Source organism: Streptomyces sp. NPDC103540 (assembly GCF_055584445.1).
Map to the genome: position 1 here is coordinate 1 of NZ_JBVJMA010000022.1, position 55,106 is coordinate 55,106.

Annotated in this window: 53 protein-coding genes, 5 pseudogenes and 3 CRISPR repeat arrays (1 of these 61 running past the window's edge); of the genes and pseudogenes, 24 read left to right on the forward strand and 34 right to left on the reverse strand. The window is 70.1% G+C overall.

Going from position 1 to position 55,106, the window contains the following annotated elements; translation table 11 throughout:
- Positions 1 to 422: 422 nt before the first annotated feature.
- Positions 423 to 1,730 (forward strand): AlbA family DNA-binding domain-containing protein, encoded by a 1,308-nt coding sequence (locus ACZ6ZI_RS36025; RefSeq protein WP_469528358.1) that lies wholly within the window; start codon positions 423 to 425, stop codon positions 1,728 to 1,730.
- Between the two features lie 373 nt (positions 1,731 to 2,103).
- Here ACZ6ZI_RS36025 and ACZ6ZI_RS36030 read toward each other — a convergent pair whose 3' ends face one another.
- The gene (locus ACZ6ZI_RS36030) at positions 2,104 to 4,683 is read right to left on the reverse strand and encodes a DEAD/DEAH box helicase (protein ID WP_469528361.1); all 2,580 of its coding nucleotides are present in this window, start codon (positions 4,681 to 4,683) and stop codon (positions 2,104 to 2,106) included.
- Positions 4,684 to 4,861: 178 nt separating this feature from the next.
- The gene (locus tag ACZ6ZI_RS36035; protein ID WP_469528362.1) at positions 4,862 to 5,227 is read right to left on the reverse strand and encodes a DUF6233 domain-containing protein; all 366 of its coding nucleotides are present in this window, start codon (positions 5,225 to 5,227) and stop codon (positions 4,862 to 4,864) included.
- A gap of 504 nt (positions 5,228 to 5,731) precedes the next feature.
- On the opposite strand from ACZ6ZI_RS36035, the pseudogene ACZ6ZI_RS36040 reads away from it, so the two are divergent.
- Positions 5,732 to 6,229 (forward strand): annotated as a pseudogene (locus ACZ6ZI_RS36040) (DinB/UmuC family translesion DNA polymerase); the annotation flags it as partial.
- Between the two features lie 24 nt (positions 6,230 to 6,253).
- Here ACZ6ZI_RS36040 and ACZ6ZI_RS36045 read toward each other — a convergent pair.
- Positions 6,254 to 6,456: pseudogene (locus ACZ6ZI_RS36045) on the reverse strand (relaxase domain-containing protein); the annotation flags it as partial.
- Between the two features lie 219 nt (positions 6,457 to 6,675).
- Here ACZ6ZI_RS36045 and ACZ6ZI_RS36050 point away from each other — a divergent pair.
- The 3 genes from ACZ6ZI_RS36050 (at position 6,676) to ACZ6ZI_RS36060 (ending at position 7,703) form a co-directional block, all read left to right on the forward strand.
- Positions 6,676 to 6,876, forward strand: a complete 201-nt coding sequence (locus ACZ6ZI_RS36050) for a hypothetical protein (RefSeq protein WP_469528365.1) — start codon at positions 6,676 to 6,678, stop codon at positions 6,874 to 6,876.
- A gap of 214 nt (positions 6,877 to 7,090) precedes the next feature.
- On the forward strand, positions 7,091 to 7,264 hold the full coding sequence (locus ACZ6ZI_RS36055) for a hypothetical protein (protein ID WP_469528368.1): 174 nt from the start codon (positions 7,091 to 7,093) through the stop codon (positions 7,262 to 7,264).
- A gap of 124 nt (positions 7,265 to 7,388) precedes the next feature.
- A complete protein-coding gene (locus tag ACZ6ZI_RS36060; RefSeq protein WP_469528371.1) occupies positions 7,389 to 7,703 on the forward strand; it encodes a trypco2 family protein in 315 nt (104 codons plus the stop codon).
- Positions 7,704 to 7,757: 54 nt separating this feature from the next.
- On the opposite strand, the gene ACZ6ZI_RS36065 is transcribed toward ACZ6ZI_RS36060, so the two are convergent.
- Entirely contained in the window at positions 7,758 to 8,339 is a 582-nt protein-coding gene (locus ACZ6ZI_RS36065) for a restriction endonuclease (RefSeq protein WP_469528372.1), read from the reverse strand.
- A 328-nt stretch (positions 8,340 to 8,667) separates the two neighbouring features.
- Between ACZ6ZI_RS36065 and ACZ6ZI_RS36070 the strand changes: the two genes are divergently transcribed.
- Together ACZ6ZI_RS36070 and ACZ6ZI_RS36075 are read left to right on the forward strand one after the other, a co-directional pair.
- Positions 8,668 to 9,717, forward strand: coding sequence for a ParA family protein (locus ACZ6ZI_RS36070; protein ID WP_469528375.1), 1,050 nt, complete (start codon positions 8,668 to 8,670; stop codon positions 9,715 to 9,717).
- A complete protein-coding gene (locus ACZ6ZI_RS36075) occupies positions 9,714 to 10,715 on the forward strand; it encodes a ParB/RepB/Spo0J family partition protein (RefSeq protein ID WP_469528376.1) in 1,002 nt (333 codons plus the stop codon). The genes ACZ6ZI_RS36070 and ACZ6ZI_RS36075 overlap by 4 nt, the downstream gene beginning before the upstream one ends.
- A 391-nt stretch (positions 10,716 to 11,106) precedes the next feature.
- Here ACZ6ZI_RS36075 and ACZ6ZI_RS36080 read toward each other — a convergent pair whose 3' ends face one another.
- From ACZ6ZI_RS36080 to ACZ6ZI_RS36150, 15 genes and pseudogenes are all read right to left on the reverse strand, one after another.
- The gene (locus ACZ6ZI_RS36080) at positions 11,107 to 11,613 is read right to left on the reverse strand and encodes a nucleoside 2-deoxyribosyltransferase domain-containing protein (protein ID WP_469528378.1); all 507 of its coding nucleotides are present in this window, start codon (positions 11,611 to 11,613) and stop codon (positions 11,107 to 11,109) included.
- A complete protein-coding gene (locus ACZ6ZI_RS36085; protein ID WP_469528381.1) occupies positions 11,610 to 11,990 on the reverse strand; it encodes an HIT family protein in 381 nt (126 codons plus the stop codon). Before ACZ6ZI_RS36085 ends, ACZ6ZI_RS36080 begins: the two co-directional genes overlap by 4 nt.
- A 108-nt stretch (positions 11,991 to 12,098) precedes the next feature.
- Positions 12,099 to 12,518: an NUDIX domain-containing protein gene (locus ACZ6ZI_RS36090; RefSeq protein ID WP_469528382.1), complete on the reverse strand. Its 420-nt coding sequence runs from the start codon at positions 12,516 to 12,518 to the stop codon at positions 12,099 to 12,101.
- A 13-nt stretch (positions 12,519 to 12,531) separates the two neighbouring features.
- Positions 12,532 to 12,711 carry a hypothetical protein gene (locus tag ACZ6ZI_RS36095; protein ID WP_469528384.1) on the reverse strand — a complete coding sequence of 60 codons (180 nt, stop codon included), beginning with the start codon at positions 12,709 to 12,711 and terminating at the stop codon, positions 12,532 to 12,534.
- A complete protein-coding gene (locus ACZ6ZI_RS36100; RefSeq protein WP_469528386.1) occupies positions 12,708 to 13,196 on the reverse strand; it encodes a hypothetical protein in 489 nt (162 codons plus the stop codon). Before ACZ6ZI_RS36100 ends, ACZ6ZI_RS36095 begins: the two co-directional genes overlap by 4 nt.
- On the reverse strand, positions 13,193 to 13,393 hold the full coding sequence (locus tag ACZ6ZI_RS36105) for a hypothetical protein (RefSeq protein ID WP_469528388.1): 201 nt from the start codon (positions 13,391 to 13,393) through the stop codon (positions 13,193 to 13,195). The genes ACZ6ZI_RS36100 and ACZ6ZI_RS36105 overlap by 4 nt, the downstream gene beginning before the upstream one ends.
- Positions 13,394 to 13,484: 91 nt before the next feature.
- Positions 13,485 to 13,787, reverse strand: coding sequence for a hypothetical protein (locus ACZ6ZI_RS36110; RefSeq protein WP_469528391.1), 303 nt, complete (start codon positions 13,785 to 13,787; stop codon positions 13,485 to 13,487).
- A 98-nt stretch (positions 13,788 to 13,885) separates the two neighbouring features.
- Positions 13,886 to 14,224: a hypothetical protein gene (locus tag ACZ6ZI_RS36115; protein WP_469528393.1), complete on the reverse strand. Its 339-nt coding sequence runs from the start codon at positions 14,222 to 14,224 to the stop codon at positions 13,886 to 13,888.
- A gap of 236 nt (positions 14,225 to 14,460) precedes the next feature.
- Positions 14,461 to 15,108 carry a hypothetical protein gene (locus tag ACZ6ZI_RS36120; protein ID WP_469528395.1) on the reverse strand — a complete coding sequence of 216 codons (648 nt, stop codon included), beginning with the start codon at positions 15,106 to 15,108 and terminating at the stop codon, positions 14,461 to 14,463.
- A 175-nt stretch (positions 15,109 to 15,283) separates the two neighbouring features.
- Positions 15,284 to 16,003 (reverse strand): hypothetical protein, encoded by a 720-nt coding sequence (locus ACZ6ZI_RS36125; protein ID WP_469528398.1) that lies wholly within the window; start codon positions 16,001 to 16,003, stop codon positions 15,284 to 15,286.
- Positions 16,004 to 16,087: 84 nt separating this feature from the next.
- A pseudogene (locus ACZ6ZI_RS36130) lies at positions 16,088 to 16,237 on the reverse strand (AAA family ATPase); the annotation flags it as partial.
- 83 nt (positions 16,238 to 16,320) lie between these two features.
- A complete protein-coding gene (locus ACZ6ZI_RS36135) occupies positions 16,321 to 16,488 on the reverse strand; it encodes a pRL2-8 (protein ID WP_376022158.1) in 168 nt (55 codons plus the stop codon).
- 50 nt (positions 16,489 to 16,538) lie between these two features.
- Positions 16,539 to 16,859: pseudogene (locus tag ACZ6ZI_RS36140) on the reverse strand (RRQRL motif-containing zinc-binding protein); the annotation flags it as partial.
- Between the two features lie 261 nt (positions 16,860 to 17,120).
- Positions 17,121 to 17,915 carry a hypothetical protein gene (locus ACZ6ZI_RS36145; RefSeq protein WP_469528402.1) on the reverse strand — a complete coding sequence of 265 codons (795 nt, stop codon included), beginning with the start codon at positions 17,913 to 17,915 and terminating at the stop codon, positions 17,121 to 17,123.
- Positions 17,916 to 17,954: 39 nt separating this feature from the next.
- A complete protein-coding gene (locus ACZ6ZI_RS36150; protein WP_469528616.1) occupies positions 17,955 to 18,446 on the reverse strand; it encodes a hypothetical protein in 492 nt (163 codons plus the stop codon).
- Positions 18,447 to 18,676: 230 nt separating this feature from the next.
- On the opposite strand from ACZ6ZI_RS36150, the gene ACZ6ZI_RS36155 reads away from it, so the two are divergent.
- A complete protein-coding gene (locus ACZ6ZI_RS36155; RefSeq protein ID WP_164496596.1) occupies positions 18,677 to 18,838 on the forward strand; it encodes a hypothetical protein in 162 nt (53 codons plus the stop codon).
- On the opposite strand, the gene ACZ6ZI_RS36160 is transcribed toward ACZ6ZI_RS36155, so the two are convergent.
- The 11 genes from ACZ6ZI_RS36160 to ACZ6ZI_RS36210 form a co-directional block, all read right to left on the reverse strand.
- Entirely contained in the window at positions 18,839 to 19,027 is a 189-nt protein-coding gene (locus ACZ6ZI_RS36160; RefSeq protein WP_469528405.1) for a hypothetical protein, read from the reverse strand.
- A gap of 83 nt (positions 19,028 to 19,110) precedes the next feature.
- Positions 19,111 to 21,252, reverse strand: coding sequence for a chromosome segregation protein ParM (locus tag ACZ6ZI_RS36165; protein ID WP_469528407.1), 2,142 nt, complete (start codon positions 21,250 to 21,252; stop codon positions 19,111 to 19,113).
- Between the two features lie 83 nt (positions 21,253 to 21,335).
- On the reverse strand, positions 21,336 to 21,755 hold the full coding sequence (locus ACZ6ZI_RS36170; protein WP_469528409.1) for a conjugal transfer protein TraB: 420 nt from the start codon (positions 21,753 to 21,755) through the stop codon (positions 21,336 to 21,338).
- 22 nt (positions 21,756 to 21,777) lie between these two features.
- Positions 21,778 to 23,991 (reverse strand): ATP/GTP-binding protein, encoded by a 2,214-nt coding sequence (locus ACZ6ZI_RS36175; protein WP_469528411.1) that lies wholly within the window; start codon positions 23,989 to 23,991, stop codon positions 21,778 to 21,780.
- 129 nt (positions 23,992 to 24,120) lie between these two features.
- Positions 24,121 to 24,429, reverse strand: coding sequence for a hypothetical protein (locus ACZ6ZI_RS36180; protein WP_469528413.1), 309 nt, complete (start codon positions 24,427 to 24,429; stop codon positions 24,121 to 24,123).
- The gene (locus ACZ6ZI_RS36185; RefSeq protein ID WP_469528416.1) at positions 24,426 to 24,905 is read right to left on the reverse strand and encodes a hypothetical protein; all 480 of its coding nucleotides are present in this window, start codon (positions 24,903 to 24,905) and stop codon (positions 24,426 to 24,428) included. Before ACZ6ZI_RS36185 ends, ACZ6ZI_RS36180 begins: the two co-directional genes overlap by 4 nt.
- A gap of 113 nt (positions 24,906 to 25,018) precedes the next feature.
- Positions 25,019 to 26,836 carry a DUF2637 domain-containing protein gene (locus ACZ6ZI_RS36190; protein ID WP_469528419.1) on the reverse strand — a complete coding sequence of 606 codons (1,818 nt, stop codon included), beginning with the start codon at positions 26,834 to 26,836 and terminating at the stop codon, positions 25,019 to 25,021.
- 249 nt (positions 26,837 to 27,085) lie between these two features.
- On the reverse strand, positions 27,086 to 27,370 hold the full coding sequence (locus ACZ6ZI_RS36195; RefSeq protein ID WP_469528421.1) for a WhiB family transcriptional regulator: 285 nt from the start codon (positions 27,368 to 27,370) through the stop codon (positions 27,086 to 27,088).
- Between the two features lie 169 nt (positions 27,371 to 27,539).
- Entirely contained in the window at positions 27,540 to 27,731 is a 192-nt protein-coding gene (locus ACZ6ZI_RS36200) for a hypothetical protein (RefSeq protein ID WP_469528423.1), read from the reverse strand.
- Positions 27,728 to 27,940 carry a hypothetical protein gene (locus ACZ6ZI_RS36205; protein WP_469528425.1) on the reverse strand — a complete coding sequence of 71 codons (213 nt, stop codon included), beginning with the start codon at positions 27,938 to 27,940 and terminating at the stop codon, positions 27,728 to 27,730. The genes ACZ6ZI_RS36200 and ACZ6ZI_RS36205 overlap by 4 nt, the downstream gene beginning before the upstream one ends.
- A gap of 166 nt (positions 27,941 to 28,106) precedes the next feature.
- A complete protein-coding gene (locus ACZ6ZI_RS36210; RefSeq protein WP_469528427.1) occupies positions 28,107 to 28,871 on the reverse strand; it encodes a hypothetical protein in 765 nt (254 codons plus the stop codon).
- Positions 28,872 to 29,187: 316 nt separating this feature from the next.
- Here ACZ6ZI_RS36210 and ACZ6ZI_RS36215 point away from each other — a divergent pair, with 316 nt between their 5' ends.
- The 15 genes and pseudogenes from ACZ6ZI_RS36215 (at position 29,188) to ACZ6ZI_RS36285 (ending at position 48,088) form a co-directional block, all read left to right on the forward strand.
- On the forward strand, positions 29,188 to 29,946 hold the full coding sequence (locus ACZ6ZI_RS36215) for a GntR family transcriptional regulator (protein ID WP_469528429.1): 759 nt from the start codon (positions 29,188 to 29,190) through the stop codon (positions 29,944 to 29,946).
- On the forward strand, positions 29,943 to 30,527 hold the full coding sequence (locus ACZ6ZI_RS36220; protein ID WP_469528431.1) for a P-loop nucleotide/nucleoside kinase family protein: 585 nt from the start codon (positions 29,943 to 29,945) through the stop codon (positions 30,525 to 30,527). The genes ACZ6ZI_RS36215 and ACZ6ZI_RS36220 overlap by 4 nt, the downstream gene beginning before the upstream one ends.
- Positions 30,528 to 30,782: 255 nt before the next feature.
- Positions 30,783 to 32,063 carry a hypothetical protein gene (locus tag ACZ6ZI_RS36225; protein WP_469528434.1) on the forward strand — a complete coding sequence of 427 codons (1,281 nt, stop codon included), beginning with the start codon at positions 30,783 to 30,785 and terminating at the stop codon, positions 32,061 to 32,063.
- A gap of 11 nt (positions 32,064 to 32,074) precedes the next feature.
- Positions 32,075 to 32,617 (forward strand): GNAT family N-acetyltransferase, encoded by a 543-nt coding sequence (locus ACZ6ZI_RS36230; protein ID WP_469528436.1) that lies wholly within the window; start codon positions 32,075 to 32,077, stop codon positions 32,615 to 32,617.
- A 241-nt stretch (positions 32,618 to 32,858) separates the two neighbouring features.
- Positions 32,859 to 33,245, forward strand: a complete 387-nt coding sequence (locus tag ACZ6ZI_RS36235) for a helix-turn-helix domain-containing protein (RefSeq protein WP_469528439.1) — start codon at positions 32,859 to 32,861, stop codon at positions 33,243 to 33,245.
- Positions 33,246 to 33,741: 496 nt separating this feature from the next.
- Positions 33,742 to 34,179, forward strand: coding sequence for a hypothetical protein (locus tag ACZ6ZI_RS36240; protein WP_469528441.1), 438 nt, complete (start codon positions 33,742 to 33,744; stop codon positions 34,177 to 34,179).
- A complete protein-coding gene (locus ACZ6ZI_RS36245; RefSeq protein WP_469528443.1) occupies positions 34,176 to 36,806 on the forward strand; it encodes a hypothetical protein in 2,631 nt (876 codons plus the stop codon). The genes ACZ6ZI_RS36240 and ACZ6ZI_RS36245 overlap by 4 nt, the downstream gene beginning before the upstream one ends.
- On the forward strand, positions 36,803 to 37,168 hold the full coding sequence (locus ACZ6ZI_RS36250; protein ID WP_469528446.1) for a DciA family protein: 366 nt from the start codon (positions 36,803 to 36,805) through the stop codon (positions 37,166 to 37,168). The genes ACZ6ZI_RS36245 and ACZ6ZI_RS36250 overlap by 4 nt, the downstream gene beginning before the upstream one ends.
- Positions 37,169 to 37,913: 745 nt before the next feature.
- Positions 37,914 to 39,521: direct repeats of the CRISPR family, unit length 30 nt; unit sequence GTTGCGACCCCTCGTAGGGGCGATGAGGAC.
- 762 nt (positions 39,522 to 40,283) lie between these two features.
- Positions 40,284 to 40,842: direct repeats of the CRISPR family, unit length 30 nt; unit sequence GTTGCGACCCCTCGTAGGGGCGATGAGGAC.
- Positions 40,843 to 41,436: 594 nt separating this feature from the next.
- Positions 41,437 to 42,012, forward strand: coding sequence for a CRISPR-associated endoribonuclease Cas6 (locus ACZ6ZI_RS36255; protein ID WP_469528617.1), 576 nt, complete (start codon positions 41,437 to 41,439; stop codon positions 42,010 to 42,012).
- Positions 42,009 to 43,457, forward strand: coding sequence for a hypothetical protein (locus ACZ6ZI_RS36260; RefSeq protein WP_469528448.1), 1,449 nt, complete (start codon positions 42,009 to 42,011; stop codon positions 43,455 to 43,457). Before ACZ6ZI_RS36255 ends, ACZ6ZI_RS36260 begins: the two co-directional genes overlap by 4 nt.
- Positions 43,454 to 44,479 (forward strand): type I-B CRISPR-associated protein Cas7/Cst2/DevR, encoded by a 1,026-nt coding sequence (gene cas7i / locus ACZ6ZI_RS36265; protein ID WP_469528450.1) that lies wholly within the window; start codon positions 43,454 to 43,456, stop codon positions 44,477 to 44,479. The genes ACZ6ZI_RS36260 and cas7i overlap by 4 nt, the downstream gene beginning before the upstream one ends.
- Positions 44,476 to 45,138 (forward strand): CRISPR-associated protein Cas5, encoded by a 663-nt coding sequence (cas5, locus tag ACZ6ZI_RS36270; protein WP_469528454.1) that lies wholly within the window; start codon positions 44,476 to 44,478, stop codon positions 45,136 to 45,138. Before cas7i ends, cas5 begins: the two co-directional genes overlap by 4 nt.
- 46 nt (positions 45,139 to 45,184) lie before the next feature.
- Positions 45,185 to 47,617, forward strand: a complete 2,433-nt coding sequence (gene cas3, locus ACZ6ZI_RS36275; protein WP_469528456.1) for a CRISPR-associated helicase Cas3' — start codon at positions 45,185 to 45,187, stop codon at positions 47,615 to 47,617.
- A pseudogene (locus ACZ6ZI_RS36280) lies at positions 47,614 to 47,856 on the forward strand (Dna2/Cas4 domain-containing protein); the annotation flags it as partial. The gene cas3 and the pseudogene ACZ6ZI_RS36280, both read left to right, overlap by 4 nt.
- A 46-nt stretch (positions 47,857 to 47,902) precedes the next feature.
- Positions 47,903 to 48,088, forward strand: coding sequence for a CRISPR-associated endonuclease Cas2 (locus tag ACZ6ZI_RS36285; RefSeq protein WP_469528458.1), 186 nt, complete (start codon positions 47,903 to 47,905; stop codon positions 48,086 to 48,088).
- 140 nt (positions 48,089 to 48,228) lie between these two features.
- Positions 48,229 to 49,058: a CRISPR direct-repeat array (repeat unit 30 nt; unit sequence GTCCTCATTGCCCCTGGGAGGGGTCGCAAC).
- An 846-nt stretch (positions 49,059 to 49,904) separates the two neighbouring features.
- Here the strand turns inward: ACZ6ZI_RS36285 and ACZ6ZI_RS36290 are convergent.
- The 4 genes from ACZ6ZI_RS36290 to ACZ6ZI_RS36305 all read right to left on the reverse strand — a co-directional run bounded on the left by ACZ6ZI_RS36290 (position 49,905) and on the right by ACZ6ZI_RS36305 (position 54,378).
- A complete protein-coding gene (locus tag ACZ6ZI_RS36290; RefSeq protein WP_469528462.1) occupies positions 49,905 to 50,450 on the reverse strand; it encodes an NUDIX domain-containing protein in 546 nt (181 codons plus the stop codon).
- Between the two features lie 78 nt (positions 50,451 to 50,528).
- On the reverse strand, positions 50,529 to 52,223 hold the full coding sequence (locus ACZ6ZI_RS36295; protein WP_469528464.1) for a hypothetical protein: 1,695 nt from the start codon (positions 52,221 to 52,223) through the stop codon (positions 50,529 to 50,531).
- Positions 52,220 to 53,716 (reverse strand): ATP-grasp domain-containing protein, encoded by a 1,497-nt coding sequence (locus ACZ6ZI_RS36300; RefSeq protein WP_469528466.1) that lies wholly within the window; start codon positions 53,714 to 53,716, stop codon positions 52,220 to 52,222. The genes ACZ6ZI_RS36295 and ACZ6ZI_RS36300 overlap by 4 nt, the downstream gene beginning before the upstream one ends.
- Positions 53,713 to 54,378: a hypothetical protein gene (locus ACZ6ZI_RS36305; RefSeq protein ID WP_469528469.1), complete on the reverse strand. Its 666-nt coding sequence runs from the start codon at positions 54,376 to 54,378 to the stop codon at positions 53,713 to 53,715. Before ACZ6ZI_RS36305 ends, ACZ6ZI_RS36300 begins: the two co-directional genes overlap by 4 nt.
- A 210-nt stretch (positions 54,379 to 54,588) precedes the next feature.
- On the opposite strand from ACZ6ZI_RS36305, the gene ACZ6ZI_RS36310 reads away from it, so the two are divergent.
- On the forward strand, positions 54,589 to 55,106 hold the 5' end (the start) of the coding sequence (locus ACZ6ZI_RS36310; RefSeq protein ID WP_469528470.1) for a transcriptional regulator. The gene runs 844 nt beyond the window's last position; only the first 518 of its 1,362 coding nucleotides appear in the window; the start codon lies at positions 54,589 to 54,591; its stop codon lies off the right edge, out of view.

The window sequence follows — 55,106 nt, forward strand, 5'->3', positions numbered from 1 at the left end:
TACCACGCGCATCCAGTGACAGAAAGCGCTGCGATCCCGCGAGAGCGTCTCTGGTCGGAGGGCATCACCGGTGACAACTATCGCTGCACGTCACACCACCCTCCGCAGAGCGCCGGACACGCCGGCTCCTGCCTACCGCTGACGGTGGTACCGAAAGTCGTGACGGCATGGCTCGCCGGACATCACGTCGTCGCAGGCCGGGCAGGAGAGGCCGAGCGAGGCGATCATCCAGCCCCCGATCGCGACGGTCGTCCCGCAGTTCCCGCGGTGGTCGCCGTCGGGCATGGGACAGGTTGCCGGGAGCGGCGCGGAGAATGTGGAACCGGCCGGGGCGTCCTCGAATTCTTCGGCCGCCGGGCAGTTCGCACGGCCGGATGGGAAAGCACCCGCCAACGGAGCTTTTCGCCGAATAGGGTGCCGGGATGACACGCTCCTGGACTCGACTGCACGAGTACCTCGGTCACCCGCCGGGGCCGCTGACGTACGACATGGTCGCTGAGGCCGTACAGCGCAAGCTCGCCGAGAGCGACGACCTGGACTGGAAAGAGATGGTCCCAGAAGAGGCCAAAGTCAAGGGCGAGTGGAACGAGTTCGCCAAGGATGTCGCCGCCATGGCCAACACCCGAGGCGGTCTTCTCGTCTACGGCGTGAGCGACGCCGTAGAGCTGGTCGGCGTCGACCTGGACCAGATCGACGACAAGAAGCTGGGCCAGTGGCTCCGCGTCCACCTGCAGCCCGTCGTGACAGGGGTGAGCTACCTGAAACTGCCAGCTAACGACGGAAGCGGCAGGGACGTCTTCGTTGTCGACGTGCCCGCTAGTGACACAGCGCCGCATTTCCTGTATGGGTGGCAGCAGAAAGACAAGGACAAGACCACATTCAACGCACCCTTCCGGCACCGCGACGACACCGCGTATATGCCTGAGCACCAGGTTGCTGCGGCCTACCGGGCTCGCTTCGCCCGCCAGCACGCTGCCGAGGCCGCTTTGGACGAACACGTCCAGCACACCACTGACCTTGTCTCGGGAGAGAGCGACAACCCGGCGGCATGGCTAGTCCTTGTCGCACGTCCCACCCGCCCGCTGCCCCGTAGCATCCCTGCCCCGACGAGGGAAGAAGCCAAATACGTCATAGCCCAAAGCGTGAAGCGCGCAGAAGGGGCGCTCGGCCGTGCGGTCCCTCTGCGTCGGCTTCTGGGCCCCCAGCTTTTCCCCCACCTCCTCGACAACAATCCCGGCCGCGGCCTGCGCCGCTGGGTGGAAACCAACATGCTCGTTCCAGGACGCGCCACGGGCCGCAGAGGAATACTCGTCGAACTGCACCATGACGGCAGCGTCGTCACCGCGGTGGACCTCTCCCACAAAGCCCCCAGCGACGGCATGCCGGGGTCGATCGTCCTACCCGTCTCCTGCCCGGCGCTCATCAACACGGTTTTCGAGAGCGTGGCACTGGCTCACGAACATCGCCAGGCCTTGCGCGTAGACAGCCCCATCGACCTCCGCGCAGTCCTCACGATCCTCCCGGAGGCCCATAAGACTGTCCGGCTAGCTCCGGTGGTGGTCGAGCTCGGCCGCCTGGCGATCGCTGAGTGGGGACGCCAGCCGAAGAAAGTTCAACCGGCCGACGGAGAGCTGGCACCCTTCATCGACGATGAAGCGCTCGCCGCGGCGGCAACTGAACTTGCTGAGGGGCTGCTGCACCAGTTCGGCATGAACATTCTTGGGGACTAAGGTTCCTCGGCAACGTGGACATGGGATTCGGCGTACCGCAGGACGTGGCCGCCTGGGCAACGATGCTGCACGACCCGCAGGTTGCCTGACCCTCCTGCCGCCCTGACCTACCGCGCCCCCAAGTGCTGTGGGCAAGCCTCCTGAACTGGTGTTTTGCACCCTGGGCAAGCCTCGCCTCCTGTTGGGCAAGCCCTGGGCGCACCGTCCTGGGCAAGCCTGTGGGTGCGGTGGGCAAGCCGGCTTCGGCGGACTGGGCAAGCCGTGGTAGTGCTGCGCGGCAGGCTTTCTCCGGAGGGAACGCGAACGCCCGACCCTCAGAGGGCCGGGCGTTCGTCTTGACGCAGCGCGCCTCGGAGCGAGTGTGTCCGGGGCGCTAGGAGCGGACGGGGTCGGCGGTCATCGTCTCCTTCACGTAGGAGGGCAGCACCCGGCTGGTGCGCAGGGCCTGCGCGACCACGGCGAGGAGGTCGTCCCCTTCGACACCAGCCGGTGCGGCGCCGCGGATCCGCGTCCAAGCTTGTGTGGCCCGCACGGCAAGAGCGAGGATCGTCTCCGGAGAGACGAGATAGAGGTGCGGCACGGCGCCGGCTACCCCATCGTCGGAGACGATCCCCTTGGGGGAGGCGATGACGCTGATGCTGCCAGCCGGCGGTTCGTCGACCTGCTGATCCGCAGCGAGCTGCTGCAGGTGCGTGTTGGTCTGTCGGATGTCGTTCAGGCTGATCCCGCCATCAGACTTCTGCTCGCTCTTGGCCTCGACGGTCAGCCACCAGGAGGGCCACAGCCAGGCAGCGTCCTCGCGGCCCTGGTCCGACGACTTGAACGAGCGGGCTCCCAGGAGTTCACCGAGGGAGACGAGGCCCTGCTCGTACCTGGTGGCGTTCCGGTTTCCGAGGTTGGCCAGCATCTCGGTGGCGAAGGCCTCGTACTTGGCCGCCGTCTTGAGCTTCGTGGACGATCGGTAGGCCTCGGCGACGGCGGCCACGGCCTCGCCGTCCACGGCGCCGAGCTCGGGCTCGACGTCCGCCTGGCCCTCGATCTCTCGCAGCCACGTGGTGCCGATGGCTGCCTTGCGGGCTCGTTGCAGCAGTTGCTCGGCGCGCGCCGGAGCCGCTGGCGCTCCGGTGGCCAGCCGGGCCCACGCGGAGCCGAGGTAGGCCCACATCGCTTGGTACGGGCGCAGTTCTTCGCCGGTGAGGAGGTTGAGCGCCTGTACCGCGCGCTGGGAAGCGGCATCCCAGTCCTCCAGCCAGGCGGCTTGCCAGGCCAGGACCTCGTGCTCGGCGCTGCCGGACAGCTTGGTCACGTAGGCGGGCTCCTGCTTGGTGCACTCGGAGCGGCGCTCGACGATGTCGGGCTCGGCGTCCTCCTGCCAGATCTCGTCGCGGTTCAGGGCGCTTCGTGCCAGGGCGACGAGGTCCGACGGCGGGACTTGGCTGTTGTCGCGGCCGAAGGCGATTTCGGCCTGAAGTTCGGGCGGCAGGCCTTCCCGGACGTCGAGACGAGAGAGGAAGCGCTGCAGTTCGCGCCCGGTCACGATGACCAGCGCGAAGTCACGCGGTCCGCGGGTGCAGCGGCCGGCACCCTGGATGACGCGGGTGCGGACCCGCTCCTGTGCGACGCGGCCGGCGCGCAGCCGGGTTTGGAGGAACTGGTCCTGGAGGTGGAGGGAGTCGGGTAGGTCGTGCATGAGGATGACGCTGCACGACTCGTCGGGCAGGTCCATGCCGTCGAATCGGCTCGGGGCAAGCAGCATGCCCTGTTCGGCGTCCTTGAACGGTTGGAGTCCGTCCACGGTGTCGCCGGGCTGGAATCGCTCAGTGTGAGGCACGCCCAGGGTGTCGGCGATCATGGTGGCCGACTTCCCGTCGGGAGTCAGCACGACGCTCTTCCCGCGCAGGGCGATCAGTCGGCCCACCAGGCCGCCCTTGGTCTCACCGGGAGTGGGGGGCTCGGCCGTGTCGGGTGGGACCAGCTCATTGGGTTCTGCGGTGTGCAGGCCGGCGAGGCCGTACGGGTCCTCGTTCGACTCAGCCAGGTCGGGGAAGACGAAGAAGCGGCGGCCACTGCCGATGTTCTCCCACTCTGGTGGCGCCGGGATCCGGCTGATCTTCAGTCGGCCGAAGGCGCGCTCCAGTTCGCCCCCTTCACCGAGCGTTGCGGACAGGTAGATCCGCTGCTGGGGGCTGGTGAATGGGTCGTGGGTGAACGTCGGGGAGATCATCGGCCGGATGTACCAGCGCTGTGGGCTGACGTAGAAGAGGCAGGCGCGCAGGTGCGGGCGGATCATCTTGAACCGGTACGAAGCATTGCCGGAAAGGGTCGACAGGACCTTGTCCAGGTCGGGGGCATGCTTGGCCACCATGGTCGCCGGTACAAGCCGCACTTCCGTACCGCTGTAGGGGTCGGCCAGGCGGGCCAGCAGGTGGGGGTCGAGGTCGTCACCGAAGACGTCCAACAGCGAGGTGAACTGGCTGTCCGAGGCGGGGATGTCCACCGCCCAAGCTTCTGCGACGTAGTTCTCTGCGGCGTGCGCGTCGTCGAACAGTAGGCTCTGCGCGTCCGGGAAGGCCGAGTTGGTGTTGAACACGTGGCTGTAGACCGTGATCGCCACGGCATCGGCGCCTTCGTAGCGGGCGAGGTCCTGGTCGGAGAAGTCGCGGCGCTTGCCGACGAACAGGGCGGCGGGTACTCCCTGGGCCCGGGCGGCTACCCAGACCTGGTGGGCGAGCTGCTTGGTCGGGCAGGCGTACACCGAACGGTGCTTGAAGCGGCGCCGCCTCCAGTCCGCGAGGAGCAGTCCGACCAACGTCTTGCCCGAGCCGGTCGGAAGCTCCAGGGCGACGTCCGGCTTGTCCACGAGTTCGGGCGCGACGTAGGCGCGCAGCATGTCGGCCTGATGGGACCACAGCGCGCCGTGGCCGTTGGTCGTGCGTGGGAGGACCCCGAACAATGCCTCCGGTGTCGGCGGCGCTGTCACTTGCTTCGTACGCTGCCGGAAACGGACTGGCTGCTTGTTGTCGTCCACGCTGACCCTCTCGGCGTCGGATGCCGACGCGTACATTCCGCTCTTCGACGCAGTGATCGTAGTCGCGCCTCACTCGGCCGTCGGCGGAACAGGAGATTCGGGCTCAGGGCTCGGTGATGCCGAGTTCTTGGGCGGCGGGGCAGATCGAGCAGGTTTCGACCTGGGGCTGGCGGAGGGCGTCGAGTGCCTGCTCGCGGGTGGTGGGCCGTGTCCGGCCGGAGGCGAGGCGGCAGTCTGCGGTGTGGATGAGCATGCGCCCTCCCCTGCCGATGGGGTGCTCCAGCTTCCATTCGTTGAGCGGGGTGACGGCCGGCCCGTTGCGGGCGGCTTCGGTGACGCGGTCCCGGCGTTCGATCTCGGCGATGCGGCCGCGGATCAGCTCCAGCAGCATCAGGCACCAGCGCTCCAGCGTCCGCAGTCGCTCGACGTCGGGCGGCAGGAGCCAGTCCAGGTCGCGTCCGGCGGGCATCGCTACGCCTCTCCGTGGGGCCGGAGGCCTTCCGCGGGGATGCCGGTCCCCGCGGCCGCCGGCTCTGTGCGGCCCTGGGTGCGTCCGGGGCACAGGCAGGGCAGGGTTCTGTAGACCACCTCAGCATCGTATCCCTGTTCGAATCTCTCGCTCCGCTTTCCGACGTGCCTGTTCGAATAAGTTTTCGATACGGTGGCTGTGGGAGGTGTCGCCGTGGACGACGAGCAGAGGGAACCGGCAGGCGCCGGCTCCTCCATCCTGCATCTGCGCTGCCCCGTGGACGTGGACCCGGTGATCTACCGGCTGCTCCTCGGCCTGGTGGCCGACGTGACCCCCGTGGTCCAGGCGGTCCCGCCATCGGTGCTCGTGGCCGACGTGTCGGGGAGCATCCGCTTCTTCGACCGGGACCCGGCCGAGCTCGGGCTGATGATCAGGACCCGGGCCATGGCGCTGTACGGGCTGCCGGTGGTGATCGGCATCGGCCCCACCTGGTCGGTGGCCGCGATGGCCTCCCGGGACGCCCTGCGCACCGGGTTGGTCGCCGTCGGGGCCGCGCCGGAGCAGGTGGCCGCGTTCCTGAACCACCGGCCGGTCGGGGATCTCTACGGCATCGGGCGCACCCAGGAGCAGCGCCTGGTCCAGTTCGGAGTGCACACGATCGGTCTGCTGGCGCAGCTGCCGGAAGCGACCGTGCAGCGGGTCCTCGGCGGGCGGGCGGGGCGGCAGCTGCGCGAAGTGGCCCGCGGCATCGACCGCCGGGTGGTGGTGCCGACCGAGCTCCCGCACAGCACGGCCGCGCAGCGCCGGTTCGCCCTCGACACCCTCTCCCCCGAGGCGGTCCATGCCGCGCTGCTGTCGCTGGCTGTCGAGCTCGGCGACCGACTGCGGACCCGGCGCCAGGCGGCGAGGACGGTCACGATGACCGTCACCCTGGCCGACCGGTCCCAGGTCCACCGAAGCCGTCAGCTGCCCGGCGGCCCGAGCGGGCACACCGAGGACCTCCGCGACACCGCGTACGACCTCTGCCAGGAGGGCCCGTTCGAGCCGGTCGGCGTCGGGGTGCCGGCCCTCGCCGAGGAGGAGTTCGGCCTGCCGCTCGGTCACCACGTCCCCGGCCGCCAGGCCGACCGCGGCCAGGCCCCGTCCCTTCCACACACCGGGCGGGACACCGGCATCCTCCTGCGCGGCCGCAGCGAGCTGCCCGCAGGACGCCGGCCGTCACCGACCATCACGCCGCGGAGCAGGTACCGCACGCCGTCTCCCGGACGGACCTCCGATTTGCTGATCACCGGGTCATGGAAACCCGCCCCTGACCTACGCGAAAGCGCGAACCGGGGTCCTTCCCACCGGGCGGGAGGCCATCAGCAAGTCTTTGCCGAACCGCCCGCCAGGCGGGCCGCCCCGGCACCCCGAGACGGTAAACCACGCGTGTGTGCACAGTCCGCCGTATGAATCACGAACTGCTCCACGGAGACCTCTGCCCGCTGTGCCGCCGCCCCCTCACGCTGCGCACCACCGCCGTCGTCCGCTCGTCGAACACGGCGTACCCCACCCGAATCGACACGGTGCCCCACTGCACCAGCTGCGCCAGCGACATGACTCGCGCACAGCAGTGGTCCGACAAGATGCGCGACCGCTACGAGAGCTGACACCGGCCGTGCGATTACTGCGCCACGGCCAACGCCGCACCCACGAAGACCCGCTCCAGCCCAATCGAGCCTCATCGAGCACACCCCAGCGCACGACAGCCCGAACCAACCGACACCGCTGAGCAGAAGACGTCACCGACGCCCTTCAACACGAACAGCCACCCTCGCCCCCGGCCACCGGCCGGGGGCTTCGTGCTTCCTGGAGGAGTTCACCGTGCCCACGTACGAGGCCCTGCCCCGCTTCGCCGCCGACCTGGAACGCCTCACCCCCGAGCAGCGCCCCCGCTTCCGCCAGACCGTGGCCGCCTTCGTCGAGGACCTGCGCACCGGCCGCTTCCGCGCCGGCCTCCGCGAAACGCGCGGGTTCGCGAAATCCTGGACGTGGTAGGACCCGAACCTGCGCGAGAAGCACCAACTTGCGGGGAGGTCCCACGTGGGTTCGTGCGCTCGCAGGCCACTCATATGGCTTACGAGCTCACGCCAGGAACGCCAGCGGCTCCTACTGTGGCCACATGGATTCGGAACCAGGGCTGGGGCTCGATGACGTGATCGAGGCTGTGGGTCGGGACCTCCTCAGAGCACAGGAGAAGGCTCTGGCAGACCCTGACGGAGCATTTGGCCTCTACGTTGGCACGGTTGAGATCGAGCTGACGCTCGCAGTGTCACGCGAAGCCTCTGCCAGCGGCGGAGCGAAGGCAAAGGTCTGGGTGCTGCCCTGGTTCAGCGCGGAAGCGTCCGCCGAGGGGAAGAGAAGCCAAGCTCACGAGACCACGCATCGGATCAAGGTCTCCATGAACTCTCACAACCTCGATCCGACGGGGGCCTGACACGTAGCAAAGGGCGTGCACGTAGATCCCGCCGAGGGTCAAGCGCGTCAGAACTCAGTTGTCCGGGGCCAGTTTCCGGTTGGTGCCGGACCGGCCGATGTCCAGGTCCAGGAGCGCGGACAAGGCTGTTCCGCTGTTCCAGAAACCAAGCAGGTCAACGTCCACGAGGACCAGACCGTGGCGGGCTGCGAAGGCTCGCGCCTGCTTGGTGAACTTGCACGAGGCGACGAAGAGCGGGACGTCCGCTCCGTGTTCGCTGCGGGCGGTGCCGTTGAACTTCTGGAGATCCGGGCTACCGACTGTGCGGTGTTTCGCGTAGCGCTTGCACTGCACCACGAGCTTCCGGCCGTCCGGCAGCCAGGCGATCACGTCGGCGCCCAGGTCGTTCGCCGCACCCACACGCCGCACCTCGCTGCATCCGTCCCGGCGGCACAGTTCCGCGACGTATTCCTCGAACTGCAGCGGGTCCATCGCCCAGACCGCCTCCATCGACCGCACGGCCTGAATCCTCGCCTGCTCTGCGAGCCGTGCCTTCTCCGCTTCGGCTTCGCGGCGCCCAGACCGAACCAGGACCCCCACCAAGCCCCCCACAGCCAGGACGGCTAACAACAACAGCACCACCGCGCCTGTCCCCATGCTCTCCCCTCCCGTAGTCAGCTGTCCGCCAGCGGTACAGCTCCCCAGCCGAGGCGCCCTCTATCCCGGGTGCGGACAACGCCTGGACTGTCGACTGTCGATGCAGGCGGGGGCCGTGGCCCCTTAACCGGGTTAAGGGGCCACGATGCGCCGCGCGTTGCCTTCAACTTCGTCGAGAACCGGAGTGCATCCATCCCTATCGACCTCGGACCTAGTAATGTTCGGCCACATGAGCATCCCTAGTCCCCGAGGGGAGCGAGAGAAGCTAATTACTGCTCTCACACCCCAGTTGCGCAGACACCTCAAAATCCGTGCCTTTGAGCATGGAATGGACATCCAGGACGCGGCCGAGCACGCGATCAACGCCTGGTACTCGGCCGAGGTCCTCGCCGAGGTCAAGACCGATGGTGCGAAGACGTGGGGCACCTTCCTGCCCGTCGGCGAGCCGGACAGGTTCAAGTCGGCTTGCAGCGAGCGCGGTGTGACCTACGTTCAGGGCCTTGCCCAGGCTCTGACGCTCTGGCTCGACAACCACCCCTCCCCCACAGCGCCTTTGGTCGCTCAGCCCGTCACGCGGGTCATAGTGGCCAACCAGAAGGGCGGCGTCGGAAAGACGTTCATCTCCTCAGGGATCGCCCAGGCCCTGGCCGAAGCCGGCCACCGGGTCCTGATCGTCGACTACGACCCTCAGGGGCACCTGACGGCCGAGCTGGGCTTCGAAGACCTCATGTACGAGGACGGCGTCGAAACCCTGATGATGCACATGGACGGCACCGCCCGCGGCGACATCCGCGACCTGCTGGTCGCCCTGGACGGCGAACGGTTCGGCGAACGACTCCACCTGCTCCCCGCCTCCGACGACGCGTTCCTGCGCGACGTCGCCCTCTCCAAGGTCAGCTTCTCCGAAGCAGCGCTGGAGCGGGCCCTTGAACCGCTGGAGGCGGACTACGACGTCATCATCATCGACGGCCCTCCCAGCCTGGGTCTCAACATGGACACCGCGCTGTACTACGTACGCCGGCGCGAAGGTGAACTGGCCGACCGGTCCGGCGTCATCACGCCCGTCTGGGCCAACCGGGCCTCGCACAGGGCGTTCCGACTGTTGAAGGCACAGTTGGAAGACCTCTGTCGAAAGGGCCGCATCCAGGTCGACTACCTGGGCCTGATCGTCAACGCGTACGACAGCCGACGCGGAAAGCTCGTCAAGGAGAACAAGGAGCAGTGGGAGCAGAGCAGCTCTCCGGGTGTCCTGGCCGTGATCGGTGATTTGAAGGAGGGTCGCGAAGCCGCGGATGGTGAGATTCCCCTGCTGGAGTACGCACCCGACAGCGAACACGCCCAGGTGATGCGCGATCTGGCAAAGGAGCTGGCCGTATGACTCCCCCTACGCAGCGAGTGACGCGTGGCTTCAGCGTCAACGACGAGGAGACGGCCGACGCAGCCCCCCGTCGGGTCCGCACACGCCAGCAGATCATCTCCGGTGAAGGCAAGCGCCCCCCGGCCGCCGTGCCCCTGTCGGACCTCGCGCACAATCCCTTCAACCCGCGCGAGGAACTCACCGACCTCGAGGAAACAGCGGAGTCGCTGCGCGAGCGTGGACAACTGCAGCCCATCGCGGTGGTGCGCACGGCCGCCTTCCTGACCGTGCATACGGATCAGGCGGAGGTCATCGGTGACGCCTCGTACGTCGTCGTCGACGGAAACCGCCGCCTGGCCGCGGCCCGTATCGCCGGCTTGGCCGAGCTCCGCATCGACGTGAATGACGCCTTGGCGTCCTCGGCGGTGGACATCCTCGAGTCGGCGCTCATCGCGAACGTGCACCGTGTCGATGTCGCCCCCCTGGATCAGGCTCGCACCATCCAGGAACTGCTTGCCAAGCACGGCTCGCAGGAGAAGGTGGCAAAGCGGCTCGGCAAGTCCGGGGCATGGGTCTCGCAGCGCCTTGCCCTCTTGGGGCTGACCGAGGACCTGCAGGACAAGGTCGAGTCGGGGGAACTGACCGTGAAGGTCGCCCGCCGAATCGGACGCATGTCGCCGGACGAGCAGCAGGCTGAGGCAGCCATTGCCCTTAACCGGGTTAAGACGCCTCGTGCCAAGCCTGGCACCGCCTCGGCCGAGGCTGCGGCCGCCAAGGTCCCGGCCCAGACATCGGCTCAACCCCTTAACCCGGTTAAGGCCGCCGACACTGCTGCCGGACGAGCCGAGGACCGCGAGCAGACGGGGGATGCGCCTGTGGCGCCGGCTCCGGAGATGCTGACCGTCGAATCGGTCCCCTGGGACGACCCGGATCAGCTCTTCTCTCTGATCATGACGCGGATGACACCCCCGAAGCGGGTGAAGCTGATCATGCAGCTGATCGACCGCGGAGAAGGGTAGTACCGATCAGGGCTGCAGCCCTGGCTCCCGAACCAGTACAAGAGCACCTCGGTGGCCCTTAACCGGGTTAAGGGCCACGGTCCCGCAACCACATGAGGCCTGTCCACCGTGCCAGGCTGAGGGTGCACAGACAGGTACCACCCTTAACCCGGTTAAGGGTGGCGCCGGCCCTGAAACGCAAGAAGGCCCGGCTCCCCCGCAGATGATTGCGGGGGAGCCGGGCCTTCGGCTGTCAGTACGCCCAGGTCTTGGGAACGCCTGTCACATCCTGACCGCTGCCGGGCGTCCACGGCTCCGAGGAGCGTACGGCGGCGAGCATCGTGCGGAACCGGGCAACGACGACCTGGTCCTCAGGGTCAGGGTGTGGCGCAGCGCCGGAACAGGCGGCGGCTCATCGGATCTGCTCGGGGTGGGCGGTGGAGACGAGGGTGAGGGCGGCGGTGACGGTGTCGGTGAGGGTGGTGCGGACCGGTACGCCGTGGCGGCGGGCGACGTAGATGAGGTACCGGTTGCGTTCGGGGTTGGGGCAGTCGGGCGGGCAGCCCAGCACCGCTCGGCCGGTGCCGACGTCGAGGCCGAACTCGACGTTGGTGGTCATGGCCGGGAGCGTCTTCAGGTCGCGGGGGATCCAGAAGAGGATCGCCGTGGCCTGGGCGCGGGCGTCGGTCTCCCAGTCGACCTGGGTTTCGTAGCGGTCGGCGCGGTCGCTGTTGCGGGATTCGGGGCTCAGGACGGTCAGCGTCTGGCGGCTGGTCCACTGCTCGGCGAGCGCCCGCAGGGCGTCGGGCCTCCAGGACGGGACGGGGTTGCTCTTGTCGGGGGTGGGGCCGGCGAGGAAGACGGACGGCCCGGACGGGATGGGCTCGCGGGCCATGACCAGGTTGGTGGGGCCGTTCACGAGGCGGCTCCGTTCTGCGCGGCGGCGGCGCGGGCGGCGTGCTGCGGGGTCCAGGGCAGGGGCAGGCCGTCGCCGGCCTCACGGGGCACCACGTGGACGTGGAGGTGGAAGACCGACTGAGTCGCCGCTTCTCCCTTCGACGTGATCAGGTTCGCGGCGGGGAGCTCGGCCATCAGCTCGGCGGCCCGGCGCATCACGGCGACGGTCACCTCCAAGTCGGTACCGACGTCCTGGACGTGAACCCGGGGCAGTACGAAGACGTGCCCCTCGTTCACGCCGCTGCTGCGGGGGCGGATCGCGAGGGCGTCGGGCCACTCTCGGACGATTTCAGCCGGGGCTTCCCCAGCGGCGATGGCGCAGAAGGCGCAGGTTTCCATGGCGGACTCCTTGGTCCGGTCGACGGTCGCGGGTGAGGAAGGGCGGGAATGGCGAAGCGCCGCGCGCGGCCGGGGAAGGTCGTGCGCGGCGCTTCGGGTGGTGCCGTGTCAGGAGGTGGGGGTGACGGCCGCGTTGATGATGTCGGCGTGGTCGAACGCCAGCTCCGGCAGGTCGTTCAGCGGCCACCAGCGGGCATCTCGGGCGTCATCCCCGGCGGTGACCGTTGTGCCCGCGGGGACGATGGCCATATAAGCGAAGGTGACGAAGGCGCCGCGCGGGTCCCGGTCGGGCTGGTCCCACACGCCGATCTGGTGCAGGGTGCCGACCGGCACGTCGAGGCCGGTCTCCTCGGCGAGCTCGCGGGCCGCAGCCACGAACGGCGCCTCCCCGGGCTCGACATAGCCGCCGGGCAGCGCCCAGGCGCCTTCGTGGGGCGGCCAGCCCCGTTCGATCAGCAGGACGTGGCCGCTGCGGGTCAGGGCGACCACGTCGGCGGTGTATTGGACGGTCTCGTTGGTCTTGGGCATGTTCGCCTCTCGGCTAGTGGGTGGGGTCGGTGATGACGAGGAACTGGTCGCTGGTGAGGTCCATGACGACGCGGGCGTCGGTGCCCTGGGCGCGCTGGGCGGCGGCGTATTCGTCGGCGGGCCAGGAGCCGCGGGGGTGGCCGGCGGGGAACCGCTCCAGGACGGTGCGCTGCGCGGGCAGCGTGGTCGTCATCGCGCGGTGCCGTTCTCGAAGGCGTCGATCAGGTCGAGGATGGCGTCGGGGGTGGGGGCCTCGCCGATCCACTTCCCGTCCACGGTGAACACCGGGACGCTGTCGCGGTCGGCGTTGAAGACGGTCGCGTAGTTGCCCCAGCGCTCGAGGACGAGGTCGTGCAGCACGGGGGCCGGCGCGGCGTTCAGCACCTCCAGGGCGTCGACGGTGAGCCGGGCCGGGGTGCCCTCGGTGGTGGGCTGGATGAGGGTGCCGGTGACGCGGAGGAAGTCGCCGGGCTGGATCTCGCGCAGCAGCACGTCGGTGATGCGCGGGTCGGCGGTGGTGCAGGCGTACACGGTGTCCGGGGTGTCGGGGTCGAGCTGGTCCGCGTTGGTGGGGGAGTGGATGAGGTCGAAGACGGCGGTGCCCCAGTTGGTGCCCGGCGCCGGGATGGCGTCGACGTAGCCGTCTATGGCGAGGTGGGGCTGGGGACCGGCCATCATCGGGCCTCCGTCCGGGCCTTGGTGGTGCGCGGGGTACGGGATCGGGGGGTGTACTGCGCGCGGAGCAGCAGCTCGCAGTTGCGCTGCTGCTGGCTGGTGGTGATCGGCCGGGCCTTGGGGCCGTGGCGGTGCCAGAGCGGCGAGGCCGGCGGTTCGGGGTAGGCGAGTGCGTGGTCGACGTCGCGGTGGGACGACATACTGGGGTCTCCGTCTCGTCTCGTACGGGAGGGAAGGCCCGGGGCAGGCGCGTTGGTTTGGACGCCGATGTGCGTCTGTCCCGGGGCAGAGCTACAGCTCGAAGGGCCGGCGGGTGAGCCAGCTGTACGGGCTCTTCCAGAGGCCGGCCTTCGCGGCGGGCCAGTCGAGCTCCCAGCCGGGCCGGTATCCGCAGGCGCCCCAGCCGTCCGGGCGCCCGTGGGGGATCTCTCGACCGGCCGCCGCCGCGGCGCGGGCCGCGTCGTAGACCTCGTGGGCGGCCTTGATGGCGGCGGTGCCGCTGTCGGCCTGGCCGGTGAAGACGTGCACGCCGCGCAGGCCCGGCGATTCGGTGTTCCGTATGGGGACGTCCACCTCGAAGTAGTCCTTGGCCATGACGTCCAGCTCCTCTCGTGCTCGCAGTGGTGAGGGACCACCGCGACCGCCCCGGCCCCGGCCGGTGTCGGCTGGGGGCGGGGCGGCACGGAGGACCATCACTCAACCGCGGCCGGGACCTCGTAGACGTCGATGACGTCCTCGCCGCCGGACCAGGTGCCGAGGGCGTGGCGGATGTAGACGATGTACAGCGGGGAGCCGTCGCGGGCGGCGATGTCGTACTCGTGCACCAGGTGCTTCTTCAGCGCGGAGCGGACGGCCGGGGCCACGGACCGGGCGGGTAGTCGGGACGGGAACGGCAGGAACCTGGCGCCGTTGACGGTGGTGTACTGCAGCGCCTGGCGCGGCCACAGGCAGGCGGCGTTCATCGCGCCGTGCTCGCGCAGGGCCTGGGTGTGGGCGTCGTAGTACGCGCGGGCGGTTTCGGTCATGGTCATGGACGGATCTCCTTCGGGTCAGAAGCCGAGGTCGAGGCGGACCGTGATGGGGATGCGGCGGTCGCCGTGGTCGCGGCGGGGGTCGTGCATCGTGCGGCGGTGCGCGGCGAGGCCCGCGGCGCCGCCCTGGATCGGGAGGTGGCACTCCCCTCAGCCCGACAGCCACTCGTCCCCGGCCGGGAGGTCGGCCGGGGTGAGCGGGTGCGGGTGCGGGTGCGGGCCGTCGGCGGCCCGGCTCACGCGCGAACCGCCTCGGCGTACGGCTGCTCCTGGCCGTCGTGCTCGTCGTCCTGGTCGTGGCCGGTGTTGAGGCCGTGGACGGCGCAGACGATGTCCTCGCTGTCATCCAGCTCGCCCGCCAAGGCGCGGGCGAGGCAGGTGACGCTGAACGCGGGCGCCCAGGCCCAGCCGGTGCATTCGTCGTCGTGGGGGCAGGGCAGCGCGACGTCGAAGCCGTAGTCCCCCTGCCCGTCGACGTTCGGCCGGAACGCGAGGGTGAGGTACTGCTGGCCGAGGCGGAACTCCGCAACGCGGTCTCCACCGGCGGCCTTCGAGCCGGGCTTCCAACGCCACAGCGGGAGAACCTCGGCGCCGAACACCCGGCGGACGAGCACCATCTCGCCCAGGCCATCGCCGCCGTCCAGCCCGAGGTCGGCCTCCCGGGCATCGCCCAGCCGCTGAAGGTAGGGCTGCAGCTGGCACAGGCTGTCGGAGAAGAAGACCTCGTTGAAGCCCTCGGCCAACAGCTTCGGGTGGGAGCGGACCATCGCCGTGTGCTGCGCGCGGACGGTGTCGTCGGGCACGGTCCGGTTGGCGGGCCGCGGGCCCTGGCGCTCCACGCACACCGAGGCCGGGGTGGAGACCATGACCGCGACGGCGGGCATACTGTGCCGCTCTGCCGCAGGCGCACCCGGCGGCCGTCTTCGCCTCGGCCGGGGTCTGCGAGGAGTCGATGGCCTGCTCCTCGGGAGCAGCAGGCGGGGGTGCCGCAGCAGGCGTCCGGGGCGGTGCCGGTCATGAGTCGACGGCTGACGCGACGCCCGGCCAAGGACTGAGTTGTCACGATGGCTGGCCAATCCAGTCACCGGGGAGAGAACCGCGTAGTAGATCCAGCGCGGGAGCAGTACGGGCCAGGGCCCAAAGCCACTCGTTGCCGTCCTCCCGCAGCAGCCCTTCAGGCGAGGCGAACCATCGGATCACGCATCCCTCGACAGCCCACATCGGGTAGTCGGGCAAGCCTAGACGCTGGAATCCGGGCGGCGCCTCGATGCTCTCTGACTCTTCGAGGGGCCGGTTGTCCGCGCGCGTCTCATCGTGAGCGAAGAGGGACTCGGAGAGCACCATCTCGATGCAGGCGGTGGAAAACCGGTCGAGGAAAGGCATCCAGGGATCCGAATCGCTGTCCCTGCGCCGGAAGACCACGGGCGGGTCGTCGTCTTCCAGGTGCTCCTGCCTGATGGCCCACTCGGCGACCGCTTGGTTCTCCAGCCGGAACACCAGAGCGCCATCGTCAACATAAAGGTGATCCAAGGAAAGCAGAGAGTCCTGAACACTGGTCAGGTCCGCACGCCGTCCGAACAGCCCATACGCCTCCCACAAGGCCGTCGGCAGCGGCGATCCCAGTCGCCACTCCGCCTCGGTGAGCTCCTCGAACTCGCAGCCGTCGCCAGCCCGGACCGGCTTGCGCCAGTGCGCAACGAATCCCTTGATGAATCTCCAGGCATCCGCCCGATCCGGAACAGCCGCCAGCTCGGCAGCAACGTTGAACCCCTCCGTCATACGCCGGAGAGTAGTCCCCCGCCGAAGCGTCGAGCCGCCCGTCCATCAAAGGCAGGCTCTCAACACGCTGAACTTGACAGAGAAGTCGTCGCTGACCGTCTCGCGCAGCGCATCAAGGGAGAGGACCTGGGAGGCGGGCCAGGTGGCCGCCAGCGTCGACTTACCTGCGCCGCTGGCCCCAATCAGGACCACCAGGCAGCTCTCCGGCAGGTCCGGGAAGGTCGATGACGTCATGCGAACTCCTTGCGGGTGAGTGGTGCGGGCGGCCCCGGTCAGGCGCTGGACCGCGTGGTCGGTGAGCAGGGCGGCGGCGGCCATCAGCGGACGATCATGTGGGCAGGGTGGCCGTTCTTCATGTGGTCCACGCACTGCGGGCAGTCCTCACGCGGGCCAAGTCCGGCGTGCGCTTCGCGGCTGGCGTAGGCGTGGAACCAGCACTGCGTGCACTCGTTCCGGGGCGGGTTCGTGGCCTTCGGGCTCGCCATCTCAGCTGTCCTTTCGGAAACGAAGGGTGCCGGTCACCGGCGGGCCCGGGGCAGGTCTGCCGGGCGGCCATCGCGCGGTCCAGCGCCCACTCCTGGGCGAGCGTGGGGACCCGCTTGGGCCGGGCGAGGCTCGTGTCGTAGAGCCAGCCCCGGGTGGGGTGGTTGCAGGACTGGTCGGGCCGGTAGGCGCAGTACTTGCAGCGCAGGACCGCGACCGGGTCGTGCCTGCCGGGGCTGAGTCCCTGGTCCCGTAACTGGCGCCGGGTGAGAAGGCCCTCGGGGATGGCTCTGCGGTCATGCTCCGGCAGCGTCGACTCGGACCGGGGCACGCGCTTGAGCTCGCGACGCCGCTTGCGGCGCGTGCGGGGCATTACCGGCTCCAGGCGCCGGGAAGCCGGGCGGGGCGGTGCGGGTAGCGGGGGCCGGAGCGCTGGGGGCGGGGCCGGCCGATCCGGCGGCGTGGGCGGGGAATGAGCACGAGCGGCTCCTCCAGGTGTCGGTGGACATCAAGCACCGCGCCCCGCCGACGTCGTGCTGGTGTCGGCGGGGCGCGGTGCGAGGTGGCCGGCCGGCCTGCCCAGCCCTCGCCCACCCAAGAGCGGGTGGGCGAGGACCAGGCGGAGCGACCGGGGTCAGCGCTTGAGTGGGTGGACGTTGTCGGGGCCGAGGTCGTCGCCGGCCGGGGTGGGGGCGGGCAGTGTGGCGTGGAGGTGGAGCGCGGGGGTGAACTGGGGCTGGAACTGGGGCGGGTGGTTGTGGACGATGGGCCGCAGGGTCAGGCCGCGCAGGGCGAAGATGCTGGCGAGCGCCCACATGAGGGCGGCCAGGCCGGTGGCGGCGGCGCGGCCTCCGGTCGGGGCGGCGGACCAGATCATGGCGAGGCTGCCAATCCCGAAGAGCAGCCAGGCGATGCGGGCTCCGGCGTTGCCGAAGAACCCGCCGACCAGGCCGAGCAGGCCGGTCAGCTGCCAGAAGCCGTACAGAGCGGCCGGGGCGAGGGCCAGGTGCGCGGCCTGGTCGGCGAGGAAGACGCGGACGGGGTGGGCGACCGTGTCCCACAGGCCGCTGCCGTCGCCGCCGTGGGTGGCGGGCAGGTCGGACAGGCCCTTGAGCACGCCGGAGACGACGTCTGCGGCGGCGTCCAGCATCAGCACGATGAGGCTGAGCCCGCCGAGCAGGAGGCTCATCTTGATCCAGGTCGCGGCCTCGTGCCAGCTGCCGCGCCGGGCCTGGAGGACCTCCTCCCAGCGCTGGTAGAGGAAGCCGCCCTCCTCCCACGACTCCTTCCACGCGGCGCGCAGCCTGGCCCGCAGGCTGGTGCCGTGCTGACCGTGCAGTTCGGGGGCCGGCTGCTGTGGCAGCTGGTTGAGCAGGTCGAGGAAGGACGGGTTGTCGGGGCCGTTGACCGGCTTGTCGTTGTTGGGCATGGCGTGGCTGCTCCTTGTGCAGAAGGGCTGGTGGGTGGGTCAGTGGATCTCGTTGCGGGTGCGGGCGAAGAAGGCGCCGCGGGTGGTGCTGTTGTTGTGAATCTCGGTGTGGTGGGTGACCGGGCCCTGAAAGACGTTCTTGGTGACGGCCGCGCGGGCCTTGCTGATCGCGCCGCCGATGGCGGTGGCGACCGTCGCGATGGCCGCGAAGGGCAGGGTCGCCATCAGGACGCCGGTGAGGGTGACGGAGGACAGGCCCTGGAGCACAAGCCAAGCCCCGCAGCCGATGCCGGTGACCCCGGCGCCGACGCCGATGCTCGCGACCGCGATCCCGGCCGCCCAGGCCGGGACGATCCGGTGGTCGGGCTGCTTCACCGGCGGGGCGGTGCCGAAGGCCGGCGGCTCGGTGTAGTCGCGGAACGAGGTGGGGTGGTGGGGTACGGGCCGGGCCGCCCAGTCGTCGATCAGGCGGCGGGCTTCGGCCGCGGCCTCGGACTCGGGCATGCCGGACTGGGTGTGCAGGGGGTCCATCAGGGGTTCTCCGATCACGCGGTAAGGGGGAGCGCCCTCCTGGCCGTGGCGGGCTGGGAGGGCGCGGTGGGGGAGCGGGTGCGCGACGTCGGAGGGCGCCGCCGGGGGTGCGTGTCCGGCGACGCCATTCGGCGTTGCGTAGCAGGAGAGTTGTGGCTGGCGGGTGGGTAGTGACCGCACACGCGCCCCGGGCATCCTCGGACCAGCAGGCGCGAGGGGAGGGGTGTGAGGTGGAGTTCGTCTTCGACTGCGGGTGGTGCGGGGGTGACAACTACTTCGTCGGGCGACAGGTCGGCTGGTGGGTCGACAAGTGGGAGATCCCATCGGAGTGGGACTGCCGCTTCTGCGACGGCCTCAACTACACGCCCGACCCGCCGTGGACCGAGGCGTAGTCAGAAGCTGGAGACCAGTCCGGCGAGCGCGGCGAGGCCGCTGTTGATGGCCGGGGCCAGGCCGGTCGCGGCGAGGGTGAAGCCGAACAGCATGCAGACCAGCGCGGAGCCGACGCGGACGTAGCCGCCCTTGACCAGGACGACGACGATGATGGCCAGCAGCACGGTGGCCGAGATGGAGAGAGCCACGGCGGGTGGTCCTCCTTCACGAAGGGTCGGGTGGAGCCGGCCGCGCTCGGGCGCGGGCCGGCCCCGGGGATGGGCGGGGTGGGTCAGGCGTCAGTGAGGCTCTTGATGGCCTCCAGCGCCTGGCGGGGCGAGGCGACCTTCTCGGAACGGCTACTGCCGCCCTTGGAGCCGCGGCCGCCGCCCTTGCCGCCTCCGCCGCCGCGCCGACGGGGCTTGCCGTCGCCGTCGTCGTCCTCGTCGGGCTCGGGCCAGAACTCGCCGGGGCGTACGGGCTCGTTCCAGTCGAACCACAGGCCGCGCTTCTCCAGCTCGCCGATCTCGTGGTCGGTGAGCCGGTTAACCTCGTCGGGGAACAGCTCGGACAGGTCGGTGTCGAAGTCCGCGTACAGCGACCGCATCAGGACGGCGCGGCCGTTGTCGAGGACGATGACCGCGACGCCGCCGGTGGAGACGCCGTTCTCCGGGTCGGCCTCGCCGCGCATGGCCCGCTCGATCGCGGAGCCCTCGGTGCGGGAGTAGCGGGCGGGGATGGTCGGGACGTCGTACGGGTTCTCCATCGTGCCTTCGGCGGCCTTGCGGGTGGCGCCGGGCGAGCCCATGTTGAAGATCGTGGGCCGGGAGTTCTGCCGCAGGTTGTCCTTCATCTCGGTGGAGAACCCGTTGTGCGCGAACGGGCTCTGGCCGGCCGGGTTGAGGCCGATGCCGTACTTCAGCCCGGTGACGGTGAGGTCGTCGCCGTCGGTCTGGATGAACTCGCCGAACTCCGCGTCCTGCGCCGCGGTCATGAATTCGTCCGCGAAGACGTTCAGCTGCCGGTAGGGGCAGCGCGGGTCGCCCGGCTTGTAGTCGTGGGGCTGCCCGTCGTGCGGCCAGGGCATGTCCGCCCTGATCTCGCACAGCGCCTTCGCCGCCCGCAGGGAGCGGGCCATCCACAGGGCGTTGGAGCCCTGCCGGTCGATGTAGCGGCCCAGGACGGTGGTCTTCTCGTCCTTGCGGACGGTGGACAGCCACACCACCTGACCGGCCAGCGACATGGCGGCCATGTCGATGGCGAAGAACTGCGTCTTCCCGGACCGGGACACGCCCAGGATCAGCCCGTGCCGCGCGGCGTTCTTGTCGTGCTGGAAGACCATGTTCTTCACCGGCTGCCCGGTGATGGTGTACCCACACACGTACATGCCCTTGGCGTCCGGGGTGAGGAGCTCGCGGGTGGCGGGGAAGATCTGCGACAGCGGCGGGGTGTCGAACGCGCTGATCAGGAACTCGTTGCCGTCGATGAGGACGAACACGCAGGAGTCGTCCTCGGGCAGGCCCAGGCCGCGGCAGACCTTGGCCAGGTCGATGCGCGGCGTCTCGGTGGAGTCGGCCATCTTCGCCCGGTAGAAGGTGACGCCGCGTTCGTCGTCGCTGGTCTTGTGGACCAGCTCGGAGCCGGGGGCACCGCCCTTGGGCCCGGCGACCCGGTCCGTCCAGCGCTCGGCGTCGGTCGGCTTGGTGCGGCGGCGTTGGTTGGCGTCGGGGGTGATGCGGGCCTCCAGCCAACCGGGACCGCCTTGGCGGCCGGGCTGGATGGCAACCTCCGACAGGACGACGTCGCTGGACGGGACTCCGAACGGGGCGGCGACCGCGTCCTCGGACAGGCCGGTGATCGGCCGTCCGGTCTCCGAGGCGCGCAGCAGGATCGTCATGTCGTGCCGCTGCCCGAGGTGCCTTGTGGCCTTGACGACGTTGGTGCGGCCGGGCATCCCGGCGTTCTCCCACATCATCCGCACCTCGCGGGTGAGCAGGTCCGCGCCGTCGTCCACCACCGCCGGGGCTGCCGGCGCGGGGACTTGGGCGGGGGCCGGCTGCGGGGCGGGGGCGGCGAGGGCGGGGCGGTGGCGTCGGCGGGCGTGCCGGGAGAACGGCATCACCAGGTATCCGGCCGCCGCCCATCCGGCAGCAAGCAGCGCGTCCAGCCCGTACGGGCCCCAGCCGGTGGTGTTCTTGGCCGCGATGTCGATGGCGGCGGCCAGCACGAGGGGGGACCAGCGCAGGATCTTGCGTCCGGCGCCGGGCTCGTCGCTCTTGGCGGCGAGGATCCAGCCGCCGATCCCGGCGGCGCCGGCGAGCTGCACGACTTGGTGGACGGGGCTGTCGGCGTAGAGGTTCGGGGCCACGGCCAGCACGGGCGCGGCGAGGGTGTAGGCGAGGCGTTCAAGGGCGACGCTGCGCGGCGCGGTCACCAGCTTCTCCTTCGGGAAACGGGACGGGCGGCCCCGCTGGTGTGCGGGGCCGCCCGTGGCGGGGGTGGGTGGGGGAGCAGGGGTCAGCGGTTGAAGAACCCGGGCCTGGGCGTCTTCTCGGGACGGTTGGAGCGGATGTCGTCCAGCGCGCCGTAGAGCTTGGAGTGGGTCCGCCGGGTCTCGTGGGTGAGGTCGGCGGTCTCCTGGGCGGTGTCGGACAGCTTGCGGACCTCCCGGGCCGCGCCGACCAGGGCGGTGGCCACGTTCGCGGTGAGGGCGACGAACCTCGGGTCCAGGCCGGCGTTCTCGATGTCGGTGGCGACGTCGTCGGTGTGGGCGGCGTTGGCCCGCATGCTGCGCTGCAGCCCCTCCAGCTCGAGGGTGGCGTCGTCCATGGCCTTGCCGAGCTTGTCCAGCTTGGCCTGCACGGCCTTGTACCGGTTGTCGCCATCGGCCACGGCGGGCGCCGTACCACCGGGGCGGGGCGCGAGGTCGCTGCTCATCGGCGGATCTCCTCCAGGGTCTCTAGTTGTGGTGGACAGCGGCCGAGGCGTGCTTGAGGCCGGCGTCTTCCTTGGCGGCCATGTCCTCGCCGTAGACGCGGGCGACCATCGTGGCCGCGAGCTTGGCGGCCTCCTTGGCGATGCCGCACTGCTCGGCGCAGCGTTCGGCCTGCGACTTCATGCGGGCCGCGGAGTCGGCCAAATCCGCGATCAGGTCGGTCACGGCCGTGTCGATGTTGTGGTCGCCGACCAGGTCGGCGGCCATCTCCCGCAGGACTTCGGCGACCTTGCCGAGGGCCTCCATCAGGGCCTCGGCGCGCTCCTGGTCGAAGGCTCCCTTGATGGCGATGTTCGCCATCTCCACCAGGTACTCGTCGAACGTGATGTCCGTGCGGTGCTCTGCGGCGAGGCCGCCCCCACCGAACGGCCCGCGTACCTCCGAGCTGCCCATGCTGCTCCCTTCCGTGCCGGTCGGCCTGGTGGTTCCGGGCCGGGCGGTGTGCTTGTCCGGCCCGGGCGGCAGACCCCGCACGCCGGTTGTGACGGCCGCAGGGGTGTCGGGGACGATGTCCGCGTCGACGATGTCGTCCTCACCGCTCGTGCCGTCGGTGCGAGGCGGGCGGCTGGGGTGGTCGGGCCACTCCACCGTCGGGGTGGAGTCCTCCGCGCCGAACGGACTGTCCGCCCGGCGGCCGCGCCGACCGGCGCGACCCGTACGACCGCGCCCCGTCCGGCCGGTGCGACCGGTCCTGCGGGTGCGTCCGCGCCGCCCGGCCCCGCCCGTACCGGCGGAGCGCCGACGCCGGAACCACCGTCGCTTCCCACCGCCAGACGCCCCGTCACCGGCCGTTGAGCTGGCGCCCGGCGCATCACCCGCCGTGCCGTCCTTCGCGCCGCCGGATGCCCCGCCGGGGGCCTCCTTGCCGGTCTCGGAGTCCTTGCCGTCGGCACCCTTGGTCTTGTCTTTGTCCTTGTCCTTGGTCGGGTCACCCTTCTCGGTGCCGGCCGCCTTTGCGCCCTTGGCGTCCTTCGCGTCGGCGGCGGCCTTCCCGTCGGCGCGGCGCTTGTCCCAGCGGCGTTGGGCTTCCTCGCCGAGGGCCTGGCCCAGCGTGGTGCGGCCGGGGTCGGCCGACGCCGCGGCTTCCCGCTTCGCCTTCCGTGCCTCAGCCCGCTGCGCCTTCCTGTCCCGGCGGTCCTCCCACGCCTGCTGTTTCTGGGCGCGGGCCTGGTCACGGTCCTTGGACCGGTCGGCGACACCGGCGGCGTGCCCGACGGTGCGCCGTTCCTGCCGCCCGGCCTGCCGGGTACCGGCGCGGTCCTGGCGGCCGCGGGCCCGCTCGGCGCGGGCACTGGACGCCGGACCGCGCTCGCCCTTCGAGTCGCCGCCCCTACCCAAGCTGCCAGAGCCCGCCTGAGAGCCTTTCGGCCCCCTGGACGACCCGTTGCGCCCGGACACGGCTGCGCGGCCGCCAGGGCCCCGTTCGGAGCCCTTCGCGCCGCCCTTGCCGCTTCCGCCACCCCCGGTCGCTCCCGAGCCCGAACGCCCTCCGGTGCCAGAGGAGTTGGAGCCGCGCGAGGACCCGGACCGGTTCGGCCCGCCACCGGAGTTGGTGCGGGACGCACCCGTGCCGCCTCCGCCGCGCGAGGACCCGCCCCCGCCGCCAGCCTTCGAGCGGCCCTTGTCCGCCCCCAGGCCGGAGCCGGACGACTTCGCGCGGTCGGCGTCGGCCTTTCCACGCGCCGCCGCCTTGTCTCCCTTGGCTTTCATCATCGCGGCGTGGAGTTTTCCGTTCTGCTCCATCATCGCGACTTCCTGCGCGGTGCGACCCTCAAGCAGGGCCGCCTTCCGTGCTATCTCAGCCTCACGAAAAGGCATTTCGCCTTCATGGTCGGACCGCGCCTTTTCAAGCCGGAATTCCAACCAGTCACCGAGACGATCGGCTAGAGACCGCGACTGGACATAATCGCCCGCCTCGCGATTTCCGCCGCCTTCCACGGGTTTCGGTGCGGCAGTTCCTTCGGAACGCAATGCCGATGCCGGGTCCGGAGCGGCCGGGATCGCCGGTAGCTGCATGGTCGTTTCCGCCGGGGCCTCCGGGGGAGCCTCCGGGACTTCTTCCGGTGGCGGAATGGTGTCGATGAAATCCGGGATCGGCGGCAGCGTGTAGGTGGAATCGCCGCTCCACGGGCCGTGGACCAGCGTCCCGCCGGCGGGGTCGTCGGACTCGTCGGACACGGGGCACCTCCCTTCCTGGGGACTTGACAGACAGTGGGGTCTCGTGTGCACGCGCGTGCACGTGCACGTGTGCACGCTTCACGCGCGCGAGGCCCCGCCGGAGCCCGGCGGGGCCTTCGTGGGCGACGCTCAGTTACGCGAGCCGTGCTGCTTCAGGACGGTGTCCGCGTACTGCATGAGGTGGTCGAACAGCCGCGGGTCGCCCGCCTGCCGCTTCTCCAGCACCAGCTTGAAGAGGCGGCAGACCAGCGTGAAAGCGGTGAGGACATCGCCGCGACCGGCTTTGACTTCCCTGAAGATTTCAGTCCGGGTGACTCGGAGCCAGAATTCCATCCGGCCGGTCTCTCCGCGACTTTCGATCGCCTTGCGCTCTTCTTCCTGCAGCCAGCCGTTCCGCCCTTGAATGGAGCGTTCGATGCTGCTGAGGGGGCGCGTCACGCCGACTCCCTCTTACCGAGGTCGTAAATCGACGTGGGGACACCATAGCCGGAATTCTCGCTCTGCGCACCCTGTTGCGGCGAGTTCGGGGCGGCCTGAAGGGCCGGCGGGTTCTTCTTTCGCTGTTTTTCCAGCTCCTTTTCCTTCCTGTCCTTGGCCGTATTCACCACGGCCTCGTCGTGGGCGCGGCGCTTGTAGGCGCTCTTTTCCAGGCCCTCGGCCAGGTTGTTCAGGTTCCTGAGAACCTGCCCGAGGGCCTTCTCCACCGGCATCGCGCGCAGCCTGGCGTGGTACCAGCGGTCGCCCTCCACGTTCGTGCCGCGCAGGTGCACTCGGGTCTCGAGCGCGAGGGTCTCCAGGTTCTTGCCGATGTCCAGCAGGACCCGCTGAACGTCGGCCAGGTACCGGGCGGTTGCCTCCGGGCTCTGCGCGACGTCGCGCAGAGGGGAGTGGTTCGGGGCGTTGTTGCTGTTCACGGCGGGGTTCCCTCCTGGTGTACTGATGGGGTTGTGACTGCTTCCGGCAGTCGCAGCGAGGGCCAGCCCGAATCCCGCGGGCTGGCCCTCACTGGTGTGTGCCGGACGGTGGATCAGGGGCGGTAGCCGCCGGCGAGCAGCTCGGCCGCCTCCTGGCGGTACTCCGAGGCCGTGCCGGTCGACACTTCGAGCGCGCCCTGGATGTCGGAGAGCGGCAGGTTGCCCGCGACGCTGGCCGCCTTCCCGAGGATCAGCCGGGCGACCTTGCGGACCGCCCGCTCGCGCGGGGAGAGCTTCGCGATGTCCTCGGCTTCGACCGCGCGCCGCTCGATTTCGGCGGCGGCCCGCCGCGTTTCGGCAGCACGCCGGTCCGCTTCGGCAGCAACCTCACGCAAGCGCGCGGCGTCAGCGAGAGCGGCCTCCCGGCGGCCGTCCTCCTCCGCCTTCTTACGGTCGACTTCGGCGGCGGCGCGCCGCGTTTCGGCAACGGCCTTCTCCGTTTCGGCAGCACGCCGGTCCGCTTCGGCAGCGGCCTCGCGGGCCTCGGCGATGGTCTGGGTCTCGATGGCCTGCGCCTCCGCCGCGGCGACCCGGTCGGCCTCCGCCGCTTCCTTCCGCTTCTGCGCCGCCTGACGCTCCAGCTCGGCCGCCTCCAGGTCGGCGGCAGCCGCCGCCTTGCGCGCCTGGGCGATCCGCTCGGTCTCGATCGCGCCGGCCTCCGCCGCCGCGACCTTGTCCGCCTCCGCCGCCACCCTGCGCTGCTCGGCCGCCTTCCGCTCGAGCTCCGCCTTCGCCAGGTCCGCCTCGGCCGCCGCCTTGCGCTCCTCGGCCTCCAGGCGCTCCGCCTCGGCCTCGCGGGCGCGGGCCTCAGCGACCACGGCCTTGTCCAGGGCCTCCAGCTCCAGCTCGGCAGCCCGTTCTGCGGCGCTGACCTGGGCTCGGGCGTGGGCTCGGGCCTGCCCGGTCTGGCCCTCGACCTCCGCCTGGACCAGGTCCACCTCGCCCTTGGCCCGCAGCCGCTCTGCCTCCGCCTTGGCCTTGGCGACCTCGCTGCGGGTCTCCGCCTCCAGGCGCCGCCGCTCGGCCTCCGCCGTGCGCTCTTGGGCCGCCCGCTCCTGGTCGTCGGGCATGGCCAAGGCCTGGGCGACGGTGTAGCCGTAAGGGGCCATCTTCATCGGCAGGAGCTCGTCCTCGGTGGCCTTGGAGATGTCGCCCTTGTACTTGCGCTTGAGCCACTGCTCGTAGGCGATGAGCTCCTGCTGGCGCCGGATCATCTCCGGGTAGCAGGTGACGTTGTGCAGCCGCATTCGTCGGTAGAACCGCGGGGTGGCGACCGGAGAGAGGAGCCAGCGGTGCAGCGGGATCCGGTCGGCGACCGTACCGGCCTCGAGCCGGGCCTTCTGGATGATCAGGCGGCGGGCGGCCTCCACGCCGATCACGAACAGCACCGGCATGACGCCATGGCTGGCAGCCTGCACCGGGTCGGAGGCGATCTGGCCCTGTGAGCTGGCGTTGAACCAGATCGTCGCGCCGGTCATCGCGTGCGCGGCCATCCGCAGGAGCGGCCACGCGGTGTTCTTGCGGATCAGGTACAGGTCGAGCGCGAGGAACGCGATGATGCTGGCGTCGACGCCGACCGGGAACCACGGGGCCAGTTCCGGGCTGAATCCCCAGCTCAGAGCGACCTTGGCCAGGGTGCTGTAGGACATCGCGAAGCCGATGACGCCGACCAGCGTTCCGCCGACCGCAGCGACGAGCGACAGCGCGGTCATCAGCCGGTCGCGGGTGGGCTTGATCGTCTTCCGCTTGTACGGCCCCGAAACGCCCCGGGCCGTACCCGAAACCTTCTCGGGCGCGTCCGAAGCGCGACCCGGCGGGCGCGAAACGGGGGTGTCGGGAGCCGCGGTCTGCGGCATGTCGGTGAGCGTCATGGGGGCCTCCGAGAGGGGTCGTTCAGGGCGTGCTCGAAACGGCGGGGGCTGCTCCCGAAACGCGGCGAGGCGTTCCCGAAACGGCCCGGGGTACGGACGGTTGCTTGCGAACCGGACACCGGCTCTACCCGCTCCGCACGCTCGAAAAGGCCGGCGGTCCGGGCGGCGGGCGGCCGTACTCGCGAAGCGTCACGGGGCGGGATCGAAAGTGGGATCGGCTCCCGCGCGGCGGGCGCGAAACCGAAGCGGTCAGGCGGCGCTGGCGACGTGGCCGCGGACCGCGCGGCGCTTGAGGGAGCGGCGCTCGTCCTCGGTGAGCCCGCCCCACACGCCGTACTCCTCGCCGCGCTCCAGGGCGCCTGCGAGGCAGGACGCAACCAGCGGGCAGGTGGCGCAGATCGCCTTGGCCCGTGCGATCTGCACGGTCGACAGGGCGTGCGCGAAGAACAACTCGGGGTCCGCGCCGGCGCAGGCCGGGCGGGGCTTCTCGGAGTCCGTGGTCGGGTTGGACGCGGTGCGTACGATGGTGCGCATGAGGGCCTCCAGAGAGTCCGTGCGTACGAGACAGCCCCGGGGCGGCATCCCCGGGGCTGTTCTGTTCCTGCGGCCGACGGGCCGGAGCGAGAAGAGGGAGCGTGAGCTCCCGGCGCTCTCCGCCGGCCCCGCCCGGTTGAAGAGGCGGGGCCGACGGGCAATGCCGGGTTCAGCTGCGGCGCTTCGCCGCCTGCCGGGCCTGATAGGCGTCCTGGGCGGTGGCGAAGACCTCGTGGATCGGCGCCCCGGCCGCGCAGGCCTGGCCGTTCTGGCAGGGCGGGCAGTCGCGGGTGTGCAGGGTGGAGGCGCTGAACGCCTCCATGTACCGGACGTACACCGGGTCGGACTTCGGTGTGGTCATCGGCCGCGTCCTTCCGATGAGCGCCGGTTGATCTCGGCGACCTTCCGGCTCAGCTCCTCCATGTCATCAGCCATCAACGGGCCGACCAGCTGGAAGAAGCTGTCGGTCTCATCTCGTTCCGGGCCGATCTCGTTGTCCCTCTCCTCCATGTCGCTGTACACGCTGTTCGACGGAGCGGCGGGGAGAAGGCGTGCCATCATGTCGACCATCAGGTCCTCCACGGGGTCCTGGACAGTCCGAGGGGCGCAATCCCAAGGGCTGTCTCGATCACTCCCTTGCTGGGGAGTTGACTGCTGTACGAGCAGCCACGGCCCCGGCCGCCCCCTGTTGAAGCGGGGGCGGCCGGGGCCGTGGTCGTTCGTCTCGGTGTGCGAGTCAGAACTGGATGCGCATCCAGGCCGGGAAGCGGCCGGCGCACCGACCGCAGTGGGTCCGGCGGAGGACCTGACGCCATCCGGCAGCGGCTGCGCGAACGAAGTTCAGCTCGGTGGTCCCGCAGTTCACGCACTCGGGCTGCGCGGGAGCCCCCTCTGCCGGATGACCGTTACTGGCCCTGCCCAGCTCGGCCTGCCGCCGGTCGTGACGTTCCAGGTGCTCCGGCTGCTGCGGAACCTCGGGGCCATCGGCCGGACGCTCGCCGTCCGGGAGCTCCTTCCGTGCGGTGTCGGCCTCGCCGACCTGCGCCTGAACCGCGTCCCAGTCGGCCACGCGGCTGGCCGGGGTGCGCTCGGCACGAGCCCGCAGGGTCCGGTCGGTCGCCGGGCTGAATGCCTTGGCCAGCACCGTGGTGGCTTGGCGGCTGGAGGCTTCCGTGGCGGCGTCGGTCAGGGCCTGGCGCCACTCGGGGATCGTCATGTCGAACTCGATCCGGCGGTTGCTGCTCTGGCAGTGGATCGCGTCGGCAACGCCGGCCTTGCCGGTGTGGTGCGGGACCAACTTCTGCACGCGGCTGTTGATGCCGGTGATCGGCACCCACGTGCCGCAGTCCCCGCAGACCAGAACGGCCTTGAGCGGGTCACGGAGGTCGATGTGCGAGGGCAGAAGCTTGGAGAGCTTGAGGGCGGGTAAGGCGCTGACCCGCTTCGTGCGGGTCCGACGGGGGCGTTCCTTGGCGGTCGGGATCGCGGCGGTGATGGCCATGGCGAATCTCCTCATGTGCGAAGGGGAGGGGTAAGTGCTTCGCGGTGCTCTCTCCGCCCACCAGGCCGCACGGGTGACTCCGGCGTCCTGACGGACGGACAGCGCATAGCGCTGCATGCAGGAATTCGAGAACCCGGGGATTTGGTGTTGCCATCGACCCGGCCCCCTCTTACGAGGCGGACAACTTCCTACGGTCTTGCGGCAGTCGGTGTTCCGTGAGGACCACCGACTCACATACGTCAGGTTGCATCAGGTACCCTCAGGTGTCAAGCGGTATAGTGAGGCAACCAGATGAACCTGAAGGAGGCGAAGGCACATGTCCGGGCCGCCCCGAGCCGACAATCGGCCGCCGTACGCGCGCATCGCGGGCCACTACCGCGACCTGATCAGCTCCGGGGCCCTCGCGCCCGGCAACCTCCTGCCCAGCATCAAAGCGCTGTCCACCGAGTGGGGCGTCAGCACCGCTACCGCGGACCGCGCGATGCGGCTGCTCCGCGAAGAGAAGCTCGTGCAGGGCATCCCGGGTGTGGGCACGGAGGTTATGGCGCGACCCATCTCACTGTCCTCGGGATCGGAGCGTCACGACCGCAGCAGCAAGACTCAGTCCTCTTGGGGTGTGGGCGAACAGTCGTCCGGCCACACGGCCGGCATAGTCGAAGCTCCTGAGGACGTTGCGCACGCGCTTGGCATTACGCCTGGTGACGACGTGATTCGCCGCAGCCGCGTCTACCGGGACGATCACGGCATCGTCTCCCACTCCACGTCCTGGATCCCCGCCGAGTTCGTCCGGGTGCTGCCGGAACTGGCGCGCAGCGCGCGACTCAAGGGCGGGCTCTCGCTCGACTTGATCGCTCGGGCCACCGGACGCCAGGTGGCTAAGCGGATCGACGAGGAGTCGGCGCGGATCGCCACCACGGACGACCTCGAGCTCCTGGAGCTGGAGGCCGGCACCACCGCAGCGATCCTGGTCCTCACCGCCCGCTTCACGGACGCCGACGACGAAGTACTGGAGTACGGGGTGGACTTGGGTGCCCCGGGCCGCACGCGCAGGACGACTTCGCAGGTCCTGCGGTGACCTCCGCAGCCCTGTCTGGCCGACCGGGCCCCGCGCCGCGGGCAATCCTTCTGTCTGGTCTGCAGGGATCCGGCAAGACGACCCTCGCACGCGCTCTGGAGCAGGCCGGGTTCCAGCGCCTCTGCCCGGACGAGGAGATGTTCCGCCGGTACGGCCACTACGGGCGAGACTTCCCCCGCGGCGAGTTCAAGGTCAGGGAAGCCCCCGTACTCAAGGACATCGCCCTTGAGCTCCAAGAGCTCCTGGAGGCCGGACATGACGTCGTGGTCGACCACGGCTTCTGGACTCACGAAGAACGGGCCCACTGGGCAGCGACCGTGATGGAGGCTGGCGGCGCGCCGATCCTGGTCTACCTGCCAGTGCCGCACGCTGTGCGCTGGGACCGGATCCGGCAGCGCAACGAGCAGTCGCTGGTCGACGCCAACAGCATCGAGTTCAGCGAGGAAGACCTGCTGCGCCACGCGGGCCACTTCGTCCCGCCGACCGACGCGGAGCCCCACATCTCGTACGACGGTCACCCGGAGCACGTGCTGGAGGAGCTCCGCCGTGCACGTCCCTCCACCCATGAGAGCCCACATTGACTCCCTCCTCCCTGCAATCAAGTGTGCGAACTTGTCGATCACCAGGGTGGGATGGGGGAGCATGACCAGACGAGGTCCGGCGGCGGACCGGTCCTGGACAAGTTCCGGACATGAGGCGGACCGCTAGCGGACCAGAGCCCTTGCTCTGCTGACTCGGCGTCGCTCGCGACTGACACTGAGAGCGCAGAGCACGATTTCGTGACTCGGGGAGGACCGGTGGCCGGCAGCGCCAGTCAGGGAGATCCACGGACGAGATTGGAGTACGTGCTGCGGCAGCAGCCGCGCACGTACGACGAGATCGTCAAGGACTTCGGGGAGCTCGCTGCGCGCCTGGGGGAGAACGTCACCCTCAGCACTCGGCACCTACGTCGGCTGGCCAGCGGCCAGCGGGATAGTACGACCCCAGTCATGCGTCGCGTCCTGCAGAGCATGTTCGGGATGCCGCTGGAAGAGCTCCTCGCCCCGTGGGCGGGCGCTTTGCCGGCGGTTGACGAACCCACGGGGCTGATCCTGGCAACGGGACAGCCCACTGCGGACAGGGAGTTGATCGAGATGGCTGCAAAGCGAGCCCGAAGCTTCGCGTTCACGGCAGGTCAGACCGACCTCACGGCCGACGTGATGGAGCAGGTTCACGCGGACGTCCAGAATCTGGCGACGGACTATCCGCAGCGGCCGCTGTCGGAGCTCCTGCCTGATCTCATCACGACGCAGGACACCATCTACACGCTGCTGGAGCAGCAGCGGCGCCCCTCGCAGGGACGTGATCTGTACTTCCTGGCCGGAGTCACGGGCGGCCTGCTCGCGAAGGCGTCCCACGACCTCGCCGACCCGCACGCGGCGCTCACCCAGGCGCGGACCGCGTTCGTGTGCGCGGACCAGGCGGACCACAACGGACTGCGATCCTGGATCCGCGGCATCCAGTCGCTGGTCTCGTACTGGGCTGGCCGGACCCGCGAGTCGGTCCGCTATGCCCAGTCCGGCGCCGAGTTCGCGGCGATCAACTCCTCGAGCGTCTGGCTGCCGATGGCCGAGGCCCGCGCGCATGCGGCGCTCGGTGACGCGAACGCGGCCCGCGCCGCGATCGAACGCGCAGAGCGCGCTTGGGATCTCGTCCAAGAGGATGAGGTCGACGAGCTCGGCGGCCTCTGCCTCTTCGGCCGGACCCGGCAGATCTACTACGCGGCCGAAGCCCTGTCCTGGCTGCCCTCGCAGAGCAACCTCGCGAACGACTACGCAACGCGCGCCGTCGCGGCATACGAGGACAGCAGCTCCCCCGAGTGGGCCTTCGGCGACCAGGCGGGCGCGCACAGCGCGCTCGCCATCACTCGGATTCAGACGGGCGAGCTTGAAGGCGCCAGCGAGGCGGTGGCGCCGGTCCTCAGCCTCGCTCCCGAGCAGCGCATCAACGGAATCGTGAACGCGATCCAGCGCGTGCACCGCGCTCTGCGGGACTCCCCGCTCGCCGAGGACGGATCGAGTCTGCAGGAGCAGATCGAGGCGTTCACCCGTACCCAGCTCAAGTCACTGCCCCGCTAAGGAGTTCTCCGTTGACGTACCCGATCCACCTGGTCGGCGACCAGGTCGCGCTCCGGGAGTTCGCTCCCGGTGACGTCGACGACGTCTTGGCCATCATCGGCGACGACCAGGTCACCAAATGGCTGTCCTTCGACAGCCGCTCCAGGGCCGAGGCCATCGCCATGGTCGACGGCGCGGTGGCCCGGGCTCAGGAGGAGCCCCGTAGCGAGTACTACCTGGCGGTGACGCCGAAGGGCGAGAATCGCGTCATCGGCTTCGCTCGGATCGCCTTCGCTGGCGCCCGGGCCGGCAAGCTCGGCTACGCGGTCGCAGCGCATGAGTGGGGCCGTGGGTACGCCACGGATGCCGCCCGCTGCCTGACCTCGTACGCATTCGCCGAACTCGGGCTACACCGCGTCAGCGCAGCCATCGGCCCCTCGAACCTGGCCTCGATCGCACTCGTCGAGCGCCTGGGCTTCCAAAAGGAAGGCATCCTCCGCGACCACGTACACACCAACGGGAGCTGGCGGGACAGCGTGCTGTTCTCCGTCCTGCAACACGAGTGGCAGCCGTAGCTCCGGCCCATCTTTCGGCGCTTTTTGACGTCCAGTCGGCTTGCATCTTGTCGAGCAGGTCAGCGGGCTCACGTCCTGCCCACCACGCGTGGCGCGGCTGGGCAGCGAAGTCCCCCAATCTGGTGCTCAAAACTGACCAGGTCAGAGGGCTTGCAGGGCCCACCTGCACGTTTCACGCCAGACCCAAAAAGTCGTATCGCAGGGAAAGCCCATCCAGTTGGACGCTTGCGACGCCGTACATGTGAACACGCAGGAAGACGGCGTCGAAGATCGCCAGCATGAGGTATCTTTCAGAACATCAGTCTTGAATGGGGGAGGTTTCTCGATGACGGAGTCGGATCTGAGCAAGGCGGTTGATGCCTTGGTCAACCGCGCACCGGACCTTCCCCCTCCTGCGGTGCGGCGGCAGCTGCGCCTCGCGGACGGCCTAACGCAACGCCAGTTGGCGGAGGCCTTGCAGGTGAAGCCCCTTACTATCCTGCGCTGGGAGTCCGGACAGACCGAGCCCCGGCGGCCTTGGCGAGACGCGTACGCCCAGCTCCTGCAACTGCTCACGGAGAAGCACCCCGACGCCGCACAGCTGGATGAGCGCATGCCGACGCCGACCTCCGAGGGGGGATCGGGATGACCTAACGGCCATCGGCCGCGCGCGCCACATGCGGATTAACCACCCGCCGGCCTCGCGCGGCCCGTCTCCGACCAGGCTCACAGCCCGGTCGGTTGCTCAGATCCCGGCTGCAACCGGTTCCGAGCTGCGGCTCATCAAGCCGCACCTTTCAGTTTCGGCCCCTCATCAGGGCCTCTTGCACCACCGGCCACTAACCAAGGCCACCACAGCCAGATCAGCAACATGCACGACCCGCGGTGCCCCCACCACAGGGGCCACGCGGTTCAGCAACACCGGGAGGGACGGAGAAATCTCCCCCACCCGGGCGGTGTCCGTCCTCTTCTCACGAAGGGGGCGGCCCCTGACACATCCAAGGAAGGTCGGTCCAGCCCCGAGGGGCTCTGGTCCGTCCAGCTATATGGAAGGCAGGTCGTTTCTCATAGTGCACGAGAGTGGTGTCCCCTGTCAGCTTGACCTTGTCCGTTTCATGCCGGTTCAGGCGTGGCGGTCGTCCCGTGTGACGGATTCGACGTACGGTTCCTCCCTTTTTTTCCTGTTCGTACAGGAAGAGCGTCTTCCGGTAGGAAGCTACGAAAGCGCGATCTTCGGCGCGGTCTCGTCGGCCCCGGCCGCGATGTCGACCGCCCGGCTCGTCCACCCGCTCCCCGAGTTCATCAACAACTCCGTCGGCGGGAGCGTCCTCGAGGGCGGCGTCCCGCGTGGCGGGACGGGCTCCAAGATTTCTGCCCGCCGTGCGGGAGCGCGGGGGGTGATCGGCGCTCGGCTGCCTCTGTCCACAGGGCGCCCGGTGCAGGGTCGGCAGGTGGATCACGAATCAGCAGTTCCGGCGGCTCCACACAGGGGTGTTCGCTTCGGCGAGTACACCGGCCCGGTGATGAAGATGACCTCGGTCCTCGAGGTGTCCGCCGCTGTGGCCGGACCGGTGGGCCGATGAGCGCGGGTGCGGCGGCCACCGTGCTGGACAACGCGCTCAGGGACGACGTCGACAACTCGGTCGGCGGGCTCCGGCTTCCCAGGCAGCGGACCGCGCTGCGGTCGGTGCCGGCCTCCGGGAAGCCGGGCGACGGCTGCCCGGATGACCCGCTACGCCTCGGGCGGACGATGCGGCTGCGGTTGCTCGCCGCGGTCCAGGCACTGCTGGCGGACCCGTCGATCGCCGGGCAGTCGGACGTGGCGAGGCTCGCGGCGGTCGTGCTGTACGCGAAGTCGCGTGCGCCGAAGGGTGCGAAGAACGACAACCAGACGTCGATCTGGGTTGCGGAGCTGGGCCGGTGGCTGGGCGTGGGTGAGTCCACGGTCAACCGCCGGGTGCTGCCCCCGCTGCGTCGCAGGGACGCGCTGCACACGCAGGTGGTGACGGACGCGAAGGGGCACCCGACCGGGCTGGACTGCCTGGTCATGCCGCTGTGGAACGCCCGCAAGAGCGGGGGCGCGGGGCACCAGCTGGCGCTGACGAAGGCGGAGCTGGCGACGCTGCTGCGCCTGTGTGAGGCGCTGTTCGGGCACGGCTGGACGCCCGAGAACAAGGAGCCGACGCCGCCGGGGCTGCTCGCCGGCCGTACGGGCAAGGGTGCTGCGACCGACCGGCTCGGGCTGCTGCTGATGGTGCTGAACACGAGGGCGTCGGGCTGGCTGCAGCTGTGCGGCGGCTCGGTGAAGACGAAGGAGGGGCGGGGGGCTGCGACGTTGGCCCGGCTGCTGGGCTGCTCGTCCGCAGGGGCCCGCAAGGTCCTGGCCCGGCTGACGGAGGACGGTGTCGTGGCGCGGCAGCGCAAGGCGACGTCGACGCGGATGAACGGCCGGGGCAAGGTCATGCTGCTCCCCGTCGCCCGTGCGTACGGCCGCACCCTGGCCCCTGTGGAGGCGGTTTCGGAGTCCGGTGCCGTGTTTTCGCAGCGTCCCGTTGGTGCAGTCGGAGATCATGCTCCGGCCGAGGCTGCTGGTGCCCTTGGTAGGACTGGGATCGGTGGTCCTGAGGGTGCTGCGGATGAGGCGGATCAGGAGCGTCCCGATGGTGCAGAGCTCCACGCAGACCACGCTTCTGTGGTTACTCCCGTAGTTCCTCCGCAGCTCTCTTGTGGCTTTTCCGGCGAAGGCCGTGGGGGTGAAGGCCGTCGGCCGGAGCGCGTGTGTGTGCGCGAGGACCAGGCCGTCGACAGCGAGACCGACGTTGCCGTCTCCGGGTCGCCACTGGCTGAGGACGGCCCGCTGCGCGGGGAAAAGCCGGAAGAGTCCTCGGTCGTTGAGCGGGACGGGCAGCGCGCTGCCGGGGCTGGCGCCGGTGGCCGGCCGAAGGCCGCGGGGTGGGAAAAGGCGCAGCAGCAGAAGCGGGTGGCCCTCCCGGCCGATCTTCGTCTGCGGGTGTCCCTGGGGCCGGTGTCCTGGCTTTGGGAACGGCTGAGTGGCTGGCAGCAGGACCAGGTGGAGGCCGCCGCGAAGACCGAGCTGGCGCAGCTGGTGGGCCTGGGTGTGGCGCCGGAGGGTGCGCCGCGGCTGTTGGCCGACCGGCTCACCGACCGCTTGGCGGAGACCGGCGGCGAGGCGATGGTCACCGGCCCGTACGGGTGGCTGATCCGCCGTGGCCTGCCCCAGCGGTCGGCCTGCTCGCACCGCAAGTGCGACGACGGCGTTCGGCTTGACACGGGTGAGGACTGCGAGAACTGCGGCAACGTCATCCACCTGCGCCGTGCCTGGCGCGCCCGGATCGGCGCGGACATCGACCGGGAGCTCCCCGGCCTGGCCGACGACGAGCGTCACCGCGTCCTTGAGGAGCGGCTGCGCGAGCGGGCCGCCATCGAGGCGGAGGACCTCGCGTGGCGGCAGGAGCAGGCCCGTGCGGAGCGGGCCCGGCGCGAGGCGGCCCGTGCGGCAGCCGCTGAGCAGGCGGAACGCGAGCGGCAGGCGGCGGCCACCGCCGACGCGGTCCGCCAGGCGCTGGCGTGCGAGGGCTGCGGGCGCGGCCAGGCGGCCGGGCTGTGCGAGGCGTGCGACCACCGCCGTCGGACCGAGGCTCTGATCGGTGAGGCTGGCCTCCTGGCGGCGGCTGGGTCCGCCGACCTGGGCGACCCGGGCAGCATCGCGGGCGCCGTTGCCGGGGCTTGCACGGCCATCGGCAAGAGCACCGCCGCCGCGTGGCAGGAGTTCCTCCAGATCACCGACGTAGCCGCCCTGGAGGCCGATCCTCAGGCGGCCGCAGATGTCTACGCGTTCACTGCGTTCCAGGCCGCGCAGCAGGCCGTCGGCGAGTACCAGGACACCGCCTGGGCGATGCTGTGCCGCACGGCTGAGGCCGAAGCCGAGGCCCGTCGGGCGTACAAGGCCGAGCAAGGCCGCCCCTGGTTCCGGAGGCACCCGACCGGTGCGGACGCCGTCGCCGCCGCGACGAAGGCCGCCGAAGCAGCCCGGGAACGCGTGGGCGAGTACCTCCTGGCGGCCCGACTGGAGCAGCTGCGCGAGCAGACCGTGACCCGGCCCGAGAGGCCCGCGTCGTGGATGGAGCGACTGCCCGGCCTCGCCGCGCGCCCCGTGGACGGTGACGCCCCCGGGGAGGTGATCGCATGACCACCGAGCTGAGTGGTGTCGATCTCGCCCGCCAGGGCCTGGTCGCGGCCCAGGAGGCGGCAAGGAAGAACGGCGCCACCAAGAAGCCGAAGCGGCGCACCAGTACCGTCGTCCGGCGCGACGGGCGCGAGCCGCCCGAGCTCGGCGCGGCGCTCGGCATCATGATGACCGAGCGCGGCATGGCTGCCCCGGCCGCTGGCGGCAGCGTCCTCGCCCGGTTCGACATCATCCTCGCCACAGCCGCGCCTGAGCTCGCCGACGGGTCCAGGCCGTGGCGTTCGACGCGGACACCGGCCGCCTGGACGTCGTCACCGACGCTCCGGCCGTCGGCACGAAGCTGCGCTGGAGCGCGCCGAAGCTGATCGCGGCAGCCAACAAAACGGTGACCCAGGCGAACGTCCGCGCACTACACATCCTGCCGCCCTCGCGCGTGAAGGCCGGCCCGGCCACAGCTGTCGCCGACCCGGGCCCGCCGCAGGCTGCACCCGTCGTACCAGTGCAGCGGCCCCGCTCCGCCAGAGGGCTACCAGCTCGCCATCGAGGCGCACCGTGCCGCCGCGGGCCGTCCGGAGCGGACCCGGGTATCGCGCAGGCGCTGCAGCGGCAGACCGCAGCAATGCGCAAGTTGTCCCGCCGGGCGTTCCCGTTGCGACCCCTCTTGGGGGCGATGAGGACCTTCGCTGGGCGTACGGACGCGCCGCAGATCCTCGCGTTGCGACCCCTCGTAGGGGCGATGAGGACTCGGTGAGCTGGCCGGAGCACTCCGCCGCTCCATGTTGCGACCCCTCGTAGGGACGATGAGGACACGACCTGCGCCCGGCCTGCGCGTCGCTGATCTGCCCGTTGCGACCCCTCGAAGGGGCGATGAGGACCCTTCTACCAGGACCCGGAAGGCGTACGCGTCACCAGGTTGCGACCCCTCGTAGGAGCGATGAGGACCATGTCGGTCGACGGCTACCTGGACGACGCCAGCCCGTTGCGACCCCTCGAAGGAGCGATGAGGCCCGGCGCTGGCCCTCTCCACCCTCAAGCCCCACCAGTAGTCGCGACCCCTCGAAGGGGCGATGAGGACCAGCCCTGCGAGTGCAGCGAGAAACGCGCCTTCGCGTTGCGACCCCTCGTAGGGGCGATGAGGACTCCGCTGATACGGCTGCACGGCTTCGCTACTCATGAGGTTGCGACCGCTCGAAGGGGCAATGAGGACGAGGCGCGTAAGGCCCCGTACTCCGCGTCGGTCATGTTGCGACCCCTCGTAGGGACGATGAGGACGCGACCGCGTTGCGGACGCGGAGCCGTCGCCGTGACGTTGCGACCCCTTGTAGGGGCGATGAGGACGACCACCTCACATCCGCTAGGGAGACTGCCCAGTGATGTTGCGACCCCTCGTAGGGGCGATGAGGACTCCTTTCCCCGCACTGCTCTACGGCCGCGCCAGCGTGTTGCGACCCCTCGAAGGGGCGATGAGGACCCTCGTCTTCGCGGCGGCCCTGGTCTCCCTCGTGTTGCGACCCCTCGTCGGGGCGATGAGGACGCCCGCCGCACCTGCCCGGCCTGCCAGGTCACCCAGTTGCGACCCCTCGTAGGGGCGATGAGGACCGCCGGCTGGTGGCCGAGGGGTGCAGCGCGTACAGGTTGCGACCCCTCGTAGGGGCGATGAAAACTGCCGCTCCGGCCGGACGACCTCCGGTTGAACTGGTTGCGACCCCTCGCAGGGGCGATGAAAACGCGCCGGTCCCTGATGCCGACCCTCTCCGGCATCCTGTTGCGACCCCTCGTAGGGGCGATGAGGACTCCAGCTCGGCCCGCAGGCGCAGCAGCCGGCCGAGGTGTTGCGACCCCTCGTAGGGGCGATGAGGACCGCCGACCTCGCCCCGACCGTCACGCACCTGCACATGTTGCGACCCCTCGTAGGGGCGATGAGGACCCGTGTGGAGCCCTGACCTTCTCTTCGTCCTCAGCCAGTTGCGACCCCTCGTAGGGGCGATGAGGACCGCGGACGGCGATCGAGCACCACTGGGACACCTGCCCGTTGCGACCCCTCGTAGGGGCGATGAGGACCCGCGTTCAGCCCCGATGCCGTCTCCCGCCGGTCCACGTTGCGACCCCTCGTAGGGGCGATGAGGACGAGCTACTCGCGGATCCAGTGTGGCACGCGGCACGTTGCGACCCCTCGTAGGGGCGATGAGGACACGGCCGCGAGCCGGGGACCCTGCTCCGGATCGTGTTGCGACCCCTCGTAGGGGCGATGAGGACCCCTGGCCGAGGCCGGCACCGACGCCGTCCCCCTCACGTTGCGACTCCTCGAAGGGGCGATGAGGACCTGAAACCGGCTCAGCCCGCATCGTGAGCCAGCTGTTGCGACCCCTCGTAGGGGCGATGAGGACCGGTCCCGCAGTCCACTGCTGCCTGTTCCACGTGTTGCGACCCCTCGTAGGGGCGATGAGGACCGCGCGGGCGTAGGCGACCTCGTCGGCGTCCCGGGCGTGTTGCGACCCCTCGTAGGGGCAATGAGGACGTGTCTACCAGTGCGCCGGGTGAGGTCGGCATGATCAGTTGCGACCCCTCGTAGGGGCGATGAAAACGGCACGCGGTCCTCGACTCCGTGTTGGCCGTGTGCAGGTTGCGACCCCTCGTAGGGGCGATGAGGCCCCCCCGACGGGCTCCTTCCATTCGTGGTGCCACACGTTGCGACCCCTCATAGGGGCAATGAGGACGAGCCCGATCCACGATGATCCAGTACAGCTCCGACTGTTGCGACCAGAGGCGATGAGGACGCCATGGCCTACCTCCTGTGGACCTACGTGGCCAAGGGGTTGTGACCCCTCGTAGGGGCAATGAGGACCCTACCCGGTCGTGGAGCTCGGGGTCGGCGTCGTCGTGTTGCGACCCCTCGAAGGAACGATGAGGCCCGGCGCTGGCCCTCTCCACCCTCGAGCCCCACCAGTAGTCGCGAGCCCTCTCAGGGACGATGAGGACACGACAAGCCGCGGCGCTCGCCGCGCAGACCCACATGTTGCGACCCCTCATAGGGGCAATGAGGACCCTCGCGGTCGGCACCGTCACCGGCGGCCTGTGGGTGTTGCGACCCCTCGTAGGGGCGATGAGGACGTCCACGAGGACCGCAAGCCGTCCTTCTCCATCAAGTTGCGACCCCTCGTGGGGGCGATGAGGACCCGTGCCTGCTGGACACGGTGCGCGTGTTCATCGAGTTGCGACCCCTCGTAGGGGCGATGAGGACTCGAGCAGGTCGCCGCCGGCTGCGCGGACCGCATCGCGTTGCGACCCCTCGTAGGGGCGATGAGGACGTCTCAGCGATCCGCCCAGCGATCTGCCGGAGGTCCGCGTTGCGACCCCTCGTAGGGGCGATGAGGACGCGAGTGCCTCGCGGAGGCGCTCCTCCGCGTCCTCCTGTTGCGACCCCGTCGTAGGGGCGATGAGGACGATCCGGCGGAGTGCCTCGAAGGTGCCCCTGACCATGTTGCGACCCCTCGTAGGGGCGATGAGGACCGCCGGCGTTCATCAGGACGGCGATCAGCATCGCGTGGTTGCGACCCCTCGTAGGGGCGATGAGGACAATGCCGCTCCTGCCGTTCGAGGGGGACGGCTAGAGGTTGCGACCCCTCGTAGGGGCGATGAGGACATGACGCGGTCACGGTCACGGGTCCATCGGGCAAGTTGCGACCCCTCGTAGGGGCGATGAGGACCCTTCAGGCCCGTCTGGAACAGATTCCGATGAGCGAGTTGCGACCCCTCGTAGGGGCGATGAGGACCCGGAGGATCGCCGGCTACCGGCGGAGATCAGCGCCGTTGCGACCCCTCGTAGGGGCGATGAGGACGCTCGGCCTGCCCCTGGAAGCCATCGGCCTCGTCATGTTGCGACCCCTCGTAGGGGCGATGAGGACTCCCTCGCCATCCGCGCGAGGTCTCGCCGGTGCCAGCGTTGCGACCCCTCGTAGGGGCGATGAGGACACCTCGGACAGATCGCCCGTGAACGTGGCCTCGAGCTGTTGCGACCCCTCGTAGGGGCGATGAGGACCCCAGAGTAAAGCTGCAGGTCGGACCCGGGTCCCAGGGCGTCGGCGGAGTCGGCTCTGCAGCAGACCTCCGGTCGTGTCGTCGAGGCCGGTGTGGCGCTGAAACCTGCCCATGGTTCTCGTGTTGTCCGCTGGCTCCAGGCTTGCCAGGGCCAGCCTGGGTGGGCAGGTCGGAGAGGGGTGGTGGAGGCAGGGTACGCGCTTGTGTGTGCTTGCGCTGGATCATGACCATTTCCCCTTCTTGGTCGTGCTGGATACGTAATCATGACCTCGGCCTTGTCCGCTGTGGCTGGAATCGGCATGCCTGGGCGGTCACGCGTGCCCGTCGTTGGCGGGGTGCTGGGGCGAGGGCTTGTCGGTGGTGGGGTCTAGGCTTCGGCGGCGCGTGGGGCATGGTCCCGTGCGTCTGTTTTGGGCTGTTTCTGTGGGTGGGGAGTGTGTGGATGAGGTTGCGATTAGCGGTGTCGACGGCGGCTTCTGAGCTGCCGTGGGAGGCGGTGCTCGCTCCGGGGCGTGGGTTGGTGTACGACGTGTTGGGTCGTGTGGCGCCCGCGTTGGGTCGGCGGTTGCATGCCGAGGGTTTCGGGGTGCACGGGATGGTGCCGTTCGGGCATGGGGCTCCGGTGTTCGCGGGGGCGCGGCGGCGGCCTGGGCGTTATGCGGCCGGTGGGCGTGGGGTGGTGGAGTTCGGTAGTCCGGTGCCGGAGGTGGTGGAGGCGCTTGCTGCCGGGTTTGCGGCGCGGGAGGTGATTGATTGGGGTGGTGTTGCGTTTCGTTTGACGGGGATTTCGGCGTTGAGGCCTCCGGATTTTGCTTCGGGTCGTGCTGTGTTGCGGACTGTGACGCCGGTGGTGGTGAAGGGTTCGGGGCGTGGCGAGGATGGTGTGCGGCGGACTCGGCAGGATTGGTTGTTGCCGGCGGAGCCTGAGTGGGCGGGGTATTTCCAGGGGAATCTGCGTCGCAAGGCGGAGGGGTTGGGGTGTGATCCGGGTGTGAGTCTGGAGTCAGTGACCTGGATCGGGCCGAAGCGGGGGTTCAGTGTGGGGCCGGGGGTCAAGACCGGGGCTGCGGTCGAGGTGGAGGTTTCGGGGGCGCCTGAGACGTTGCGGGCTTTGTGGAGTTGGGGGTTGGGGCAGGCGAATTCGGCTGGTTTTGGTTGGGTTGCGGCGTGAGCGCGGCGGTGTCGGGTTTTGAGGTGCAGTCGCGTTTGGTGCTTACGGCGCATCCGTTGCAGAGGGTGGGGGCGTATGCGATTGCGGCGCTGGCCGGGGATGATCATCCGGAGGGTTTGTCGTCTGCGGGGTTCGATCGTGCGGTGGAGCAGGTTACGGGGCATGCTGTTGCTGCTGCTTTGGTGCGGGACAGTAAGGGTGCGGCGGGTTTTTGGCTGAAGGTCAGCTATTCGTTTTTTCCGAATTCGCCGATGAATCATCCGGGTAATGGTAAGAAGTCGGATGAGGCTGTTCGGGGTGCGGTCAGTGTGTGGCGTGGTCTGCCTGATCCCGATTTTTGGCCGGATGCGGGTTGTGTTTTGTGTGGGCGTCAGGCTGTGGGTTTCTTCGGGAAGCTTGATGTCGCGTTGGCGGAGAGCGAGGCGTACCGGAACAACGTGCCGCGTGGGCATGCGGGGATGGCGTTGTGTCAGCCGTGTCGGGCTTGTTTTCACGCGTTGCCTTATGGGTGTCAGTTGACGGGTGGTTCGTCGATCGCTCTGCACAGTTGGGATGAGCGATTTTTGCGGCGTGTGGTGACGCGGCAGGTGGAGCGGAATCTGCCGTTGGCGGAGACCGGTGATCCTGGGCGGCGGCAGACCGATGTGCGTGAGGTTGTGGCGCTGAGGGCGTTGCGGCGTTACAGCGAGCGGGTGACCGGCGGGGTTGAGTTGCTGGTGTTCAACAACAACAACCGTGGTCAGTTGTTGGAGCAGCATGCTGTGGAGCAGGTGCTGGCGGAGTGGTTGCGGCGTACGTCGCGTGATGCGGGTTTGCGGCGTGGGTTCGCGGCTTTGTTGAGGGCGCATGCGACGAAGACGGATCCGGGCGTAGTGGCTTTGTCGCGGAATGCGTTCCGTGAGCCGGGGCGGATTTTTGGCAGTGGGGTGCGGCATGTGGGCCGGCTGGTGGCCGGTGGGTCGGTTGACCGTGAGGGGGTGGCCGATTTGGTCGCTCTTCTCTATTCCTTCGTCACCGAGGTGATGCTGATGAACGAGAAGGACTTGTCCGAGATTCGGGCGACCGCGGGTCGGATCGCGCTGTTGTTTGCGGAGGAGGGTTCCGGTGGGCAGCTGCGGAAGTTTCGTGCGTTGCTGAAGGATGCGCCGCGGTTGCGGCGGTGGCTGACCGATCAGGGGGTGCGGCGGGCGATCCGGCCGCCGAAGGGTGGTGTGGGGCCTTTGGTGACGGAGCGCGGTTTCACCCTGTTGTTTGACCCCGGGGCGGACAACCCGGCGTGGTTCCACCGGGACCTGCTGCTGGTGGGGGTCCTGGAGGAGTTGTCGCGGCTGGGTTGGCAGGCGGCCGACGGGGCCGATGTCGACGATGACGAGGATGCCGACGGGCTGCTCGACGCGGGCGACAGCACGTTCGTTTCCGATGACGAAGAGGAGTATGTACGTTGAGTTTCCTGGTGGGGAAGATCGTTTTGGATGTTGTCGCGGGTGCCCCGAACAACGGGGAGGGCGAGGACAACACCGGTCGGGTGAAGAAGCTTCGGGTGGGGCGGGAGGAGTTCCCGTACGTGTCCGCGCAGGCTTTCCGCAGGTGGCTGCGGGACTCTTTACCGCCGCAGGAGTCCCGTTCGGCGGTCATCCGCTCGGGTAGTGGCGCCAAGCAGCAGGCGTACACGGCGGGCCGGCCGGACCTGCATCTGGACGACGATCTGTTCGGGTACATGGTCGCGGTGAAGAAGGAGAACTACCAGCGCGACACCGTGCTGGCGACCGGGACCCTGGTTTCCGTGGTGCCGCAGCGTCCGACGCTGGACTTCGGGACGATGAGCCGGGACTTCCCGGCGGGGGAGCACCCCGTGATTCATTCCCACGAGCTGTACAGCGCGACGTTGGCCGGTGACGTGCTGCTGGATCTTCCGCGGGTCGGTGTGTTCGAGACCGACGGGAACGGGTTGCGGGTGGCGATCAGTGCCGCGGTGGCCGAGGAGGCGACGAAGGGGGGTGCCGAGGCCACGACGCTGCGGGGCAGCGCGGCGGTCCGGTTGCCTCTCGGCGAGCGCCACCGTCGGGTCGCGACGTTGTTGCGGACGTTGGCTTCGGTGCGTGGTGGGGCCAAGCAGGCGATGCACTACGGGGACCGGACTCCTTCGCTGTTCGTGTTGGCTCCGCTCAAGGGAGGTGTCAACCCGTTCACCCGTGTCGTGGGTGCCCGTGACGGCAGGGTCGTCTTTCTGCCGGACGTGCTGCGTGAGGAACTCGAGGCGTGGGCGGACGAGCTGGACGGGCCGGTGTTGCTGGGTTGGGCGCCGGGCTTTTTGGGTGATCAGCGTGAGCGGGTCGAGCGTGACCTCAAGGATCTGATCGACGAGGGTCGTGTCGTTGTGGGGCACCCGCGGGTGCTGCTCAACCAGCTGGCCGGCCAGATCGAGCAGGGTGAGCGCGACGCGTGGTTCGAGGACCCCGCGGCGTGACGGGCACGGATGTCACGGCGCTGCGGATCACGGTGACGGCGCCCGTCGTGTCCTTCCGTAATCCGCTGTATGCCGGGGTGCAGGTCACGTTGCCGTGCCCGCCGCCGGCCACCGTGGGTGGTCTCCTGGCGGCCGCGGCGGGTGGGTGGGCACGGGTCGATCCGGAGCTGCGGTTCGCGATGGCGTTTCGTGCGGGTGGCAGGGCGGTCGATCTCGAGACCTACCATCCGCTGGACGCGTCGGGGAAGAAGGCCTCGCCTGCCCCGCGCAACCGGGAGTTCCTCACCGCAGTCGAACTGACCGTGTGGCTCCTGGAGGACGCCGAAGTGTGGCAGAGGCGGTTGCGGCGGCCGGTGTGGCCGCTGCGGCTGGGCCGCAGCCAGGACCTGGTCGGGATCCGTACCGATCTGGTTCCGCTCGTGGCGAGGCCCGGTGTTCAGGGGTCGGCCGTGGTGCCCGAGACCGCCGGCAGGGAAGGCACGCTGCTGCGTCTGCCGACGGCGATCTCCACGCGTCGGGACCGTACACGGTGGGACGGCTACCGCTTCGACGGTTCCGGTCGCGCCCAGCAGGTCGTCGCCGACAGTTGGTCGACGGCCGCCGGGCAGGCCGTCGTACTGCTTCCCTCGGCGCATCCCGACGGCGTTTCGCGTTCCTGACCCTCCGGCCGCTTGGCCCGCACCCAGATACGGACCCATCGTCATCATGACGGACATCCTGTCCACGCTGCGGGCCAAGAGCGCCCGGCAGGCACGTCCCGCCGAACTCCTCACCGCGCATCTGTCCGACACGCGCGTCGCCGCGGCCGGCCTGCGGCAGCGCGTGGGCCGGCTGAACGCGGCGGATGAGGTGTTCGACGGCACGTTTTGGACCGTCGTGGAACTGGCCGCGCTCCTGCACGACGCGGGAAAGGTTCTCGACGGCTTTCAGCAGATGCTCGCGGGGATCATCCGGGCCTGGGGCGAGCGCCACGAAGTGGCCTCGCTCGGCTTCCTGCCCACCCTGATCGACGACCCCGACACGCTGTCGTGGGTGGCGACCGCGGTCGCCACCCACCACCGCCCGCTCACCGGTGAGAACGGACGCGACCTCCAGACCCTCTACGGCGGCGTCACCGTCACCGAACTCGACCGCCGCTTGGGCCCACTCGACCCGCGGGCGGCCCCCGCCCTGGAGGTTTGGCTGCGCGACGCTGCCGCCCGTGCCGGGCTGCCGGCGGCGGCCGGCCGGACGGACGCCACCCGCACAGGCACTTCTCTGGTCGGCGACGCCCACCGGATCCTGGAGGAGGTCCTGGACCGGTGGGCAGATCGTGTCGGACCCGATGAGGGCCTGGCCGCCGTCCTGCTGCAGGGCGCGGTCACCCTGTCCGACCACCTGTCCTCCGCACACCAGGCCTTGTCCACCGCGCAGCCCTTGGACGCGACCTTCCGTCTCCGGTTGGAGAAGGATTTCGCCACCCGCGGCAGAATCCTGCGCGCGCACCAGCTCGAGGCCGAGAATGTCAGTGGACATCTTCTGCTGCGCGGGCCGACGGGCAGCGGGAAGACGGAGGCGGCCCTGCTGTGGGCGGCCCGTCAGGTCGTGGCCCTGGCAGCGGCCGGTGGCGGCGTGCCGCGGGTGTTCTTCACCCTCCCGTATCTGGCCTCCATCAACTCCATGGCCCTGCGGCTCGGCACAGTCCTCGGTGACGAGGAGGCCGTGGGTGTCGCTCACTCTCGCGCCGCCTCCTACCACCTCGCCCAGGCCATCGCCCCGCAGGACGGCGACGAGGAAGACGAGCACGGCGACCCGTGCCGTGTCGATGCCGCCACCAAGGCCCTGTCACGGGCCGCGGCCACCAAACTGTTCCGTGAGAGCGTCCGCGTCGCCACGCCCTACCAGCTGCTGCGGGCCGCGTTGGCCGGGCCGGCCCACTCCGGGATCCTCGTCGACGCCGCGAACTCGGTGTTCATCCTCGACGAACTCCACGCCTACGACGCCCGCCGCCTCGGCTACATCCTGGCCAGCGCCCGACTGTGGGAACGCCTCGGCGGACGGATCGCCGTCCTGTCCGCGACCCTGCCCCGCGCCCTCGCCTGCCTGTTCAAGAGCACCCTCAAAGCGTCCGCCACCCTGCTCGACAGCCCCGACCTCGGCCTGCCGACCCGCCACCTCCTGCGGACCCGCGGACATCACCTCACCGACCCCGCCGCACTGGAGGAGATCCGGCTGCGACTGTCCCGGGGCGAGTCCGTACTGGTGATCGCCAACAACGTCGCCCAGGCCCACGCCCTCTACGAAAAGCTCGCGCCCCACGTACGTGCGCAGCACGGTCCGGGCGCCGCTGTCCTGCTGCACTCACGGTTTCGAAGGATGGACCGCTCCCGAATCGAGAAGGAGATCTCCGACCGGTTCGCCACCGCGGCATCCGACGCACAAGGCAACCGTCGTCCCGGTCTGCTGGTCGCCACTCAGGTCGTCGAGGTCAGTCTCGACGTCGATTTCGACACCCTGTTCACCGGCGCGGCCCCGCTCGAAGCACTCCTACAGCGCTTCGGCCGAGTCAACCGGATCGGGGCCCGCCCGCCGGCCGACGTCATCGTCCACCAGCCCTCCTGGACCACTCGTCGAGGGCAGCCCGGAGAGTACGCCGACGGCGTCTACCCGCGCGAGCCCGTCGAATCCGCCTGGAAGATCCTCACCCGGCATCAAGGACAGGCCATCGACGAAGCGGACGCCACCGAATGGCTGGACGAGGTCTACGCCACCGACTGGGGCCGCCAGTGGCACCAAGAGGTCCTCGAGCGCCGTGAGAGCTTCGACCGCGCATTCCTGCAGTTCAGATACCCCTACGAAGACCGAACCGCTCTGGCCGAGACCTTCGATGAACTCTTCGACGGCACCGAAGCCATCCTCGCCGAGGACCAGGAAGCCTACGCCGCCGCACTGTCCGCATCCGGCGACGACCACAAGGGCGCCGGCAGGCTCCTCGCCGACGAGTACCTCATCCCCATGCCCCACTGGGCCGGCCCCCTCAGCCGCTACGAAAAGCAGCTCAAGGTCCGCGTCATCGACGGCGACTACCACCCCGACCACGGCCTCACCGCCGTCCGCGGCCTGCCGCAGCACACCTACCGCCCCGGGGAGGTCCTGTGATCGACGGGGAAGACATCGGCGGCGTCCACATCAAGTACCTCTACCACTGCCGTCGCCAACTGTGGCTGTACCTGCGCGGCATCCGACCCGAACACCTCAGCCCCACCGTCCGCTCCGGAGAAGCCGTCCACGACACCTCATACACCCGCAACACCCCGGTCGACCTCGGTGCGGCCCGACTGGACTTCATCGATGGCGCGCACTGGGTCCACGAGGTCAAATCCTCCTCACGCCCCAGCCAAGCCGACGAGGCCCAGGGCCGCCACTACTGTCACCGGCTGCACCGTGTCGGCATACAGCGTCTTCGAAGGACACCTCAGCGACGCCCAGCTTCGACACTTCCAAGCCGCGGTCGAAGAGAGCCTCGACCTGGACTACGACAACGTCCTCGTCTACACGTTCCCACCCGGTGCCGTGCCACAGCGCCTCGAATGGGGAGCAGTCGAACCCGCCCCAAGCGACATCCTGTGACTCGAAGGGCCCCACCTTCCTGCGGTGGCACGCCAGATTTCAGCGCCACACCGGGCCCGACGACACCACCGGAGGTCTGCTGCAGAATGGCAGCCATCGCCCCCTACCGACATCGATGCGACCTGCAACTCTACGGTGGGGTCCTCATTGCCCCTGGGAGGGGTCGCAACGCGATGTCGGTTTCCGCCTGCGTGGAGGCTTCGGGGTCCTCATTGCCCCTGGGAGGGGTCGCAACTCTGCGACGTCGTCCACGAGGAGCTCCTGGAGGAGCACGTTCTCATTGCCCCTGGGAGGGGTCGCAACACGCGATCGGCCAGTACATCCCCAACCACGTCCGGTCCTCATTGCCCCTGGGAGGTGTCGCAACTAGATCAGTGCGTTGTCGAACCAGTGGTCCACGCCGGTCCTCATTGCCCCTGGGAGGGGTCGCAACATGCTGGTGATCGCCGGCCTCGTCGCCTTCACGGTCTACGTGTCCTCATTGCCCCTGGGAGGGGTCGCAACGTCAGGTAGAGGCCGCCGGCTTCGCCGAGGGTCTCCGGTCCTCATTGCCCCTGGGAGGGGTCGCAACTTGACCGGGTCGGGACGCACACCCGCCGGCCGGCTCGTCCTCATTGCCCCTGGGAGGGGTCGCAACTTCTCCACCATCACCTGAGCCGTCTTCATGTAGAGGGTCCTCATTGCCCCTGGGAGGGGTCGCAACCAGGACGCCACCGCGGATTCGCGGAGCGCCGCCAGACGGTCCTCATTGCCCCTGGGAGGGGTCGCAACGGTATCAGCCCGATCACCGAGCCCGCCCGATGGTGCCGGTCCTCATTGCCCCTGGGAGGGGTCGCAACACATCAGCCTCCCGAACGTCCGCGCCCACCCACCGGTCCTCATTGCCCCGGGGAGGGGTCGCAACATGATGCCGGGCCTGCGCGCGACCGTGGCCGAGATGGTCCTCATTGCCCCTGGGAGGGGTCGCCAACGGTGCGGGTCCCGGGTGGTGACGGAGGAGGGGTCGCGTCCTTACTGCCCCTGGGGAGGGGTCGCAACGTCACGTCCGGCAGGCCGGGCTAGGAACCAGAATGGAGTCGAAGGCGTTGTGCTCGGCGTCGGCATCCGACCCGAGTTGCGTACACGCGTATCGGCGGTAGCCCTCGCAGCGGTCGGCACGGAACGCCCAGTAGGAGATCCGCACGAGGCGCGCGAGACGGCGGCGGAGCGGTCCAGCGCCGTTGCGGCCCGGGGCGCGCACAGCGTCCAGTGGTCCGCGTAGTACGCCTTGGCGGCCTCCAGGTTCTCCTGAGGGACGCTGGCGGCCGAGATCCATCGGTCGTCGATGCCCTGGAAGGCCAAGCAGGTCAAGCGAGTAGCCCGCGCAGCGCGCGGCTTCCTGAGGCGCGAGAAGGCCCGCCGTGCGTTCCGCTGCTGCCCGGTGCCGTGTGCCGATGGGCGCGGGCCCTGCGCCGCCCCACCTGCTTCTTCTACGCTCCCCAGCCGCTTGGTGTCCCGGTCCCGCCGGTCTCGCCGTCCTGGTCGTCGCTGTCGTCGTCCGGTTCGGGGGTGACGCGGTCGTCGAGGGCGATGGTGACGCGCTCGCCCTCGCCGGGGCCAAGGCGGGTCAGACGCTGCTTGATCCGGTCGTGGAGCGTGGCGGCGAGCTCATGGTCGCCGCTGCCGTCCGGGGCGGAGCTGGTGACGGTGTGCAGGCTGATCAGCAGGGCGATCAGGGAGCGGCCGGACAGCGGGGCGAAGACGCGTTCATCGGCCTCGTCGGTGACGCGTGGTGGGACGCGGACGGTCTCCCTTCCTCTACGGCCGGGGTCGGTGATCAGACCCAGGTGTAGTTCTCGTCGGTGACGGCTTCGAGGGCGGCGTCGGTGACGGCGGCGCGGGGATCGGGCAGGGCTGCGAGGGCCGGGCCGATGGGCGGGAAGATCGGCAGTTCGGCGGTCTTGCGGTAGTCGATCCACTCGATGACGCCGGTCTCGTGGCTGCCGTCGGGCAGTTCGTCCAGTTCGGTCTCGGCGAGGGTGGCGCGCAGTTCGGGGGCGATGTGGAGGCGGTAGATCAGGTGGAGCTTGCGCGGCGGCGGGGTGGGGCCGGGGCGAGTGACGCGCTGGTCGACGACCCACATCAGGTCGCCGCCCTCGGCCTGGTCGACGTCGAGGTCGAGCTCCTCGGCGAGTTCGCGGGCGAGGGCGGCGTCGAGGTCTTCGCCGTGTTCGACGTTGCCGCCGGGCGGGGTGTAGTGGGTGGACCCGGCGCGGTCGCGGCGGATGAGGGCGACGTCGTCGCCGCAGAACACCAGGGCCCCGGTCCGGATCTTGATCCGGGAGAACGGGGCCGCGGCGGGGGTTTCGGGTGTGCTGGTCATGGCGGCCAGTATCGTGGCCGCCCCGGCGGCCCGGGCGGGCTTGGCCCCTCTTTCACCCGCCCGCCCGGCGCCGGTTGTTCAGGCGGCGGGCAGGCCGGGCAGGCCGGGTAGCGCGAATGCGGCGCGGCCCTGCGCCATGCTGGTGTGCTCGATGAAGCCGTCCGGCAGGGTCAGCACGTGCCGGCGCAGGTGGCAGCCGGTGGTCCGCATGACCGGGGAGAGGTGGCAGGGGTCGAGTTCCTCGACGAGCAGGCTCGGGGCGCTGGTGGCCTGGTTCTTCTTCCCGGCGACCGCGATGGGCAGGCGCCCGGCCGGGGTGAGGGGCAGCGGGGTGATCCGCCAGATCGGTCCGCGGACGGTGGACAGGCTCGCCTGGCCGAAGCCGCGCTCCTCGCGCGGGGTCATCGGCTCGCCGTTGGTGCCGGTCAGGCCACGGAACAGGTTCTCGGCGCGGCCCTGGTTAACGATCTGGCCGGTGTCGATGGTGAAGGCGCGGGAGAAGAACAGGTGCGGCGGGTAGCCGGCCTTCTCCAGCGCGGCCGCGTACGCGGAGACCTGGGGGTGGATCTGCTCGCGCAGGTGGGCGGCGGCTGCGGCGTCGACCGGCTCCAGCTCTTCGGCCTGGGCGGCGAGCGCGTCGAGGACCGCCGTGACGTCCGTGCCGGTGGCGTGCTCGAACTCGTCGCGGCGGGCGAGGCCGCGGGCCCGCTTGTGGGCGAGGAGGGCGTTGAGGAAGGGGCGGGTGGCGTCGGTGTAGCCGGAGTTCGGACGGACGGACGTGGCCGGGTAGAGGTGCAGGGCGGTGAAGGTGCCGTCGGGGTGGAAGTCGGGGTCGGCCGCCCAGTACGGGCCGTCGGCGTTGGTGAAGCGGTGCAGCCGCACCTCGTGGGCCCGGTGCGGAACGTCGAGGGTGCCGGTGAGCGCGGCCCGTACGGTCGCCGTGGTCGGCTCGGCCTGATCGGCGGTGATGTGCAGGTAGGGGGCGCCGGGGCGAGAGTAGACCGGCTGGGTCCGCTCGTCCAGGCGCTCGATCACCGTCTCCGGAAGCTCGCCGCCGCTTCGGTGGCGGGAGATGAGCAGGTGGGGGACGGTCGCGAGGACGTGGTGGCCGTCGATGCGGGTGTCGGTCAGCTCGCCGATGCCGACGAGCGGGGCGAAGCGGAGCTCGCACGCGGCCGTCGCCGCTCCGTGCCCGAGCGCGTCGAGCAGCGGCCGGTACGTGAGCAGGCCGGCGGCGAGGTCCTCGACGTACGCCTCGCGGTCGGTGCCGGAGCGGCCGGTGAGTCCGAGGGTGTAGGGGGTGATGGAGAAGCGCACCCCGTCGAAGGACCCGGTGTGCTCGGCGACCAGGCGCTCGTGCATCGCGGCCAGGTGGGTGGAGTGGGAGGAGTAGCCGACGGTGGAGATCCGCAGTTTCACCTTCAGCACGTCGCGGGCGAGCTCGGCGTAGTGGTCGAGGTGCGGGTAGGAGCCGATGTCGTTGTCCAGGTACGGGAAGACGACACCGGGGCGGTGGATCCGGCCGGAGGCGACGGCCAGGATCCGTTCGGCGGCGACCTGCCCGAGCGCCGTGAACAGGCCGGTCAGCCCCTCGCGGGTGAGGCCCCAGGTGTCGCGGCCAGCGAACTGGGAGCACATGGCGCACCTGTTGAAGCAGCCGACCTGCGGCGCGATGTACTGGACGCGCGTGAACGCCTCGTCGGGCAGCGCCCGCAGCTGTTCCAGCAGTCCGGGCACCACGGTCGTGATCGTGGCGGGTGTGGTGGTGGTCATGACGGTGTCACCTCGCGGGAGTCGGATCGGACGGGGGTGAGGTGGGCGGCGAGTGCGTCGAGGACGGAGTCGCCGAAGGCGGACAGCTGATGCGGGGCGGCGAAGGGGGTGCCGGGGCCGGTGGTGAGGGCTTCGGCGGTGCCGAGTTCGGCGCCAGGCAGGCACACCACGTGGTTTGCGGGCAGGTTGGCCAGGACCACTTCGCCGAGGTCGGCGTTCGCGCACGCCGGGTGAGCGCCGGGCCGCAGCCACACCAGGCGTCCGTCCTCGGGGCGGTAGACGCCGGGGCCGCGCAGCCCCGCCAGGCGGACCGGACCGGTGCCGCGGTGGCGGAGCTTGAGGTAGTACGGCCCGGGCCCACCCCGTGCGGCCGCGCGGATGGTGGCTTGGTTGAAGCCGTCGGCGTCCGGAAGCCAGTCGGGCCTGCCGCCGAGCAGCACGGTGAGGTGGGCGGTGAGGAATGGCGGCAGGCCGCGGAGCTGCTGGTTGACCGCGGAGACCTCGGTGGTGCCCTGGTTGCGGCAGTTGATCTCGTTGAACAGCACCCGGCCCTCGGCCGTGAGAATCGCGTCGAGCCCGAACAGCCCCGCCATCCGGTGATCGGCCCACAGACGCTGGCCGATTCGGACGGCCGCGTCCACCAGCTCGGCCGACGCCTCCTCGGGCCAGGGGCGCGACCAGTCGTTCCCGGCGCTCTTGCCCGGCCCGATCCCCGCCGCCTCGACCCCGACCGCCTTGTGCGACGGGCGGTCGACGTACACCGCGACCCCGCCCGACGCGGTGGGGACGGACAGGAGCGTGGTGTTCGACGACCAGCCGGTGATGAACGCGGCGACCTTGTACGGGCCGGACATGGCCGCCGCCCGCTGAAGGTCGGCTTCGCCGTCGACGAAGACGGTGCCCCGGCCGCCGGAGTCCGCCCCGGCCTGCACCACCAGCCGCTGCGATCCCACCAGCCGCCGCAGCGCGGCGAGGGTGGGCAGCTTCTCTTCGACCCGTACGCACGGGATCCGCATCCGCTGTGGCACTCCCGCCGCTTGGAGCAGCGTGTCGAAGGCGGCCTTGTCCTCGATGACGGCCCGCAGCCGACCGTCGATCGCGGCGACCGTGCCACCGGGACCGGCCCAGCGGCGCAGGCGGCCGGTGGCGTACCAGGCGGCGATCACCGGCGGTTTCGGAAGCCCGGCGAGCCACCGGGCCGCGTCCGTGTCCACCGCCTCCATCCAGGCGTGCCGCTCGGCGGGCCCGCGACGTCCCGTACGGTTCTCGGCGGCCAGGACGGCGCCGGGCGCGGCCGGCTCCCAGCCGGGGTAGCAGCCGATCGCGAGGCCGGGACGGGCCTGCGTGATCGGCCCGGGCCCGGCGTACAGGGCGCGCAGGGAGGAGCAGAACCGCTCGGCGGACACCAGCGGCCTGCCGTCCAGCGCCCGGGCCAGCGCGGTGCCGGCCGCCTCGGTGAGCCCGGTGTCGACCGGCGCCATCCAGGCGGTCACGCCGCACGATCCAGGCCTCCGACCACCAGCGCCGTTGCCGTGGCCGGGGTGGTGTCGAGGAGGGTGTCGGCGATGGCGATGGCCATCTCATTCGGGCTGTGGGTGGAGGTGTCGAAGACGAGGAGCTTGTGATGGCGGCGGCCCATGCCACGGGTGAGCATCGCCGTGAAGGTGGCGGCGAACTCGGCGTCCTCGACCCCGCGGATGTCGACGGCGTCCGGCTTCTCCCGTACGCCGAGCCGGGTGCGGCGGGCGTCGGCGGGGGCGTGGAGGTAGATGGCGACGTCGAACGGGGCGAAGATGCGGGGCCAGCGCAGCGCGAGGACGGCCGCGAGGTAGGGGCCGCCGGCCATGCCGAAGGCGACGGTGCGGTCCACGTACCCGTCCTGGATCAGGACGGTGCCCGCGGGCTCGGGCCGGGCGGCCCGCACGAGCAGGGAGTCCAGCACGTAGCCGGCAGTCAGGTAGGCGGTGGTGACCAGCATGCTGTCGGGCTGTCGTACGAGCGGCAGCTTCTTCAGCAGCCGGCGCGTGGGGTGGCGCTCCGCGAGGAAGCCGCGGTGCTCGACCACGGTGCGGCCGCGGGCTTCGAGTTCGGCCGCGAGGGCGGCGGTGAGGGTGGTCTTGCCGGACAGGTCCAGGCCGTCGATGAGGACGCGCATCACGTACCTCCGAGAATCCGGTGGGGTCGCCAGCCCTTCTTGCGGCGGGCCCTGCCACGTTCGGGCCGCATGGCCCCGGCCGGGAAGGCGCCGGGTGTTGCCGCGGGTTGCCCCCGGTTGCTCCCCGTTGCCTCACCCCCGACGCGCTCTTCCTCACCGGCCACGAGGGGCTCAGACTCGGGGGATCTGTTTGGGGGAGGTCGAGCGCCCGTGATCACCGCTACCGCCGTACGGCACACCCATCCGCTGACCACGGTGATGGCCCGGCACGGGCTGACCGCGGCCGCCTACCTCAAGCGGGTGGCCGACCGTCACCAGGCCCTCGGCTTCGGCGCGATGGCCCACCGCAAGGAGAAGGCCACCCGGTGGACACGCGAGGGCGTCACCCCCGAGCGGACCGCGCTGTTGGCCATCGCCAGCCTCCACGGCATCGGCTTCGCCGACGTCGACCGCTACGGCTGGCCGGGCTTCCTGCTGTTGGCCCTCGATGACGACAAGGCTGTTCTGGAGTCGCCGTGGACGGTGGCGGGTACGGTCACATCACTGACGGACGTGGGAGGTCCCGTGGACCGGCGCGGCTTTCTGATTGCTTCCACCAGCACACTGGCCGCTGCCGTCGCGCAGTGGATCACCGCCGAACCAGCCCTTGCCGTCACCGGCCCGGGCCGCCAGGTCGGCGCCGAGGCCGTCGGCCTGTTCGACACCCGCCTCGATGCCCTGCGCCACCT

Excerpts from the sequence above, each read along its gene's own strand:
- ACZ6ZI_RS36110 (WP_469528391.1), bottom strand. The coding sequence starts at position 13,787 with ATGGCCAAGGACTACTTCGAGGTGGACGTCCCCATACGGAACACCGAA.
- ACZ6ZI_RS36290 (WP_469528462.1), bottom strand. The coding sequence starts at position 50,450 with ATGACCAGCACACCCGAAACCCCCGCCGCGGCCCCGTTCTCCCGGATC.
- ACZ6ZI_RS36255 (WP_469528617.1), top strand. The coding sequence starts at position 41,437 with ATGGTGCCGTTCGGGCATGGGGCTCCGGTGTTCGCGGGGGCGCGGCGG.
- ACZ6ZI_RS36190 (WP_469528419.1), bottom strand. The coding sequence starts at position 26,836 with ATGACGCTCACCGACATGCCGCAGACCGCGGCTCCCGACACCCCCGTT.
- ACZ6ZI_RS36170 (WP_469528409.1), bottom strand. The coding sequence starts at position 21,755 with ATGAGCAGCGACCTCGCGCCCCGCCCCGGTGGTACGGCGCCCGCCGTG.
- ACZ6ZI_RS36145 (WP_469528402.1), bottom strand. The coding sequence starts at position 17,915 with ATGCCCAACAACGACAAGCCGGTCAACGGCCCCGACAACCCGTCCTTC.
- ACZ6ZI_RS36305 (WP_469528469.1), bottom strand. The coding sequence starts at position 54,378 with ATGCGCGTCCTCATCGACGGCCTGGACCTGTCCGGCAAGACCACCCTC.
- ACZ6ZI_RS36085 (WP_469528381.1), bottom strand. The coding sequence starts at position 11,990 with ATGGAAACCTGCGCCTTCTGCGCCATCGCCGCTGGGGAAGCCCCGGCT.
- ACZ6ZI_RS36070 (WP_469528375.1), top strand. The coding sequence starts at position 8,668 with ATGGACATCCAGGACGCGGCCGAGCACGCGATCAACGCCTGGTACTCG.
- ACZ6ZI_RS36135 (WP_376022158.1), bottom strand. The coding sequence starts at position 16,488 with ATGGCGAGCCCGAAGGCCACGAACCCGCCCCGGAACGAGTGCACGCAG.
- ACZ6ZI_RS36120 (WP_469528395.1), bottom strand. The coding sequence starts at position 15,108 with ATGCCCGCCGTCGCGGTCATGGTCTCCACCCCGGCCTCGGTGTGCGTG.
- ACZ6ZI_RS36035 (WP_469528362.1), bottom strand. The coding sequence starts at position 5,227 with ATGCCCGCCGGACGCGACCTGGACTGGCTCCTGCCGCCCGACGTCGAG.
- ACZ6ZI_RS36195 (WP_469528421.1), bottom strand. The coding sequence starts at position 27,370 with ATGCGCACCATCGTACGCACCGCGTCCAACCCGACCACGGACTCCGAG.
- ACZ6ZI_RS36245 (WP_469528443.1), top strand. The coding sequence starts at position 34,176 with ATGAGCGCGGGTGCGGCGGCCACCGTGCTGGACAACGCGCTCAGGGAC.
- ACZ6ZI_RS36210 (WP_469528427.1), bottom strand. The coding sequence starts at position 28,871 with ATGGCCATCACCGCCGCGATCCCGACCGCCAAGGAACGCCCCCGTCGG.
- ACZ6ZI_RS36200 (WP_469528423.1), bottom strand. The coding sequence starts at position 27,731 with ATGACCACACCGAAGTCCGACCCGGTGTACGTCCGGTACATGGAGGCG.
- ACZ6ZI_RS36125 (WP_469528398.1), bottom strand. The coding sequence starts at position 16,003 with ATGACGGAGGGGTTCAACGTTGCTGCCGAGCTGGCGGCTGTTCCGGAT.
- ACZ6ZI_RS36050 (WP_469528365.1), top strand. The coding sequence starts at position 6,676 with ATGAATCACGAACTGCTCCACGGAGACCTCTGCCCGCTGTGCCGCCGC.
- ACZ6ZI_RS36090 (WP_469528382.1), bottom strand. The coding sequence starts at position 12,518 with ATGCCCAAGACCAACGAGACCGTCCAATACACCGCCGACGTGGTCGCC.
- ACZ6ZI_RS36095 (WP_469528384.1), bottom strand. The coding sequence starts at position 12,711 with ATGACGACCACGCTGCCCGCGCAGCGCACCGTCCTGGAGCGGTTCCCC.
- ACZ6ZI_RS36215 (WP_469528429.1), top strand. The coding sequence starts at position 29,188 with ATGTCCGGGCCGCCCCGAGCCGACAATCGGCCGCCGTACGCGCGCATC.
- ACZ6ZI_RS36060 (WP_469528371.1), top strand. The coding sequence starts at position 7,389 with ATGGATTCGGAACCAGGGCTGGGGCTCGATGACGTGATCGAGGCTGTG.
- ACZ6ZI_RS36295 (WP_469528464.1), bottom strand. The coding sequence starts at position 52,223 with ATGACCACCACCACACCCGCCACGATCACGACCGTGGTGCCCGGACTG.
- ACZ6ZI_RS36065 (WP_469528372.1), bottom strand. The coding sequence starts at position 8,339 with ATGGGGACAGGCGCGGTGGTGCTGTTGTTGTTAGCCGTCCTGGCTGTG.
- ACZ6ZI_RS36075 (WP_469528376.1), top strand. The coding sequence starts at position 9,714 with ATGACTCCCCCTACGCAGCGAGTGACGCGTGGCTTCAGCGTCAACGAC.
- ACZ6ZI_RS36105 (WP_469528388.1), bottom strand. The coding sequence starts at position 13,393 with ATGTCGTCCCACCGCGACGTCGACCACGCACTCGCCTACCCCGAACCG.
- cas3 (WP_469528456.1), top strand. The coding sequence starts at position 45,185 with ATGACGGACATCCTGTCCACGCTGCGGGCCAAGAGCGCCCGGCAGGCA.
- ACZ6ZI_RS36100 (WP_469528386.1), bottom strand. The coding sequence starts at position 13,196 with ATGATGGCCGGTCCCCAGCCCCACCTCGCCATAGACGGCTACGTCGAC.
- ACZ6ZI_RS36115 (WP_469528393.1), bottom strand. The coding sequence starts at position 14,224 with ATGACCATGACCGAAACCGCCCGCGCGTACTACGACGCCCACACCCAG.
- ACZ6ZI_RS36025 (WP_469528358.1), top strand. The coding sequence starts at position 423 with ATGACACGCTCCTGGACTCGACTGCACGAGTACCTCGGTCACCCGCCG.
- ACZ6ZI_RS36205 (WP_469528425.1), bottom strand. The coding sequence starts at position 27,940 with ATGGTCGACATGATGGCACGCCTTCTCCCCGCCGCTCCGTCGAACAGC.
- ACZ6ZI_RS36150 (WP_469528616.1), bottom strand. The coding sequence starts at position 18,446 with ATGGACCCCCTGCACACCCAGTCCGGCATGCCCGAGTCCGAGGCCGCG.
- ACZ6ZI_RS36250 (WP_469528446.1), top strand. The coding sequence starts at position 36,803 with ATGACCACCGAGCTGAGTGGTGTCGATCTCGCCCGCCAGGGCCTGGTC.